This window comes from Bacillus rhizoplanae (assembly GCF_917563915.1).
In the GTDB taxonomy this organism is placed as follows: domain Bacteria; phylum Bacillota; class Bacilli; order Bacillales; family Bacillaceae_G; genus Bacillus_A; species Bacillus_A rhizoplanae.
Map to the genome: position 1 here is coordinate 1 of NZ_CAKJTI010000011.1, position 57,671 is coordinate 57,671.

Annotated in this window: 54 protein-coding genes and 4 pseudogenes (1 of these 58 running past the window's edge); 17 read left to right on the top strand and 41 right to left on the bottom strand. The window is 35.3% G+C overall.

The window, feature by feature from the left end:
• The first annotated feature begins 39 nt into the window (after positions 1-39).
• From LRP84_RS12305 to LRP84_RS12325, 5 genes are all read left to right on the top strand, one after another.
• The gene (locus LRP84_RS12305; protein ID WP_230575342.1) at positions 40-1,824 is read left to right on the top strand and encodes a sigma 54-interacting transcriptional regulator; all 1,785 of its coding nucleotides are present in this window, start codon (positions 40-42) and stop codon (positions 1,822-1,824) included.
• A 132-nt stretch (positions 1,825-1,956) separates the two neighbouring features.
• On the top strand, positions 1,957-2,475 hold the full coding sequence (locus tag LRP84_RS12310) for a GNAT family N-acetyltransferase (RefSeq protein ID WP_230575343.1): 519 nt from the start codon (positions 1,957-1,959) through the stop codon (positions 2,473-2,475).
• 57 nt (positions 2,476-2,532) lie between these two features.
• Positions 2,533-2,976, top strand: coding sequence for a DinB family protein (locus LRP84_RS12315; RefSeq protein ID WP_230575344.1), 444 nt, complete (start codon positions 2,533-2,535; stop codon positions 2,974-2,976).
• Positions 2,977-3,252: 276 nt separating this feature from the next.
• Positions 3,253-3,708 carry an SRPBCC family protein gene (locus LRP84_RS12320; protein WP_230575345.1) on the top strand — a complete coding sequence of 152 codons (456 nt, stop codon included), beginning with the start codon at positions 3,253-3,255 and terminating at the stop codon, positions 3,706-3,708.
• A gap of 43 nt (positions 3,709-3,751) precedes the next feature.
• Positions 3,752-4,165 (top strand): VOC family protein, encoded by a 414-nt coding sequence (locus tag LRP84_RS12325; RefSeq protein ID WP_230575346.1) that lies wholly within the window; start codon positions 3,752-3,754, stop codon positions 4,163-4,165.
• Between the two features lie 211 nt (positions 4,166-4,376).
• Here the strand turns inward: LRP84_RS12325 and LRP84_RS12330 are convergent, their stop codons facing one another.
• Positions 4,377-5,288 carry a VanW family protein gene (locus LRP84_RS12330; protein WP_230575347.1) on the bottom strand — a complete coding sequence of 304 codons (912 nt, stop codon included), beginning with the start codon at positions 5,286-5,288 and terminating at the stop codon, positions 4,377-4,379.
• Between the two features lie 569 nt (positions 5,289-5,857).
• On the opposite strand from LRP84_RS12330, the gene LRP84_RS12335 reads away from it, so the two are divergent.
• On the top strand, positions 5,858-6,172 hold the full coding sequence (locus LRP84_RS12335; protein WP_230575348.1) for a coiled-coil domain-containing protein: 315 nt from the start codon (positions 5,858-5,860) through the stop codon (positions 6,170-6,172).
• Between the two features lie 116 nt (positions 6,173-6,288).
• Positions 6,289-7,380 carry a DUF3900 domain-containing protein gene (locus LRP84_RS12340; protein ID WP_230575349.1) on the top strand — a complete coding sequence of 364 codons (1,092 nt, stop codon included), beginning with the start codon at positions 6,289-6,291 and terminating at the stop codon, positions 7,378-7,380.
• A 155-nt stretch (positions 7,381-7,535) separates the two neighbouring features.
• Here LRP84_RS12340 and LRP84_RS12345 read toward each other — a convergent pair.
• From LRP84_RS12345 to cspD, 11 genes and pseudogenes are all read right to left on the bottom strand, one after another.
• Positions 7,536-7,742 (bottom strand): annotated as a pseudogene (locus LRP84_RS12345) (imm11 family protein); the annotation flags it as partial.
• Positions 7,735-7,886, bottom strand: a pseudogene (locus tag LRP84_RS12350) (Imm70 family immunity protein); the annotation flags it as partial. The pseudogenes LRP84_RS12345 and LRP84_RS12350, both read right to left, overlap by 8 nt.
• A 5-nt stretch (positions 7,887-7,891) precedes the next feature.
• Positions 7,892-8,023 (bottom strand): hypothetical protein, encoded by a 132-nt coding sequence (locus LRP84_RS22450; protein ID WP_302850591.1) that lies wholly within the window; start codon positions 8,021-8,023, stop codon positions 7,892-7,894.
• Positions 8,024-8,292: 269 nt separating this feature from the next.
• Positions 8,293-9,621: a glycosyltransferase family 4 protein gene (locus LRP84_RS12355; protein ID WP_230575422.1), complete on the bottom strand. Its 1,329-nt coding sequence runs from the start codon at positions 9,619-9,621 to the stop codon at positions 8,293-8,295.
• Between the two features lie 37 nt (positions 9,622-9,658).
• Entirely contained in the window at positions 9,659-10,714 is a 1,056-nt protein-coding gene (locus LRP84_RS12360) for a phosphotransferase (protein WP_437438781.1), read from the bottom strand.
• 6 nt (positions 10,715-10,720) lie between these two features.
• Positions 10,721-11,896 carry a carboxylate--amine ligase gene (locus LRP84_RS12365; RefSeq protein ID WP_230575350.1) on the bottom strand — a complete coding sequence of 392 codons (1,176 nt, stop codon included), beginning with the start codon at positions 11,894-11,896 and terminating at the stop codon, positions 10,721-10,723.
• A complete protein-coding gene (locus tag LRP84_RS12370; RefSeq protein WP_230575351.1) occupies positions 11,886-13,214 on the bottom strand; it encodes a glycosyltransferase family 4 protein in 1,329 nt (442 codons plus the stop codon). The genes LRP84_RS12365 and LRP84_RS12370 overlap by 11 nt, the downstream gene beginning before the upstream one ends.
• On the bottom strand, positions 13,211-13,867 hold the full coding sequence (locus LRP84_RS12375) for a PIG-L deacetylase family protein (RefSeq protein ID WP_230575352.1): 657 nt from the start codon (positions 13,865-13,867) through the stop codon (positions 13,211-13,213). The genes LRP84_RS12370 and LRP84_RS12375 overlap by 4 nt, the downstream gene beginning before the upstream one ends.
• A 362-nt stretch (positions 13,868-14,229) precedes the next feature.
• Positions 14,230-14,772: an AarF/UbiB family protein gene (locus LRP84_RS12380; protein ID WP_230575353.1), complete on the bottom strand. Its 543-nt coding sequence runs from the start codon at positions 14,770-14,772 to the stop codon at positions 14,230-14,232.
• Between the two features lie 629 nt (positions 14,773-15,401).
• Complete coding sequence (locus LRP84_RS12385; RefSeq protein ID WP_230575354.1) at positions 15,402-16,256, bottom strand: exonuclease; 855 nt, start codon at positions 16,254-16,256, stop codon at positions 15,402-15,404.
• 134 nt (positions 16,257-16,390) lie between these two features.
• Positions 16,391-16,591 (bottom strand): cold-shock protein CspD, encoded by a 201-nt coding sequence (gene cspD, locus LRP84_RS12390; RefSeq protein WP_035430809.1) that lies wholly within the window; start codon positions 16,589-16,591, stop codon positions 16,391-16,393.
• 539 nt (positions 16,592-17,130) lie between these two features.
• Between cspD and LRP84_RS12395 the strand changes: the two are divergent.
• A pseudogene (locus LRP84_RS12395) lies at positions 17,131-18,243 on the top strand (phosphodiester glycosidase family protein).
• A gap of 53 nt (positions 18,244-18,296) precedes the next feature.
• On the opposite strand, the gene LRP84_RS12400 reads toward LRP84_RS12395, so the two are convergent.
• The 3 genes from LRP84_RS12400 to LRP84_RS12410 all read right to left on the bottom strand — a co-directional run bounded on the left by LRP84_RS12400 (position 18,297) and on the right by LRP84_RS12410 (position 20,119).
• Positions 18,297-18,914, bottom strand: coding sequence for an acetate uptake transporter (locus LRP84_RS12400; protein WP_230575355.1), 618 nt, complete (start codon positions 18,912-18,914; stop codon positions 18,297-18,299).
• An 84-nt stretch (positions 18,915-18,998) separates the two neighbouring features.
• Positions 18,999-19,400: an NUDIX hydrolase gene (locus LRP84_RS12405; RefSeq protein ID WP_230575356.1), complete on the bottom strand. Its 402-nt coding sequence runs from the start codon at positions 19,398-19,400 to the stop codon at positions 18,999-19,001.
• 263 nt (positions 19,401-19,663) lie between these two features.
• Positions 19,664-20,119, bottom strand: a complete 456-nt coding sequence (locus tag LRP84_RS12410; RefSeq protein ID WP_230575357.1) for a ferritin family protein — start codon at positions 20,117-20,119, stop codon at positions 19,664-19,666.
• Positions 20,120-20,254: 135 nt separating this feature from the next.
• On the opposite strand from LRP84_RS12410, the gene LRP84_RS12415 reads away from it, so the two are divergent.
• The gene (locus LRP84_RS12415; RefSeq protein WP_230575358.1) at positions 20,255-21,007 is read left to right on the top strand and encodes a (S)-benzoin forming benzil reductase; all 753 of its coding nucleotides are present in this window, start codon (positions 20,255-20,257) and stop codon (positions 21,005-21,007) included.
• A 24-nt stretch (positions 21,008-21,031) separates the two neighbouring features.
• Here LRP84_RS12415 and LRP84_RS12420 read toward each other — a convergent pair whose 3' ends face one another.
• The 4 genes from LRP84_RS12420 to LRP84_RS12435 all read right to left on the bottom strand — a co-directional run bounded on the left by LRP84_RS12420 (position 21,032) and on the right by LRP84_RS12435 (position 25,720).
• On the bottom strand, positions 21,032-21,871 hold the full coding sequence (locus LRP84_RS12420; protein ID WP_230575359.1) for a GNAT family N-acetyltransferase: 840 nt from the start codon (positions 21,869-21,871) through the stop codon (positions 21,032-21,034).
• A gap of 70 nt (positions 21,872-21,941) precedes the next feature.
• Entirely contained in the window at positions 21,942-23,450 is a 1,509-nt protein-coding gene (gene argH, locus LRP84_RS12425) for an argininosuccinate lyase (protein ID WP_230575360.1), read from the bottom strand.
• Between the two features lie 100 nt (positions 23,451-23,550).
• Entirely contained in the window at positions 23,551-24,639 is a 1,089-nt protein-coding gene (locus LRP84_RS12430) for a serine hydrolase (protein WP_437438782.1), read from the bottom strand.
• Between the two features lie 133 nt (positions 24,640-24,772).
• A complete protein-coding gene (locus LRP84_RS12435; protein ID WP_230575362.1) occupies positions 24,773-25,720 on the bottom strand; it encodes a nucleoside hydrolase in 948 nt (315 codons plus the stop codon).
• A 191-nt stretch (positions 25,721-25,911) separates the two neighbouring features.
• On the opposite strand from LRP84_RS12435, the pseudogene LRP84_RS12440 reads away from it, so the two are divergent.
• Both LRP84_RS12440 and LRP84_RS12445 read left to right on the top strand, forming a co-directional pair.
• Positions 25,912-26,049 (top strand): annotated as a pseudogene (locus LRP84_RS12440) (DUF6262 family protein); the annotation flags it as partial.
• A gap of 103 nt (positions 26,050-26,152) precedes the next feature.
• Positions 26,153-26,527: a DUF3888 domain-containing protein gene (locus tag LRP84_RS12445; protein WP_230575363.1), complete on the top strand. Its 375-nt coding sequence runs from the start codon at positions 26,153-26,155 to the stop codon at positions 26,525-26,527.
• 150 nt (positions 26,528-26,677) lie between these two features.
• Here the strand turns inward: LRP84_RS12445 and panF are convergent, their stop codons facing one another.
• Together panF and LRP84_RS12455 are read right to left on the bottom strand one after the other, a co-directional pair.
• Positions 26,678-28,117: a sodium/pantothenate symporter gene (gene panF, locus LRP84_RS12450; protein ID WP_230575364.1), complete on the bottom strand. Its 1,440-nt coding sequence runs from the start codon at positions 28,115-28,117 to the stop codon at positions 26,678-26,680.
• A 2-nt stretch (positions 28,118-28,119) separates the two neighbouring features.
• Positions 28,120-28,398: a YhdT family protein gene (locus LRP84_RS12455; protein WP_230575365.1), complete on the bottom strand. Its 279-nt coding sequence runs from the start codon at positions 28,396-28,398 to the stop codon at positions 28,120-28,122.
• A 435-nt stretch (positions 28,399-28,833) separates the two neighbouring features.
• On the opposite strand from LRP84_RS12455, the gene LRP84_RS12460 reads away from it, so the two are divergent.
• Positions 28,834-30,318 (top strand): aldehyde dehydrogenase family protein, encoded by a 1,485-nt coding sequence (locus tag LRP84_RS12460; protein ID WP_230575366.1) that lies wholly within the window; start codon positions 28,834-28,836, stop codon positions 30,316-30,318.
• Positions 30,319-30,384: 66 nt separating this feature from the next.
• On the opposite strand, the gene fabG is transcribed toward LRP84_RS12460, so the two are convergent.
• Complete coding sequence (fabG, locus tag LRP84_RS12465; protein ID WP_230575367.1) at positions 30,385-31,125, bottom strand: 3-oxoacyl-ACP reductase FabG; 741 nt, start codon at positions 31,123-31,125, stop codon at positions 30,385-30,387.
• 134 nt (positions 31,126-31,259) lie between these two features.
• Between fabG and LRP84_RS12470 the strand changes: the two genes are divergently transcribed.
• The gene (locus tag LRP84_RS12470) at positions 31,260-31,409 is read left to right on the top strand and encodes a YfhD family protein (protein WP_098309886.1); all 150 of its coding nucleotides are present in this window, start codon (positions 31,260-31,262) and stop codon (positions 31,407-31,409) included.
• A 20-nt stretch (positions 31,410-31,429) separates the two neighbouring features.
• Here the strand turns inward: LRP84_RS12470 and shc are convergent, their stop codons facing one another.
• From shc to LRP84_RS12490, 4 genes are all read right to left on the bottom strand, one after another.
• Positions 31,430-33,289, bottom strand: a complete 1,860-nt coding sequence (shc, locus tag LRP84_RS12475) for a squalene--hopene cyclase (RefSeq protein WP_230575368.1) — start codon at positions 33,287-33,289, stop codon at positions 31,430-31,432.
• Positions 33,290-33,389: 100 nt separating this feature from the next.
• On the bottom strand, positions 33,390-33,815 hold the full coding sequence (locus tag LRP84_RS12480; RefSeq protein ID WP_230575369.1) for a divergent PAP2 family protein: 426 nt from the start codon (positions 33,813-33,815) through the stop codon (positions 33,390-33,392).
• Between the two features lie 82 nt (positions 33,816-33,897).
• Positions 33,898-34,827, bottom strand: a complete 930-nt coding sequence (rarD, locus tag LRP84_RS12485; RefSeq protein WP_230575370.1) for an EamA family transporter RarD — start codon at positions 34,825-34,827, stop codon at positions 33,898-33,900.
• A 90-nt stretch (positions 34,828-34,917) separates the two neighbouring features.
• A complete protein-coding gene (locus LRP84_RS12490) occupies positions 34,918-35,166 on the bottom strand; it encodes a DUF1294 domain-containing protein (RefSeq protein ID WP_230575424.1) in 249 nt (82 codons plus the stop codon).
• 247 nt (positions 35,167-35,413) lie between these two features.
• On the opposite strand from LRP84_RS12490, the gene LRP84_RS12495 reads away from it, so the two are divergent.
• A complete protein-coding gene (locus LRP84_RS12495; protein ID WP_230575371.1) occupies positions 35,414-35,905 on the top strand; it encodes a CarD family transcriptional regulator in 492 nt (163 codons plus the stop codon).
• Between the two features lie 653 nt (positions 35,906-36,558).
• Here the strand turns inward: LRP84_RS12495 and LRP84_RS12500 are convergent.
• From LRP84_RS12500 to LRP84_RS12520, 5 genes are all read right to left on the bottom strand, one after another.
• On the bottom strand, positions 36,559-36,699 hold the full coding sequence (locus LRP84_RS12500) for a phosphonate ABC transporter permease (protein ID WP_230575372.1): 141 nt from the start codon (positions 36,697-36,699) through the stop codon (positions 36,559-36,561).
• Between the two features lie 56 nt (positions 36,700-36,755).
• Positions 36,756-40,118 carry a tubulin-like doman-containing protein gene (locus LRP84_RS12505; protein ID WP_230575373.1) on the bottom strand — a complete coding sequence of 1,121 codons (3,363 nt, stop codon included), beginning with the start codon at positions 40,116-40,118 and terminating at the stop codon, positions 36,756-36,758.
• A 173-nt stretch (positions 40,119-40,291) separates the two neighbouring features.
• Complete coding sequence (locus tag LRP84_RS12510) at positions 40,292-42,394, bottom strand: vWA domain-containing protein (protein WP_230575374.1); 2,103 nt, start codon at positions 42,392-42,394, stop codon at positions 40,292-40,294.
• A 369-nt stretch (positions 42,395-42,763) separates the two neighbouring features.
• Positions 42,764-43,801 (bottom strand): DmpA family aminopeptidase, encoded by a 1,038-nt coding sequence (locus LRP84_RS12515; RefSeq protein ID WP_230575375.1) that lies wholly within the window; start codon positions 43,799-43,801, stop codon positions 42,764-42,766.
• 69 nt (positions 43,802-43,870) lie between these two features.
• Positions 43,871-44,206: a hypothetical protein gene (locus LRP84_RS12520; protein ID WP_230575376.1), complete on the bottom strand. Its 336-nt coding sequence runs from the start codon at positions 44,204-44,206 to the stop codon at positions 43,871-43,873.
• A 177-nt stretch (positions 44,207-44,383) separates the two neighbouring features.
• Here LRP84_RS12520 and LRP84_RS12525 point away from each other — a divergent pair, with 177 nt between their 5' ends.
• Entirely contained in the window at positions 44,384-44,761 is a 378-nt protein-coding gene (locus LRP84_RS12525; protein ID WP_230575377.1) for a hypothetical protein, read from the top strand.
• Positions 44,762-44,836: 75 nt separating this feature from the next.
• Here the strand turns inward: LRP84_RS12525 and LRP84_RS12530 are convergent, their stop codons facing one another.
• Both LRP84_RS12530 and LRP84_RS12535 read right to left on the bottom strand, forming a co-directional pair.
• Positions 44,837-45,556 carry a class I SAM-dependent methyltransferase gene (locus LRP84_RS12530; protein WP_230575378.1) on the bottom strand — a complete coding sequence of 240 codons (720 nt, stop codon included), beginning with the start codon at positions 45,554-45,556 and terminating at the stop codon, positions 44,837-44,839.
• Between the two features lie 226 nt (positions 45,557-45,782).
• Complete coding sequence (locus LRP84_RS12535) at positions 45,783-47,489, bottom strand: peptide ABC transporter substrate-binding protein (RefSeq protein ID WP_230575379.1); 1,707 nt, start codon at positions 47,487-47,489, stop codon at positions 45,783-45,785.
• Between the two features lie 786 nt (positions 47,490-48,275).
• Here LRP84_RS12535 and LRP84_RS12540 point away from each other — a divergent pair.
• A complete protein-coding gene (locus LRP84_RS12540; protein WP_230575380.1) occupies positions 48,276-48,764 on the top strand; it encodes a DinB family protein in 489 nt (162 codons plus the stop codon).
• A 510-nt stretch (positions 48,765-49,274) separates the two neighbouring features.
• On the opposite strand, the gene LRP84_RS12545 is transcribed toward LRP84_RS12540, so the two are convergent.
• Positions 49,275-50,081: an ABC transporter permease subunit gene (locus LRP84_RS12545; protein WP_230575381.1), complete on the bottom strand. Its 807-nt coding sequence runs from the start codon at positions 50,079-50,081 to the stop codon at positions 49,275-49,277.
• Positions 50,078-50,968 (bottom strand): ABC transporter ATP-binding protein, encoded by an 891-nt coding sequence (locus tag LRP84_RS12550; RefSeq protein ID WP_230575382.1) that lies wholly within the window; start codon positions 50,966-50,968, stop codon positions 50,078-50,080. Before LRP84_RS12550 ends, LRP84_RS12545 begins: the two co-directional genes overlap by 4 nt.
• Before the next feature lie 163 nt (positions 50,969-51,131).
• Between LRP84_RS12550 and LRP84_RS12555 the strand changes: the two genes are divergently transcribed.
• The gene (locus LRP84_RS12555; protein ID WP_230575383.1) at positions 51,132-51,722 is read left to right on the top strand and encodes a TetR/AcrR family transcriptional regulator; all 591 of its coding nucleotides are present in this window, start codon (positions 51,132-51,134) and stop codon (positions 51,720-51,722) included.
• A 30-nt stretch (positions 51,723-51,752) separates the two neighbouring features.
• Here LRP84_RS12555 and LRP84_RS12560 read toward each other — a convergent pair whose 3' ends face one another.
• The 6 genes from LRP84_RS12560 to LRP84_RS12585 form a co-directional block, all read right to left on the bottom strand.
• Positions 51,753-52,892 carry a branched-chain amino acid ABC transporter substrate-binding protein gene (locus tag LRP84_RS12560; protein WP_230575425.1) on the bottom strand — a complete coding sequence of 380 codons (1,140 nt, stop codon included), beginning with the start codon at positions 52,890-52,892 and terminating at the stop codon, positions 51,753-51,755.
• A 194-nt stretch (positions 52,893-53,086) separates the two neighbouring features.
• On the bottom strand, positions 53,087-54,115 hold the full coding sequence (locus tag LRP84_RS12565; RefSeq protein ID WP_230575384.1) for an oxidoreductase: 1,029 nt from the start codon (positions 54,113-54,115) through the stop codon (positions 53,087-53,089).
• 160 nt (positions 54,116-54,275) lie between these two features.
• Positions 54,276-54,977, bottom strand: a complete 702-nt coding sequence (locus tag LRP84_RS12570) for an ABC transporter ATP-binding protein (protein ID WP_230575385.1) — start codon at positions 54,975-54,977, stop codon at positions 54,276-54,278.
• A gap of 204 nt (positions 54,978-55,181) precedes the next feature.
• Positions 55,182-55,958, bottom strand: a complete 777-nt coding sequence (locus LRP84_RS12575; protein ID WP_230575386.1) for an ABC transporter ATP-binding protein — start codon at positions 55,956-55,958, stop codon at positions 55,182-55,184.
• Between the two features lie 10 nt (positions 55,959-55,968).
• Complete coding sequence (locus LRP84_RS12580; RefSeq protein ID WP_230575387.1) at positions 55,969-57,252, bottom strand: branched-chain amino acid ABC transporter permease; 1,284 nt, start codon at positions 57,250-57,252, stop codon at positions 55,969-55,971.
• 9 nt (positions 57,253-57,261) lie between these two features.
• Positions 57,262-57,671, bottom strand: partial view of a branched-chain amino acid ABC transporter permease gene (locus LRP84_RS12585; RefSeq protein WP_230575388.1) — the 3' portion only. It continues 577 nt past the right edge of the window; the window shows 410 of its 987 coding nt (coding positions 578-987); its start codon lies off the right edge, out of view; it ends in the stop codon at positions 57,262-57,264.

A 57,671-nucleotide genomic window follows, 5' to 3' on the forward strand; every position in this document is an offset into this window, starting at 1 on the left:
TCTCAGTTCTATTGAATATTTATAAAGGTTGTGAATGCAATGATTGATTTTTCCTTTCTTCCCTTACATAAGGTTTGGAATTCCAGTTTTGATTGTATGATTCTCACTGATGAACAAGGAGAAATTCATTCTTTAAATCGATCTGCCGCACGTTTATTTTCATCAAGTCCAAGTAGCCTAATCGGAACTTCTATCCATGAAATTTTCCCTTCAGAAGAATTTAAAAAAAGCTTTCAATTCAAAAAAGATAAGACAGGCATCTCACTTTCTCTTGGTACCCGACAGTTAATTGTAAATACTTCAGTTATCCAAATCGATTCTGAAACTGTCTACTACCTTCTTAATCTTAAAGACAATACTCAGCTCCAACAATTGCAATATCAACTTCAACAAATGAATGAAACCAGGCACTTATACGACGTAATATTAGATCAACTTGAAGAAGGAATCACTGCAATCGATCAACAAGGGAAAATTATATTTTACAATCGAAAAATGGGGGAAATTGATACTGTTGAGCCTGCATCAGTACGAAATAAAAGAATAGTGGATACCTGGCCAATAGAGGAAAATTCCAGTACCCTTCTTACTGCTTTGAACACAGGGAAGACACTCAGCCATCGAGAAAACCATTTTACTACCAATGGTAAATCGGTCACAACCCTTTCAAAAACTGTTCCGTTATTTCTAGGGAATAAAAAGGTAGGAGCTTTAGAAATTGCAACAGATATTACAAAACAAAAACAATTAACTGAAACCATTTTTCAATTACAAAAACAAACAAAAGGAAATTCGGCTCCTTCCAATTCTATGCTAGCTCGAAAAAACAATACAAGATTCCAATTTGATAACATTATATTTTCAAGCGAACAATTGAGACAGACAGTTGAACAAGCAAGGAGAGCTGCGCGGTCTAATTCAAACGTCTTGATTTTCGGTGAGACTGGTACGGGAAAAGAATTATTTGCTCAAAGCATTCATAATGAAAGCCCGCGAAAAAACAAGCCCTTTATAGCCCAAAATTGCGCAGCATTACCTGAATCTTTACTTGAAGGATTGTTATTCGGAACCAGTGTAGGGAGCTTTACTGGGGCGACAGATAGAGCCGGACTATTTGAAGAAGCGCACGGAGGAACTTTATTGCTTGATGAGATTAATTCTATGGGAACAAACCTTCAAGCAAAGTTACTTCGTGTTTTACAGGAAAGAAAACTTCAACGCTTAGGTTCATCTAAAGTTTTAGATATTGATGTACGAGTTATTACTACGATTAATGAAGATCCTCTTGAGGCTATTACCAATGGAAAACTGCGAGAAGATCTTTATTATCGGTTAGGGGTAGTAAATATTGTAATTCCCCCCTTACGAAATAGAAAAGAAGATATCCCTACTTTAATAGAGTATTTCACTAACAAACATTCTACTGCCCTAGGTGTTAACGTCACAGGAGTTGATGAAGATGTTTATCAATTTTTCATGAACTATCAATGGCCAGGTAATGTTAGACAATTGGAGCATTCGTTGGAGGGAGCTTTGAACTTGATTTACGATGAAAGTGCCATTTCATTTGAACATCTTTCTCCTACTTTTAAAAACAAAATGATCCAGCAAGTCAATCAACCATATGCTCAAGAGCATTCGATTTTTTCCAAAAGCCTGCCGGAACAAATTGAGCATCTTGAACGAGTAATGATCGAACAAGCAATACATGAATCCAAAGGAAATATTACAAAAGCAAGTGAACAATTAGGAATTCCAAGACAAAATCTAAATTATAAAATCAAAAAATACAAAATTACCTATCTCAAAGGATCATTTCAATAAATAGAAACCGTTTGCTTTCTATAAAAAATAAAGCAATAAAAAGGAAACTAGTATCCTTAATAGTTCATAATATAAATAACAATGAATTTGTGTTAATATTATCAATATTCTTTATAAAAAAGGGGTATGAAAATGAATGTTTCATTAGTAACACCTACACTTGCATTACAAAACGAATACCTAAATTTCTATCAAGAATGGAAAGATAGCGGCGAAGATATGGTACCATGGGTCATTAGTAAAGACCCCTCAGACTTTCATGGAATGATTCAGTTTCTAGCAAGTTCAGAGAAAGGTGAAAATCTCCCTGAAGGTTGGGTACCTGATTCTACTTATTGGTTGGTTTCAGAAAATAAAAAAATTGTTGGTGCTGTGAATATACGCCACCAATTAACAGAAAAATTATTGAATTGTGGTGGACATATTGGTTATGGCATTCGCCCTTCCGAAAGACAAAAAGGATACGCTACTACTCTGTTAGCTTTAGCATTAGAAAAAACGAAAGAATTAGGCGTTCGAAAAGCTCTTGTTGTCTGTGACGAAAGTAATGTCGGTTCTGAAAAAACCATTATCAAAAATGGCGGCATACCTGATTCAAACTATATTGAGGAAGATGGCAATGTTGTAAAAAGATTTTGGATTGAACTATAACACGCAAAGTAATAATACATTCCTTGTCTTACTAACTTGAAAAACGGAGGAACTAACTTGTCTAAATTAGTATCTCAATTAGAAAGTATGATTTACGCTACATCAGAAAAAGTGCTCTCTCTTGTAAATATAGAACATAAACCTAATCCATCAAAATGGTCTAAAAAAGAAATATTAGGTCATCTATGTGATTCTGCAAGTGTGAACCATAAACGTTTTGTTGATATTCTCATTTCTAAAGAATCTATAACAATCCATGGCTATAATCAAGATTTATGGGTGAAAATACATAATTATCAGCATACATTTTCAACCGAAGAAATACTAAATATATGGACTTCTTTAAACAAACGCATAGTCAATCTTCTCACCAATGTTACAGAAAAACAATGGAAGCTCCCATGTAAAACAGAAGATCAAAACATAGTAACATTGGAGTGGCTAGTTACGGATTATATTGACCATATGAACCATCATTTCAAACAAATATTTGATGAATAACCCGAATAAAAAGATGAGTACGAACAGAAAAAGATTTCAGCTTAGCACTGAAGTCTTTTTTTTCTTGCTTTATAAAATGTGTACAACTCATTTTCTACTTCAAACTGTACAGAAATCCTACTCGGATCAATGACTATAAACCCACCATCTACTGCTGTTAATTTATAATTTTTCACTACATCACATAGTACAACATAACTCAAATTAAATCGCCTTGACTAGAACTTATGTTCGATTATATAATTAAATTAATTCACTTGATAAAGGAGGGATGATATGAAAAGTTGGACAGAACAAATTATAATTCACACACCTATTGACCATGTATTTTCGTATTTAAATGGTTCATTAACTCAAATGCAAAAATTAATGCCCCATGTCATAGAAAATACACCTGTAAAAGAAACAGAGGCAATTGTCGGAAGTATTTATCGCCAGAAATATAAAGAAGGCGACGAAATTCAAGGGTATGATGTTGAGACGCTTGACTATGTAAATACACCCGAACACAAAAAATTAAAAATCGGATTTACTCTTGCTAATATGTTCGATATTACAGCTACATATGAATTAGAAAAAACAGATAAAGATCGAACATTATTTAAATATACTGCAACAAATAAAGCATTAACTGAACAAGCTGAGTTATTTATGAAATCTGCAACAAATCAAGTTGCTATTGACTTTGTCAACCGTGTAAAAAAGATTGCTGAATCTGAATACGACGAGTAAACTAAGAACAATAATCAATAAAAAAATTAAAGGAGCGTTACAAATGAAACAACAAGCCACTCCATACCTTACATTCAACGGCAATGCAAGAGAAGCATTAGAATACTATAAAGAAGTTTTTGAGGGAGAAATCGAAGGAATCCAAACGTTTGGCGATGCTGATTTTCCGACTCCACCAGAAGTTGATAACAGAATTATGCACGCTCGCTTTAGAAAAGACGGTTTATTCTTCATGGTTTCAGATGCATTTTTAGGTCAAACTATTGAAGCAGGAAATCATATTTCACTTGCTCTTGAATTAGATAACGAAGAAGAAATTCAAAAGGTTTACAATGCGCTAATCGGAAAAGGGACTATACTAATGGAACTACAAGATACATTCTGGGGAGCAAAATTCGCAAAAGTAAAAGATTGCTTCGGTGTAATTTGGGATCTGAACTATACAAAACCTCAATAAATTTCATAACAAAAAGGTGCTTGCATAAGAAGCACCTTTTTTGTTATTTATTACAATCCGTTATTTTTCTTTATTCAAATTCCTTCGACTCAAACTTTTTAAAGGAATGACCTACTATATTTATCCCGCATTAACGGGCAGTAAAAGCCCAATTGGTTCAACTAACCATCAATGGGGAATAAAGACCCTCCCCACTGATGGAAGTTTCACTTTATCTTACAGCACGTACCTCTGCGATTAATTTCTGACCTTCTATGTACATCACAAGCTTAACTGGAGTATCATTTGGATTTTCAAATACTAAATCTAAATAAGGATACGCAATCGTTGCATCTCTACCTTTAGGTACATAGCCTACTTGTTTGGAATGTGTTGATCTCTCTACCATTGTTAACCCTGCTTGATCTGCAGCATTAAACAGTGTAGAAGAAGTTTGACATACACCACCGCCATATCCATCTACTAATTTACCATCTATAATCTCTTTTCCTAATTGGTACCCTTTATCAGGTGTTGTATCACCTATTAAAGCATTGAAGGAAAATCTATCTCCCTTTCCTAATACAACCCCATTGACAGTGCTTGCAGACAAACGAATATTTTCTATTCTACCACCAGTAGAACCTCCTAAATTCGTTTCATATCTTCCTAGAACTGCTCCATTGCCAGTTGCATCTTCTGGTTTTGCTACAGGCTTTTTCTCTACAATCGGCAGCTGATAAGAAGAATCCCACAATCCTACATTCATCAATTGATCTATTAACTCTTTTTCCATTAATTCATAAGAAGGTTTCCCTTCTATCCATTTACCATCACTTGTCATACGAGAAGGAACCATCTTTGTATCGATACTCTTTCCAAGTTCGCTAACAACCTTAGTAACTTCCTTTTTAAATTTCTTCTCATCTTCAAAATAACCTAAACTTGCTAAATCTAGTTTTTTTACTTCTTTTCCACTTCTTCCATCTACTAAACTTATACTTTTATTTACTTCTTCCTTCGCTTGTGCAACATTCTCACCTGCACCACTCACTAATGTAACCTCACTAGCCTTCGGACTACATCCGCTAACTACGCCTATACATAGTGCCCCTAACATCAAACCTCGAACCTTATGTAACAATCTACTCTCTCCTTTTATTCTCTATCTATTTCTAACAAGTCTATGTATTATCACATTATTTCACAATATTACTTTTATTACATTATTACTACATTTCCGCCATATTTTAAATTACTCTTTTCTTTCTTAAATGTCTATACATATTCCCTTAAAAAATTCTTAACTTTGTTAAAAATTTTATCCGCCCTTCTCTATCCAGTATATACCAACAGGTGCATTAGATACAATTTTTATCCATCAATATTTTACTATGTTGATAGTACGTATATTTGTAATGAATAACGACTCCTTTTAAGGATAGTTATAATAGCCATACAGAAGGAAAAGGCAACCTATCATAATAGGTGTCCGCCGTGTCCGCCATCCACTCCCGCACATACAGTATGATGAATCCAACCAATTTATCCCTCATTAACGGGTGGTAAGACCCCACCTCAAGATTCAGAGAAAAACGAAGAAGATAGGTGGGAATAACTGTCCGTAAAAGCTCGATTAGTTCAACTAACCATCAGTGGGGGATGAAAAAACCCCACTGATGGAAATTTCACTTTATAGAACGGAGGATGTCTATGTATCCTTACAATCCATATAACCCTTATATCCCACAACAATACGATATACAACCACAATATGAACAATATATAGAACCTATGCAGCAATATGATCCATACGACCCAAATCGTCAATTTCAAATTCCCATCTCATTTCCAGGCAGTGGCAGCCGTGAGCTAGAACGCCGTGTAAATGAGCTAGAGAAAAGAGTAAACCAACTTCAACAAGTTGTAGAACGTCAATCACGCCGCTTAAATAGACTAAATCAACGTCTACGCGTTGTTGAAAACAAATTAAACCTTTCATTTACACCATACGAAGATGGATTTTAATATGTAAAACAAAAAAAATAAGAAAGGAAGGGCCTCCCCTTCCTTTCTTAAATTGACGAATGTTTTCTCCATCTCTATACTGAAAAGAGTTAATGAAACGAAACAAGGTGATAATCATGGATTTTGAAATCAATTTTCTTTCCTTTTACGTCGTACAAGTAGACGGACAAGGTGAACAAGCAGATAAACGTTATAAACATTTTCAAACGTTAGATACACAAGAATATGAAGACAGTTCACTAAAAGACTTTCTAGACGGCGAATTATTAAAAATCTCAAAACGAAAAGTAGACCGTCATCCCAAAAGTGAACAAGTCCCAACAAAAATAGGCCGCTTTATCGTTGAAATTGGGCACGAATTAGATTCGAATCCGAACTACAACCTATTTAACCGCATTCGCTTTGCAGAAACGAAAGAAACATTCAAGGATGTAAATGAACCGCTCGTTTATACATATATTGATACAAGCGCTGTACGCGGCGGCGTATTTCTCGTTGCCCAAGCAAAGCTTCGCAAATACTTCGACGATCCGTTCGTCTTTGTAATGAAATGTGACTTCGAACCAAAAGTCGCTTCTATTTCTGATGAAGCAACACTAATCCGAAACGTCGAAATGGCAATCACAACCAAAAATATGAAGTCGATTCAATATCCATACATGCCAGAAGAAGGCATCGTAGAAGTAGGCGAATTAAAAATCCACCAAGCATCACATGCCCGCTACTTCGAAGACTTCTTGAAATTCGTAGAATACGAGCGTTCCATGCCAGAAATTATGAAAACACAAGTAATGGACATGGTATACGACCAAATTGAAGACGTTTTTGAAGAAGGTACAGAAGAACGAGAACAATTTGACCAAGCGATGGAAGTGTGGGCAGCGAGTCCACAGCGTGAAATTATGGAGCATTTCACAACAGAAGAAGTCATGGAAGCTACTGCACAAATTGTGGAGCACACCCCTGAGATAGAATTAAAGCTAAAGGCAGACCATATTTCTGTGAAAGCTTTGCTTGCGGATTTTGGAGACCAAATTCATATTGCGAAAGTTAATGATAAATATGTACTGATGATTGAGGCGGATTCGCTTACGTTCGAAAAAGGCTTCTCCCCTATTGAGTTTTTGAAACCTGATGAGTTAGAGAAGGTAGTAGAGCGGATTGGGAAGAAGCAGCAATATGGGTATGGTGCAGGAGAAGATGAATAAGTACCCTCAAGGAGATTTTACCCATTAGTGACCAAAATATGCTCTTGAAGCTGTAGAAGGTTTCTTTATTAATAAAAAAGAGTGCCTGTCATAAATACACGCACTCTCTCCTCTTATAATGTTTCTATTTCCAAATCAACTTCCTTTCCTATACCTTACATGTTCAACTCCGAATCCCATACTTCGACAAATTCAAAACCTTGCAAACCAATTTTTAAAACTGTATTTCTAAATGCATCTGATACAAAAACAGCAGTAGGATGATTAATTTTGTTTATATATATTTTAAAAATTGTTTGATTTTGAACAATACTAGGAATAAATGAAAATTTTTCACAACCTATTATTAAACCACTTGTCAAAATACAAACTCTTCATTAACATTAAATATTGGGTACCCCACCCTTCAGGCTCTGTATGATATGATATTGTTGAAAAAAACTATGTAAAAAATCAGGATGTCCTGTTTCATAGAAAAATATATCTACTTTAAATCCTACTGCCATTAATATCAATCCTCTCGATTACATATTACCTCTGGTATTTCTTTAGACTTTTCTCTTATATTTCTTACAATATCAAATAAAGCGTCTTCAGGAACAATTTGTTCTGCCGTTTGAGAGTTACTTTGAAATTGTCCCATCACTTGAATCCCCTCTATAGTTTTCTATCCAGTCTTTCAGATTTTGTTCGAAAGTTTTTGGACTTCTGCATAACTTGATAAACTATGAAAATTATACCATATTAAAAATCGAGGATTTCATGCGAAATTTCTAATTATTGTATATTTCTTTTTTATACCGTCTTAAAGTCCTTAACTGCGCTGAATATGATAATCTCATTTCTAATTCAGAATAATTCTCCTTCATAGATTGAGTCATCATCTTTCTATGAAGGCATTAAATACAGATTCTACATATCGCTCATAAAAGAGTGATAGATTCTTTCTATCTTTGAGACCATCACATCTTGAGTTAAATGTTGTTGTGAATAGGTCTGAGCCTCTCTTCCTAATCGTTCACGAAGACTCTTATTGCTTAAAAGCAATTTAAGAGCATCGGAAAGTTGTTGCACATTGCCTGGGTCACAAATGATCCCTGTTTTTCCGTTTTGAATCATTTCTGGTATACCACCGCAACTTGTTGTAATAATAGCTTGACGAGACAACATAGCTTCAATAACTGAAATTGGAAAATTATCGTTAATGGTAGGTAAAACATAGATTTCAGAAGAAGAAAGAATTTCTGGTATATCTGCTCTTCTGCCAAAGAACTTGATATTGTCGAGACCAAGTTGTAGCACTTGGTTTTCTAATCTTTCTCTCATAACACCATCACCAACAATCCACACCTCTACATTAGACAAATCTTGTCGAATTCGCGAGAGCGCTTTTAAAAAAATATCATGACCTTTTCTAGGAGAAAGACGGGAAACACAGGAAATTACAACATTATCATTACACTTCTCTTTAGATATAGAAGGTGGATGAAAATGTATACCTGTATGAACAGTAATCAATTGTTCTGTCTTTGCCCCGTATTCTTCTAAAGGAGAATGAAAGGAATTACTGATCGTTATAATTTGATCAGATGCTCTTATTCCCTGTTTTTCAATTTCACTAAAATACACTTCTTCAATTGATCCTTTTTTTATTTTATCGAACTTTAATCGACTTTTTGTAAAATGCCCATGTGGTGTAAAAAAAAGAGGTTTTTTATATTCTAGATTTAGTTGTCCTAATAAAAAGACAGCGAATAAATCTTGTGCATGAAACACATCATATTGTTCTAGACTTCTTTCTCTTAAAAAAGACTTAAACACGTTCAAAAAGCTCGTGTTTTTTATAATTTTTTCATTAACTGTACCATATCGTTGTAGCATAAAATCTCTTGCATGCTCAGCAGCTTGCGGAATATCTTGTTCTAGATGAACTGATGTCATTTGAGTAGGAGAGATAACATCTACGTCATGATCATACTTCTCAAAACCTGTTTTTAAGGAAGTAATATAGTTTGATAATCCCCCCGTATTGGGATATTTAAAAAATGTTACATAAAGGATTTTTAATTTTTTTGTTTTACTTGGCATACTATTTTTTTTGATTCCAAACGTCTGAAACGGTTTGATTACATAATTCTTTTTACTCTCTATTTGATAAAATTCATCCATAATTTTTAGTAGGCTCGCATGGAAGGGACAAATACATTCATTTTGCTCTTCCTGTGTTGTATTCAGAAGTATCTCCCCCTAACTCGGCTAATGATGAAAGTTATATATGTTATAAACCTAATTCTTTTCCCCAAGTAGAAATTTTTTCAAGGTGATACGGCAATAACTCACCGCCGCGGTTATCGAATATTCTTCGCAACTGGGTATGCAGTCCCTTTTCTAACGTTCTCTGCAAATACGCCATTTTATAAAGGTCAATTGGAGCATTTTTAAATGTAATGCCATTCTTTTTCATTTCGTTTGCATAGAATTCCACACAATGTGTGCGAATTTCTTCCGCACGAATCTGCCAATCTTTTCTGAATCCTAGTAATATTTCAACTAAAACAACCATGTCAAACCAGACCGGAGCATATTTCGTTGACTCCCAATCGATAAACTGAATATTCCAGTGTGCATTTAATGTCATATTGTTGCTGCATATATTTTGCATATGAAGATCGCCATGCGTTATCGATGAACCATTTTCAAATAGTTCCGGAAAAAAATCCGGTCCCTTATTACATATTTTTACTAGAGATGTATAATAGGGTTTAATAATCTCCCTTAACCGGTCGTCTTTCATCGCATCATCGAGAAAATCAATTGTCTTTCTAATATATTTAACTCGATCACTTCTCATGCGACTCGATTCATAAATAGGGAGCCAAGATTTCCAAACATCTTTATGTTTTTTCATATTGTCTTCAAATGTGTGTGCGTGAAGTTTAGCAACAGTGGGGATAATGTAGTCAAAATGTTTCGGAGAAAAGGTAATCTGGCCGCGTACTTGGCGTACAAATTCCATGAATATCCAAGTTTCAGTTCCATTTTGTTCAATATGATATATTTCAGGAAGAAATTCTTTCAATATAGGATAGGCTCTATCATATATATTAATCTCTACTTCATTTTTGTAATCTGCTGAATTATATATTTTTAAAATGATAGGATAGTAACCAACTTTTGTTTGAAGAGATAATTTGTATATACTGCTTCTTCTTGTTGATTTTAGACACTCTATTTTATCGGGATCGATTACAACTCTCTTATCCATTGAATAAGAGAGTTTTTCTGCAATTTTCATTTTTTCAAAATGATAGGATAATGTTTTTGCCTCGTACAAATGTTTTCATTCCTTTCGCTTTCGTTTCCAGGCGTTTTTCAAATGTGACCATGTGCTTCTAATAAATGGCATTGGATCATCCCATGCAAACAAAGCAAATTCCTTTTTTCCTCGTAACCCTTCATAAAAATCTCTCAACGTCATTTCAGCTCTTTTTTTCTTATGGCGGAATGTTAAATAATACCGAACAAGATAGATCCATTTGATACCGTCTATTTGTTTCAGTCTTGGCGCTGGATTTTGCTTAGTTAAATATAAATAATACATGTAAACAAAATCAATACCAGCAGGCCCTGTCAAACTATGTGTTAACCAAAAACGAGGGTTTATTTCAATAAACTTATAAACACCATCTCTAGGGTCCTTTTTAAATTCTGCCATAGCAATACCTTTAAGGTTTATCTTTTTAAAAAAAGGTAAGCATATGTCCACCAATTCTGGAATTTGTTTACTAACGATGTGAGCTCCTGTTCCAAATTCAGCAGGAAATTGATGATTCTTTTGTAAAGAAAATAACGCTAGTAACTCCATGTTGTCGTCATAAAATGTGGCAACTTTATAAAAACATTGATTATCGCCAGGAATAATTTCCTGCAGGATGAGTTTTCCATGCTGTCGATACAGTTTATACTCATTTCTAAGTTGGTCTGGATTCTGTATGAGAATAGCCTTTTGGTTTATCTTTTTTCGAAATTCATGTCCTAAAACTGGCTTTAATATACAAGGAAAATCAAGGGTCAATATCGCTTCTTCCAGTTGCTCTTGCTCCTTAATCACATACGTTTTAGGACATGGAATATTATGTTTGACCGCTAGTTCATACATTTTATATTTATTTAGCGTTTCGTCAATCAATGAATGCTCAGGAAACAAAAATAAATAATAGTTAGACAGCTCCATTCGATATTTTGAAATAAATACCACATAATCATCCGCACCTGTATACAAAACAGGTTTCAGTTTAAATTCTTTGGCCAAGTTAATTAAAAAAGTAAGTAATTTCTTTTCTTCAGATAAAGGGCTTGGGCATACTCCACATGAAGCTAGGCGTGATTTTCCTATTTTATAAGGCTTCTCTACATCAAACGCATAAACCTTGATTCCTTTTCTTGCTAAGCTTCTAATAATTCCAATTCCATTAGCACTTAGATCCAGTACAACCGCTGCATGTTCATGATTCATAGAGCTCTTCCTTACTAAAATAGTTTTTGTAGATTTTTTCGATATTTGCTACCATGATTTCTCTAGTTAAATGCTTCTTTGCAAACTTTCTTGCATTTTTACCCAATTGCTCTCGCGCTTGCTCATTTTCAATAACGAACTTTAATGCGCGTGCCAATTTTTTTGCATCTCCTGCATCGACAAGGATGCCTGTCTTAGAATGATTAACCAGTTCAGGTATACCTCCCGATGGCGTCGAAATGACACAAACTCCACTATGCATGGCCTCAATAATAGAAATAGGTAGGCTATCATTTAAAGTTGGAAGTACAAAAATATCGCTTTTACTTAAAATGTCTGACACATCATCTCTTTGCCCTAAAAACTCCACCATGGAAAGATTCAAATCATCAACTTTCTCTTCTAACTTGTCTCTCATCTCACCATCTCCGACAATGAGCAATTTAACGTTATCAGTATATTTACTTCCCATCTGCGAAAGGGCGTCAAGTAATACATCATGGCCTTTTCTTGGACCTAATCTAGCCACACATGTAATAACAAGTTTCTTATGCACTGATGTATTTTTTGTACTATACTTATCAGGATAATCAATACCTGTCAACACAGTTGTCATGTTCTCTTGTTTTGCCCCCAACTGCATTAATGGTTCACGAAATGAATCACTGAGAATAATAAGATGATTAGCAAATTCAATCGCCTTTCTTTCTAATACTGTATGATAGGCTTCTTCTATCGAACCTTTTTGAAACATGCCAAATCTCACCCGATTAAAAGTAAACATCCCATGAGGTGTAAATAGTAATCTTTTTCCGTAATATTCATTAATTCTTCCTAATATATTAGCTGTAAACAAGTCTTGTGCATGGAGGATATCATATTTTTTAAATTTAATATTTTCAAGAAGCATTTTTTCGAAGGTATACATATTTTTGAGGTTCCTGACAATTGTACTATTATAGCTTTCATAACGTGCTTTTAAAAAATTTTTTAATTGTGGAACAACTGCTTCACGTATGTCTTCTACTCGACTTTGAGAAAATCGGTTAGGTGAGACAATCTCGACGTGATGACCCTGTTGTCTTAAACCTTCACTAAGTGCTGTAATATAATTAGATAATCCACCAGTATGAGGATAATCCCAAAACGTAGCAATTAATATAGAGAGATTTTTCTTTTTAGACATCTTTGCTTCTGTATTTTTATAACGTTCTTGCTTTGTACTCTTCTTTTTTTGTGATGAGTATGAACGAATCCCAAAATATTCATCCATTGTTTTGACTACATATGGATATGGAAACTCAAGCTTCATTTTCATTTCCAAACCCTCCTTATCACTTCGAATGCTTCGGCGTATGGTACACCAATTGTCATTCCCCTAACTCTTCCTAAATATTGAATTCCTTCGTATGAACGGGGATGAGGAAAATCTCTCATTTCTACATCATAGTGTTTAAGCGCAGCAATCTTTGAATCTATTTGATCTGTAATGTTAACAAAATAATTAGGCTTGAAAGATTTATCATTCGTGTGGATATTCCACTCACTAGAGGAAACGGTTTCAAATGTAATCAATTCTATCGGTTGTTGGTTTGGTAAAGGTCGAGTCGCAGTCAAAACCGCTTGAAAAGTAATATGATGATCAATATTGAGGTCTCCATAATGATGGGTGAAGATTTTGTTTGGTTTATAAACCTGTATTAGTTTTTCTATTTCTTTCGTTAATTGATGTAGTGGAATTAACTCCAATTCTAAATTAGCATTCTGGAGAAATATCACTTCTTCAATACCTATCGCCTTATTTGCACATCGGCCTAGTTGCCGTATGTGATGAGCTTCCTCTTTTCTTCCTAGAGCAGTAATAATTGAAACTACCTGATGTCCTTCATCTACTAATCTTTTTAAAGTTCCGCCAGATCCTAATAACTCATCATCAGGATGTGCGCCAATGACTAAAATACACTCTTTCATTAGTATTCTCACTCCTTGTACTTCTTAATTTATGATTGATACCGCAAAAAGAAACCGTCATTAGCGGAAAACCCGCTTTTATTTATTACTAATAATAAATACTCCAGCTGTATAATCTATTGAGGTTTACATGTATATTTCAGTCTTACATGATATAGAAAACCTGCCATTACTGAAAGTTCTCTTTCCCCTTCAACAATGGAAATATCTTACCAATTAAGCACATACCAGTAGTTATCCTTCCATTTCCCTCTCGATCTTGAGGGAAGAAGTCTTATCGCCTACAAATTCTGAAAAACAAGCGTTCAGTGGTTTTAACGTTAAAAAGTATTACTTCCAAGACGCCTCGTTTTTTATCGATATTACATCCATTTATTATAAAGAGAAGGCTGTATATTCTTCACATGGTTCAAAAAATCCTGTGCTAGTCCAAATTTTTCAAGCCCCTTTAATAACTTAACTGGAACCTGAATATTTGAAGTAAAAGCTCTTTTATGGTCAATGACTTTTAGTTGACCCTTTTCATTTATTAAAACATGTCTCACCTCTGCATCCCATCTAGTAAATCCTATCTTTTTTAATTCATTCAGCATCATTAATATTTTCTTAGTTAACTCTTCTGTCAGTTTTTGTTCTCTTTTCAAGTAACCGGCAAGAGAAGTACCATGTATATACTCAATAACAATATAGTTTTCTCCATACCCATAAAGCCGTGGAATAATAGGTGATGATTGTCCAATTATCAAAGCTTTCAACTCTTTTTTTTGAGTTTCTTCCTGATAAAATATTTTCACGCATTTATCATAGGCTAATTGATATACTTCTCCATCCTTACCATTTCCAATGAGCTTACATTTTTCCACATCTCCTCTACTTATTCTTCTTTTTCTAAAGTATGATTTCATTTTATTGCCCCTTCATTAAGATTTCGTAAATTTATATATCATTTCATATTCTATGATTCATTACTTACATATGTAACCTAGACCAATATATTATTTTTATAAATTGATTCAATTCATATATTCTTTTAGTAGATATTATTTTAAAATCTTAAAATACATGAAAAAATAATATAGCAAAAATTAAAAAAGTCATTCATTTTAAATAAATAGGAAGATTTCTTTGCTTTCACTCCATTCATTTATTTACTGAGCTATTTTCGTTATTTATTCAATTGCTACGTTCATTGAATGGAGATTCTCTACAGTTCATAGTATGAATGAGTATTTTACAGCTTATCATTTGTGGGTTATTCTTAGATTCAAAAAGGAGCAACTTTTCATTATTGAAGATAACAATAGGAGTTGTTATGTTATCTTCACAAATTTACATTTCTATTCTTTTGTATCGATATGAAAAATCTGTATGGTGGGGATGTATTAGGTTTTTCTTGTCCTTTGGTCTTAATGTGCATGTTTATCTCGCATTAACGGGGGAAAAAATTCCTTCTATAGCAAATCATAATGCCATTTCTTTTTACTGTTGCCTTCACGGGAATACTATCCCAGAATTCCCGCTCTTCTTATAGATTCTATTGCGTTTTATTCCCTTGATTATTATTATTCATTGCAGCCAATACTTGAAGTTGCTGTTTAGCTTTCTTCAAAGCAGTATTGAAGTAATTTTGTAACAATAGTAAGGTCGTACGATCGAAATGATATTGATCAGATACATTCTCCCATGTCTTACTATTTATGAATGTATCCCATGTCAAGTGAGAATATCCGTTTTTCTTTACCTCTTTAAATACCCATCTCTTCATTTTCTTTTTACCCTTATCAGTTAAAGAGCCATTTTTTACGAGTATGAGTTCCACATTTCTCTTGTATCGTTTATGAATATCCTTTTGCTTAGCCGCTGTGAGAAATATATTCGCGGTGTTCTTGGCATCGGAGAAGGCGCGGTGTTGTCTTCCTTCCCATTCTAAAGCCAATTGTGCCACTGCAAGTTTCAAACTTGGTGGATTTAGAAATAATTCTTCATATGCATGAAATACAAATCTCTGTAAATCAAATCTTCTTTCCTTCCCAAGATCAAGGCATTCCACATTGTATCGTACACAATCTTCCGTTAGAAATCCGTAATCTTCTTTCCCCCACGTTACAAACATATAATCTTCTCCAACAAACTCACGAAATCGCTCAATTACCTTAGGAAATTTTTCTACACCTTTTACATCTTGCTTTGTAATTCCTGTTAATCTTGTTGTATGACGAGATATAGATGCCGATGGTTTCACTAACGAAGAGAACAACTCGATAATGCTCATTGTACTTGCTTCAATCTTGATAGCTCCAATATCAACAATTTCCGTTGGAGCATCTGATTGGTAAGGTCTAAAATTCCGCTCAATATCAAATACAATATAATATTTTGGTTCATACATACTACATACCTCTTCCTTATCTCTTCTTAACATTATATCCCCAACCTCTAATATGTATTAAAAAACAATATTGCAGCTGTTCTATTTTAAGATACAAAAAAAAGAGAAGGGAGTTCCCTTCTCTTTCATTTCAATTACTTTTTCGTTACGTTAGTAGCTTGTGGTCCACGGTTACCTTGTTCAACTTCGAAAGTAACTTCTTGACCTTCTTCTAAAGTCTTGAAGCCGTCACCTTGGATAGCTGAGAAGTGAACGAATACGTCTTCTCCACCTTCAACTTCGATGAAACCGAAACCTTTGTCAGCGTTAAACCATTTTACTTTACCGTTTTGCATGAAAAAATCCTCCTAAAGTATGTACCTTCATGTACATGTCCATTTTCAACCACTTTACAAATAATAAATTAGACATTAAAAAACTGCAACCCAGAGAAGATTTAACATTGCTATCCCCTCTTAAGTTACAGCTTATTTAAATCTCTATGGTATTAAAAGTAAAATGGTTTAATATCACTATACACCTTTATTATAATAAAAGCAAATTTTATTTCATGTTTTTTTCGTAACTTCATCAATTGGCTGGTTTAATACCTTTCACTTCTTTATTTTTTCTATTGAATTATCTTACATGTCTTTGCTCCTGCCCTCCCACCACATAATGCTCATTCTTGTTTTTAATGTGCCAGCCGTTCACTATTTTTTCATTCAGTCGCTATTAATCTGACTGTTTTTATCGCAATTTAACGATATACATTCATATTTACCTCTTGTCAAATTATTCATATCATTCTACTGTATATAAACAAATCAAATAAAAAAACGAATTTCTCATACAAAAAACTAAAGAATGAAATTATATAAGAGGAGTTTTCAGAATGAAAAAACATCTAAAAAAAGTGATAAAAGTATCTTCCATTTTATTGCTTGTTTTCATTTTAATTGGTGCTGGTATTTTGTTTGGTACTCCGTATGGACATAAATTGCGTGTAATTGCTGCAGAAAGTATTCTAACTTCGCAACACCACGATTTAGCAAAATTTACCTTTTTGTCACAACAAGAACTGGATGATATTTCAAATTCCATTAGTAATCCAAAGTGGAAAGACAGCCAATCTCTTGGTTTTCAGAAACTTTCAAAACAGCAATTAGAAGCGAAAAAGCATATGCCGCTTCATATAAAAATCGAGACCATCCAAAAAAAATATGCGGATCATTATTTTGAAGGCAAGCTCATGACAATTAGTAATCCTCTTAATGTAAAACTTGTAACATAGCAAGGTACACAAGGTAGCGATGTTGGTGAAAAAATTTACGTGATGGCGAAGCGAAATCACGCAATTGCTACAGTAAATGCAAGTGGATTTTCAGATGAAACGGGACATGGGGGCGGTAAAGAGGGGCTAGGCATTGTTATCGAGAACGGACAAGTTATCCATACACCAAAAGATATAAATTCACCGACTATTATTACCGGCTTAACAAAATATGGACAAATGGTAACAGGTGATTACTCTGCACAGCAATTGTTGAATAAAAATGTTGTTTCTGCAGCTGGTTTTATGCCCCAACTTATCGTAAATGGCGAAAAAATGCTTACGAATGATGGAGGATGGGGATATGGTCCACGAAGCATTATGGCTCAAAAGAAAGATGGCTCAATTATGTTTCTTATTGTAGATGGTAGACAACCTCACAGCATTGGTGCTTCTTTAAAAGATTGCCAGGATCTTTTATATGACGAGGGCGCTGTAAACGCGATGGCTATGGATGGTGGTTCTTCTGCAACTATGTATGCCTTAGGAGATATATTAAACATCCCTTCCACTTTATCTCATAAGTCTCGTTATCTTCCGAACTGCTGGGTTGTAACTGCCAATAAAAATCAAAAAGTGGATGTAACAATTGATGGTCATGTAGCTGAAGATTCAAAGATTGCGGAAGTTACAGGAACATTCGCTGTTGCTTCTAACGAAACAAAAAGCAGTTAAGTATCTTACAGATACTTAACTGCTTTTTTCTGTTTCATTCATGCTGCTATGTTTTATTTTTTGAAGATACCAAATGGCTTACCAACAGGTAATACAACTTTTCCGAAGTGCGTATTTAATACTGCAGCTGCTGATCCATAGAATGAAAGCAGTGAAATAAGCATTTCAGAAATTGCTGCTAATTCATGCATCGCATGTGGCATAACACCTAAAGTACTAAATGAAAGACCAATAAATAAGAAATCAATAAGTACAAAAATCATAAATAATACTTTATGTGTTTCCATTGCGCCAATTGTCATAAATAAGCTGAAAATTAAGTAACCAACAAATGCTACTCCAAGTTGCTTTGGATCCACAGTTGCTGCTAATTTTTCACCAAATACTCCAAGTTGAATTAACCATGAAGTCCCAACGCCAAACCAAAACAATGCAAATCCACCAAACGCTGTTGTCCCGAATGTATTATTATGCTTTGCATCGTTAATGCATGCAAATAATTGAGCAAAACCTCCTAAAAAGATTGCCCATGGCACTACAAATGAGACGCCACTTGTTAAGCCAAGTTTTTGTGAGGACGCAACAAGTGTAACCATTGCAAGTCCAAATAAGCCAAGTGCAGACGGATCTGCTGTTGTCATTTTCACATGATGTGTAGTTTGCTTTTCCATAAAACCCTCCTGATTTAAACACATACCCGAATACAATACTGAAATCAGAGGGCGCTGTCAATCTTTTTTATTGATACACATAAATTATGAATCTTCATATAGTTCATACACATATTTCCCTACTTCTAACGGTTTAATATTTATGTTTAATAAGTCCTTTACCGAGACCCATATCGGAATATATTCGCCTCGTTTCCTGTCATTTTGCACATATTCCTCACCTTGTCCGTTGCCAAGTGTACCGCCAACAATTATTGCTTCGTGAAAATATTGTGTTCCGTTGTACTTAATTGTTGTTGCAGGTCTCTGAAGCTTTACATGTAAGCCAAGTTCTTCATACACTTCCCTAATTGTTGCTTCTTCAGGGGTTTCTCCTTCCTCAATTCCTCCGCTAGGAAAGACGTAGTATACCTCTTCATTCCAAATGCGTTTTATAAGAGCTAATTTTCCTTCTTCTACAATAATTGCTGCACTTCGGTCTCGCATCCTGACAGCACCTCCATAAAAAGTGAAACTTCCATTAATGGTGGGGGCTTCATCCCTCATCTTCTTCGCTTTCCTCTGACTCTTGAGATGGGGGTCTTACTGCCCGCAAATAGCGAAATAACTTGCCCTTCAAGCATTTCTTACTAGATTGAATCGACTCAAACACTTGATTGTATAAGCACATTTTATGTATTTCTGTTTCTCTCGCCAACTTCATTCATTTCTCATAAAAAAACTAGACAAAATTGTCTAGTATCCTTAAGTTATGATAAAGAAGATAATAAAAAACCAAAGCGCATTGCATGCTCTATTTCATCTGTCATCGCCCGAAAGAAAACATCTCGAACGGCTAAGTTTTGCGTTAATAAATAAGCATTTCGATAATCTTCATACGCTTCTAGTTCATCTTCATACGCACGTTCTAATCCTTCTTTATAAGAAGAATATTGAGTTTGCACCACTTGATACGTTGGCTGCTGTCCAGTTAGTGTTGTAAACAATTGTATAAATTGTTGTAAATGTATTTTTTCGTCTTCTAATGCATGTAAAATATCTTTTTTATGTCTTGCATTTGGTGCTTCCTTTACAAGCCGACTATAAAAATCAATCGCAGCAGCTTCGCCTTTAATAGCTTCTAAAATAGCTTGTGACACTTGGTTATATGTTCCTTCATATACTCGATAAAACTGATTATACGAGCTAGGATTCACATAGTACATACCTACTCCCCCTCGAAATAATGCATTACTTCATTGTATGTAGACGCATTCATTTCGTTCAGTTTAGTTTATCTTCACTAATTAAAAAAGAATGCCTTATACTAGTACATATATAGTGAAAGGAGATTTAGATATATGCGTTATGTAATATTAACAGGAACTTCCCGAGGATTAGGTGAAGCAATTGCTACACAATTATTAGAACAAGAAACGAAACTCATTTCTATATCACGTAAACAAAACGAACAACTTATTGAACAAGCACAACATCTTAATATTCCGTTTGATTTTTATTCATTTGATCTACAAGAGATTCATCAAATTGAATCATTGATGGAAAATATCTTTTCGAACATTGATGTAAAAACTGTTTCTTCTATTCACCTTATTAATAACGCCGGTATGTTAGCACCAATGAAACCCATTGAACGGTCAGAAAGTGAGCAATTAATTGCAAATGTCCATGTAAATTTAGTAGCTCCCATGTTACTTTCTTCAGCCTTTATGAAACATACGAAAGACTGGAATGTAGACAAACGTATCATTAACATCTCTTCTGGTGCTGGACAAAAACCATACTTTGGCTGGGGAGCATACTGCACCGTCAAAGCTGGTATTAATATGTTCACAAAATGTATTGCAGCAGAAGAAACTGATAAAGGATATCCTGTAAAAATTATTTCTTTTGCGCCAGGTGTTGTAGATACAGAGATGCAAACAGAAATTAGACAAACATCAAAAGAAGACTTTATTAATGTAGACCGTTTCTTAGCCTTGAAAGAAGATGACCATTTACTTTCACCAAATTATGTAGCAAAAGCCGTTATTGATTTATTAGAAACAGATAACTTTCAGCAAGGTGGCATTGTACGCATTGATGAAAATTAAAAAACTCGCTAGTAGCGAGTTTTTCTATTGTTTAGATTTTAATAATAATAGAACTGACTCCATAATTAGTTCATAACCAATTTCTTGATAGATTTTGTTAGATGTAGGATTAGCTAGATCAGTATATAATGAAGTCGTCGCATACCCATTGTCTAACATATATTGACTGAGTGCTGATACACAGTTTAAAGCATAACCTTTTTTCCGTTCTATTTTCGGAGTATATACAAAATTAATTGTGACATTACGTTTCGTCGGTCTTGTAATAGCTGCCATTGAAACTAACTGTCCTTTCGTTTCCCATCCGAACAAGCGCTGACTTTCAATTAATTCGGCAGCAGTATGCACCGCTTCTTCCCTTGTAATTGCTAAATTTACTTCTTCACAAAAGCAATATACCCAATCTTCAATCAAACCTTGTTCTTTTAATTCTATTCGACGGAAAACCCCATTATTTCCGGCTTTCTTCTTTACATACTTTAACCCATATACCCCTTGCTTCATTTTGATTTGAATCGATTTATTTTGAAAATCCGCAAGTTGTTCCGCTAAACACTCTACCACCTGTTTTTCTCCAATTAATCCGGGCACATCAGGATATGCAATCGCTAGTTGCTGTGCAATTTCTCTTATATCATCCTTTTCTAAAGGCGCAGACTTTGCTACAATGGCTTGCCGATGATGTGTTTGAAGCATAACAAATACAAGTTCTCCCTCCTTTGTAGCCGTTGCCATAAATAAGGGCAGCTGTGAGGATCGTAACACACCTAATATTAAATTATTCTCTTGCTCATACGTTTCTAAAAAAGGAAGACTATCATTTTTAAATTGTACAAAATTCGTATATACATTTAGTTGTATCACTATAATCTCTTCTTTCTTTCGAAATATATAGTGATATATTAGCGATTTACAAGTTAAATCCTTCTTTATTTCATGAATGAATGATAGTTGCAACAAGTTTATTGACTTGTTTTTCAGCTTCAGCAAGTTGTTCCTTCACATTCTCTAGCCGCTCTTCCTGCTTTGAAACAATTTCTTTTCTCTCTTTAATCATTCGCTGCATTTGCAGTAGGCTCGGTCCACCGTATACATTTCGCTTTGCAACAAACGAATGTGGTGAAATTATTTCATTCCACTCTTCTTTTGTTAATACAACCTGTAATTCCTTTTGTAAATACAGATTGATATCGATAAAATTTAGTTCATGTAAATCTTTTTTCTGTTCTTCTGAAAGTTTAGCTATATGGCTTGCTGTATGATGAGCACAACGAAATGGAACATCATACTGCCGAGTTAGTGTATCAGCTAATTCAGTTATTGTAATTGCATGCTTTTTTGCACGACTTTGTAATATTTCCTTTTCAATTGTCATCGTGCGCACTACCGCATTCATTACACAAATAACTCGAAGCGCTTTCTCAAACCCTTCATATAAATGAGGCTGTAAATCATCTTCTGTATCGACAATATCTCCAAACGGGGTATTATGAATCATTTGAAAGACAGTAAACGCTTCTCCCCAAGCACTACTTGCAAGAGATCTTGCATGCTCAATTGATACTGGATTGCGTTTTTGCGGCATAATACTACTAATTTGTACATAGGGATTTGCAACTGTAATACCGTTATATTCTTTCGTGGCTAATAGTAAAAAATCTTGAAGCCATCTGCTTGTATTTGTCATCGTTATCATAAGTGCGCTGCTTGTTTCCAATAAATAATCTGTACTTGCAATTGCGTCATATGAATTTTCAATTACCTTCGAAAAACCAAGAAGATCCGCAACGCGCTTTCGATTAATTGGAAAGCTTGTGGTCGCAAGCGCTGCCGCTCCTAAAGGAGATTGATTTACAGCATGATAAGCGTTCCATAAACGCTCCGTATCACGTTGCATCACATCATAAATAGCGAGCAGATAATGACCAAATGTTGTTGGCTGCGCTGGTTGTGTATGTGTATATGCCGGCATAATCGTTTCCATATGCTCCTCAGCTCGCTCTAGAATACTCTCTTGTAGTAGCATAAAATGCTCGATGTATTGTAGAAGATAACGTCGTAAGCTCATACGATACATCGCCACCCCCATATCATTTCGACTTCGCCCAATGTGCATATTGCTAACCATATCACTGTCTGCTTCTTGTTGAATAAGATGCTCAACTAAAAAAAAGAGATCTTCATACTCTTTGCTGTATACTAGCTCGTCTAATGGGACAGTTTTTACTTTTTCTACCGCCGCTACAATCTGCTTAGCATTTTGTTTTTTTAGCAAACCTTCCTCTTGCAACATAATGACATGTGCATGGTTAATACGAAACATGTCATCCAATAAATAATTCCGCTGAAAACAGAATATATGTTGTAATATATAATCAGCATATGTTCTCCCTGGAAAGACTACACCTTCTCGCTGTAAAAACTCTTCGCTTCCCTCCCGCATTTCAAATAGCTCCCCTCGCTTATTGATTATTAATCATCATACCCAGCTACTAAAAAAATGTGTTTATCCAAAGAAAAAAACCGATGCATACACATCGGTTTTACTTAATAACAGTTGCTTTATATTTATCACTTTGCAATATTTGAAAATGCAAATTAAGTAAATGTTTACGTAATTCAGCACTGTCTTCCTCATTTACATTATTCGCCAAAAAGACAATTTCTGTGCAGTTTCCATGTTTGTCTGTTGCATATACAGCTTTAGACAAAGACCATGGTGTATACCCATTTTTTTGACCTGCATGTCGAAAATGTTGACGATACTTTTTCCCTTGCATATCTGATTCCACAAGTTGTGACCATTCTTTTTCTTCCTCTTTTGTGAAACCTTTTTGATGGTTTGCTTTCTCTAATAAAATCATATAGTCATTTGCAGAAGCAGCCGGGAGTCTATCTGACCAAATTTTGTCGTACTTTTCTCCCAAGAAAAGCGGAATTTCATTTTGCAGCTGCGGACCTTTTTGTTTTAAACGCTCATGTATTAACATCGCATAACGACAATATTCTTCTTGCGGCATCGTTCTTAACGTATGCGCTAATTGTTGCTTTGGAACATGTAATTCTTTGTATAAATAGCCTGGAATATATAAAGATGAAACAATTGGGAATAATGGCTGGTGTGATGGTAATCCTAATTTATTTATATTTTCATTAATATTCTCTATACCAAGGCGCTCCATTAAATACTCTGTATTTGCATTTGAGCTAAATTTCATCATTCCTCTTGCTACTTGTTCTAGCGTAACTGCATTTTCTTCTATAAGTCCTTTTTTCATTAAAACATTTTGCCATCTCTCATGAGCACCGCCATCCGTCTTTGGAACGTAATAACGATTAATATCGTCCAGCGACACAAGCTCATTTGGATCAATTTTTCCTTCCCCTACTTGTTTTGTAAACTCCAACGCTACAATGAGCTTCATCGTACTCGCTACAGGTAATACAACATTAGGGTTTATAGAATATACCAATTTATCATTTCGTTTCACTAGCAATGCGCTGTTTTTTTGATCTTTATTTTCTTCTACAAATGACGCAACATATTGTGCATCATCATAGTTTGAACTCCATACTTTTTTCACAAAAAAATTACCTGAGATAATAAATACGAATAAACAAAGTATTGCTATACATAATCTCCTCAAATGGAATTCCTCTCCTAAACTTTGTCTTGTAATCTATTATATATAATTCATTCGCAAAACAATAGAGGCGATCTCTAAAAAGATCGCCTCTATTGTAACTTGTAAACTTGCATACTGTCTACGTCATAACCCGAATAAAATCTTCAAGAAATTTTTTATAATGTAACTTCCAGCCAATCCTCACCCAATTTTTCATCGCTTCTGCACTTGGCTGCGGTCTAAAGTCAGCAATACTTTCTCCTTTTGCAAGACCATCAATATCAACTTGAACACGACGATATACATATTCTATCAATGAAGGATTAACAACAGCCATCATTGTTACAACATCATGAATCGGACTTCCGACTATGTTTGGATTTAATTTTTTATAAGCTTTATAGTAATAATTAAAAATTGGTTCGATTAATTTATTAAAATTTGTTTTTGTATTCTTTGTAATATATGTAACAGTATCAGGAGCAATGACTGCTTTATTTGTTACGTTCAGCGGAATTAACGTAACGTTCTCAGCATATTGCATTACTAAATTTGAAGCAATCGCATCTCCATGAAAATTCGCTTCTGCAACAGGGGTAACATTGCCAGGAACAAGAAATGCTCCACCCATTATGTAATACTCTTTTACACTTTTCATCAATTCTTTCTCTAAAATAAAAGCCGTTGCTAAACTTGTTGAACGACCCGCATCAACGATAATAAGTTCTCCTTTGTACCTTTTGATAATCTCGAATATTTCGCAAAACGGTTCCACATTTGCTTTAATTGTTTCAGGTGGACGAATAGGTCCTAATCCTTCCTGCCCATGTATTTCTGGATAGTATGTTATAAATCCTCCCGATAAAGGAATTTTTGCCCCATTAATAATTGGAATATCTTCTCTTCCAGCTATTTGCAATAAATAAGCTGCATTATTCGTCGCCTGCTCCTGAGTAACATTTCCATATCCTGTTACAACACCAACAATATCAATATCAGGATGTAATAACCCATACATGATTGCTAATGAATCATCAATACCAGGATCTCCGAGAAACAGCACTTTTTTCAAGGCGTTCAACTCCATCCTATCAATTGCTATTACTATATGACTGAAAAAAAGTGTACAGAAGTAAAATATAAACGATTTTTATCCCATACGAAAAAGAGCATGAACAAAATATGATTTTTTTAACAAAATTTATTTTAGTAGCAAGTTATAACGTTAGACATATTGTGTTAGACGATTATTTTTCCCAAAAACTATTTCATGAAAAAGAACGTGAGATGGACGATAATAACAAAGATGCCATTATTGCTTCTTTACAACGTCACATTAAGATGTTTGAAGGCGAAAACAAGCAGTTGCGAGAGCAATTAAAGGTGGATTACGCAGACGTTTATAGGCACATATAATATAAAGTGCCAAATGTTATTTTAGTGTTACTTCTTCAACTAACACATATTATTTTATCAAGCGGAAAGGCTACCTGATGAAATAAGGAGGTAGCCTAATAGTATGAAATACAGTTTCATCGCCTTTATGATAACATTGTCAGTTTTAGGATTAATCTTACCGAATCGAGGAAGCACTGAAACCAAGAAAACCAGTGTCGGAGAAAAACATACTGATTTTTATGATGCTTTTTTAGTATTGTTAGACCCTTATGCCAGAGAAGCGATTAATAAAAAATATCCAAATCGTAGTTATGGATTATGGAATGCAGAAATATTAGAGGTTACACGAATAACAGGTGGATTTTCTCAATTTGATTTTATAGTGAAAGTTAAATATGACACTTATACAGGTCCACATAATCCACCAGAAGGTCCTGTTACTATAACTTTTGATATGAAAATTGAAGGAGTTACTGTAACTGAAATCAAAGGGTAATTTCTGAGTTTATTATTCAGCTAACGGATGTTTTAATTTAATAAAGGACAATACATATTAGTTATATAAAATATGTATTGTCCTTTATTTATCGTTTTTTTAATTTAGGTCTTGATAGGACACAACTCTTGCTCTTTTTATATAAAATTTTTAAATTTGTTGCAGCTTACGTGAAAACAACGTGCTTCCTATAATATAGGCAATAAGTGCTAAACATACTGGAAATACGACTGTATGAACACCAAAAGGATTAGGGAGAAACAAATGAAATCCCATATAAGAGCCAACTCCAACAATAATAGAAGCGAGTGCCCCGGCAGCATTCCCCCTTCTCCAATACAACCCAAGCACAAGCGGCCAAATGAACGCTGCCTCTAAACCACCAAAGGAAAATAAATTTAACCAAATTAAAAAATCAGGCGGTTTAATCGCTGCAGCATAAACAAGTAATCCAACAATCGCTGTAATCCATAGCGTTGCTCTTTTTACTGTTTGAGCAGCAGCATTTTCGTTTATGTAATTTACATAAATATCTTTAATAATGGATGAACTCACAAGCAATAACAATGAATTTACTGTTGACATAATAGCTGCCATTGGAGCTGCTAAGAAAATTCCCGCAAGCCAAGGCGGTAATACTTTCATCGCAAGCAACGGCATTACTGTATCAGGTACTTCCACTCCTGGTAAAACAACACGGGCAAATACACCGGTTAAATGCATACCAATCATAATAGTACCGACGACAATAGTACCAATAATTAAAGCTTGATGCATCGCTTTTGAGTTTTTATAAGACATGGCACGCACACTAATTTGCGGCAAACCTACCACTCCAACGCCAATCAAAATCCAATATGAAGACACATATACCTTTGTTAAACTACCATCTACTCCAAATGGCGTAATTAAATTGGGATCAATCTGTACAAGCTCGTGCATAATATTCGAAATACCGCCGCCCGCAATAATTGTACCAATTAAAATAATTGTTGTACCGAGCAGCATAATAAGACCCAGTATTGTATCTGAAAGCGCAACAGCACGAAATCCGCCAATCAAAACATAAACAAGTACAAAAAACGTAAAAAGAAATAAAGACGTTGTATAAGAAAGACCTGTTAACGATTCAATTAATCTTCCACCGCCAACCCACTGCGCAACAGTTGCCGAAAACAAGAAAATAATAATACATAATGCTGATAAAATAACAACAGCTTTATTGTTATATCTTCCTTTCAAGTAATCAATTAACGTAATAGCTTTCATTTTTCTTGCAATAATCGCAAATTTCTTTCCAAGTACAGTTAGTACAATGTAACCCGTTACAACTTGAATAGCCGATAATAATACCCAGCCAAGTCCCATGTTGTATGCAATTCCAGGCCCACCGATAAAGCTACTTGCGCTACCATACGTCGCAATCATCGTCATTGCTAATAACAATCCACCAAGTTCGCGTCCGCCCAGAAAATACTCTTGCAAAAAATTGTTATGCGCAGTCGTTCGAACACGTCTCGACGCATATACACCAATTAAAAACACAACCATAAAAGATAACATCATTGGAATAATTACATACCAGTTCATTTTCATTCCTCACTCTTTTCTTCCTCATCAAACGAAACATCTTGAAATACGAAACGGACAACAAATACAATAAGTAAAACCATTACAATAAACCCTACTATACAACTATAAAAGAACCAGGCTGGAAACCCTAGTACATATGTATATTCTTTTGGATTGCCGCTACCTAATCCATATGCGAAACCGTACCATAATAAAAAGTTGATCACAGCAAGTCCAACTCCGATCCACGCTTCACGATGTGCGACGCGAAAACGCGGATCATCATGATGTTGATTCATTTCTTTCCCCTCCTTTCACGATGTATTATTGTACCATTGTTTGTATCGTTTTTCCTATAAAAAAAGCAAAATGAATATCTCTTGTGCATAATATTAGACCTACATCACAAAATTACATATTTTTAACAATTGTAACATAAATAAGATTGAAATTTCTGATTTTTTAAGTTACGATTGAAATTGGATGTCCTTCACCTAGTTTATCCTGCATTAACGGACAGTAAAACTCCCCTCTCAAGATTTTGAGAGAACAAAAAAGATAGATGGGAGATAACTGCTGGCATGTGCCCGATTGGTGAAAGCTTTCCAGCAGTGGGGAATAAAGAAAAACCTCTACTGATAGAAGCTGCGCTTTATCCGGCAACTCCTCTTTTATTTGGAATAAATGCAGTATTTTACTGCGTTTACATTATATATTTTTAAGGGGGTTATATAATGAGTCAACTAGCTGTGAATCTCCATGAAAAAGTAGAGAAATTTTTACAAGGAACAAAGAAACTATATGTAAATGGGGCCTTTATTGAAAGCGCTTCCGGTAGAACATTTAAAACACCAAACCCAGCAACTGGCGATACGTTAGCTGTTGTATATGAAGGCGGACGTGAAGATATTCATAAAGCTGTCGTAGCAGCACGTCAAGCATTTGATGAGGGGCCATGGTCACGTATGAGCAGTGCTGATCGTAGCCGTTTCATGTACAAGCTTGCTGATTTAATGGAAAAACATAAAGATGAGCTTGCACAGCTTGAAACATTAGACAATGGAAAACCAATTCAAGAAACAACAACTGCAGATATTCCTCTTGCAATTGAACATATGCGTTATTATGCTGGATGGGCAACAAAATTAGTTGGCCAAACAATTCCTGTTTCAGGAGACTATTTTAATTATACACGCCATGAACCCGTTGGTGTTGTTGGTCAAATTATCCCATGGAACTTCCCGCTTTTAATGGCGATGTGGAAGCTGGGAGCAGCACTAGCAACTGGATGTACCGTCGTACTAAAACCAGCAGAACAAACTCCTCTTTCCGCACTATATTTAGCTGAACTGATGGAAGAAGCTGGATTCCCAAAAGGTGTGATTAACATTGTACCTGGATACGGTGAAACAGCTGGTCAAGCTCTTGTCAGTCATCCTCTCGTTGATAAAATTGCTTTCACAGGCTCAACTGAAGTTGGGAAACACATTATGAAAGAAGCATCCCAATCATTAAAGCGCGTAACATTAGAGCTCGGTGGTAAATCACCAAATATTATTTTACCTGATGCTGATTTATCTCGTGCAATTCCAGCAGCACTTTCTGGTGTTATGTTTAACCAAGGACAAGTATGTTGTGCTGGATCTCGCTTGTTCATTCCAAAGAAAATGTATGATAATGTTGTTGCAGATCTTGCCTTATATTCAAAGAGCTTAACGCAAGGATCTGGATTAGATCCAAAAACAAACATTGGTCCCCTCGTATCACAAGAGCAGCAAAATCGAGTGATGGGCTATATTGAAAAAGGAAAAACTGAAGGAGCAGAAATATTAGTTGGCGGAAATAAACCTTACGAACACGGTTATTATGTTGCTCCAACAATTTTCGCAGCTGTACAAGATGAAATGACAATTGCGAAAGAAGAAATTTTTGGTCCTGTCGTTGCTGCAATGCCATTTGATGACATTGATGAAGTTATTGAACGCGCTAACAAATCAGCATATGGATTAGCTGCTGGTTTGTGGACAGAAAACTTGAAGAATGCGCATTATGTTGCAAGTAAATTACGAGCTGGAACAGTGTGGGTAAACTGTTATAACGTCTTTGATGCAGCCTCTCCGTTTGGAGGTTATAAACAGTCAGGTCTTGGACGTGAAATGGGCTCTTACGCGTTAAATAACTATACAGAAGTAAAAAGCGTTTGGATTAACTTAAACTAAAAAAAGGTCTTGCCAATTGGCAAGACCTTTTCCCTTCTCTAACAAACAGTCAGCTTTACTCCTTTTTTATACTTGTAACCCCCCGCTTACATTTAACACTTCTCCAGTAATATAAGAAGCAAAGTCTGATGCTAGAAAAGCAGCTGCATGTGCAATATCTTGCGGTGCTCCAATTCGCCCAGCTGGAATGGCTGCAATCATCTTTTCCTTTACTGTATCCGGTATGGCTTGCGTCATATCGGTATCCATAAATCCAGGACAAATTGCATTACATGTAACACCAAATCCAGCTGCTTCTTTTGACGCTGTTTTTGTAAGCCCAATTACACCCGCTTTCGCAGCTGCATAGTTTGCTTGACCGATATTCCCTTGCCAGCTAATTGAAGAAATATTAATAATGCGTCCATATTGTTGTTTACGCATATGCAAAAGCGCTGGTTGCATACAGTTAAATACACCCGTTACATTTACTTGTAACACTTGCTCCCATGCTGTTTTTTCCATTTTATGCAGCATTGCATCTCGTGTAATCCCAGCATTATTTACTAAAATATGCAATGCACCATATGTTTGAATTGCATACTCAATTAGCGACTTTGCATCTGTATGACTGCTTACATCACAAACATATGCCCCTACATCATATCCTTCTTGCAATAACTGTGTTGTCGCACTGTTTAAAGCTTCTTGATTCATATCACTTAGTAATACTTTCGCTCCTAAAGCGCCAAATACACGTGCAATTTCTTTTCCAATCCCTTGTGCTGCACCTGTAACAACAGCTGTTTTCCCCTCTAAAAAGTTCATCCTTCTCCCTCGCTTTTTCTATGTATTTTCTATATATTTCGTCTTATACATTTCATTCTCCTTTTTTGCATAAAAAAGTCTATTTGTGTCACACTATAATCGAAACTTAACATAACACAAGGAGATTGTGTGAGATGAAAAAAAAGAATTTACAACAAAACAAAGTGTCTGATGGCATTGATGTTGAGTTTTCTCAAGAACTCGCTGATCAAGATGATTTAGAAGCACAAGCACGTGCAGATGCTGCAGATGCACGTCAAAAACACCAACCAAACAAAAAATAAACCGAGGACATATTCTCGGTTTATTTTTTGTATTTTTTCACATAATGCGCAAAGGTAAGTAAGGGAAATAAGCGATGATAACTATGATAGCGAATATAAAACCCCCCAGGCAATCCTGTTCCAGTCGGATATTCAATATGCCCTAAAGAATGCTCTAACAAATAATTGATTCCCTTTTGAATACATGCTGTCTCCGTATCATGCACAGCGATTAGGGCATCTAAAGCCCATGCCGTTTGAGAAGGTGTACTAAAAGGTATTGAAATAAACCGCTTTTCTTTACTACTTCTACACGATTCTCCCCATCCGCCATCATGATGTTGAATCATTTCTAACCACCGTGCTGCTTTTTCCAGTGCCGGGTGATTCCCTGACAGACCATTTGCTCGCAGGCCTGTTACAACAGCCCATGTACCATATATGTAACAAACTCCCCATTTTCCATACCAAGAACCATTTTGTTCTTGATTGCGTAGAAGCCACTGCATTGCACGATGTAAATCATCAGTCCTTATTTCATTTGGCGCATTCGTTCCAAAAAATTCTAGTACCCTTCCCGTTATATCTGGTGTAGACGGATCAAGAATCATATCTTCTGCATTATCGAGAGGAACATGCGTAAACATATGCTTATCAACATCCTTCTCAAATGCTCCCCATCCGCCATCTTTATTTTGCATCCCAAGAATCCAATGTATCCCGTTATTCCAAGCTTGTTTTACTTTCTTATCTTTCTTCGCAATGTAAGTAAGTGAGCGTAGTACTGCTGATGTATCATCACAATCTGGCACAATTGTATTCATATCAGTAAATCCCCATCCGCCAGGAGACAAAGAAGGTGCATGAATATGCCAATCTCCATAAGAAGTATGCTGCTTCTTTAATAAATAACGATTTGCTCGTTCAATCATCGCATCATCTTCTGACACATTTGCTTCTTGCAGAGCATAACTTAAAAGAGCAGTATCCCACACCGTTGAAGGTGAGTTTTGCAAATGGGCACCATTTTTTGTATTCCATATGTACGACTGTATCCCTGATACAGCTTTCTCAATAATAGGAGAATGTATAGAATGACCGAGAGCAAGGAGAGCGTAAATCATATAAAAAGTAGCGCTCGCATAAGTGTAAAGTGTTCCATTTCCTTCTATACGTTCTAGCATAAAACGTTCCGCTGCTTTATATCCTTTATGATGAAGAGAATATGGATAAGAAATTAGCTTTTTTCCTTCTGATAAAATTGTTTGGAAAACAGAAGAGCGTTTATAATGAAACCAATTTGATTTATTCGCACCCACTATGTGACTAAGATTAGGAATAATATTTTCTTCTATTACAAATTTCTTATTCATACAAATGAGCGTTGGAACAAAATGAATACGTGCAGAATTACTCACTTCATACATACTAAACGGGGAATGATCCGGTAGAAAGAAAAAAGGCATAGGAAAATAAAACAATGCAGGGTAATTGTATTGCCCATGTAAGGCTAACATAAACTTCGTCATAAAGTGAGCTTTTGTAATGCCACCTTGTTCACGAATAAATTGTTCTGCACGGCGCATCGTACGGTCTTCTTTCTTAAATTGCCTAGAAGCTAACAATGCAGTATACACTTGAATTGTAGCTGAAAGATTTCCATTCAGCTCATCTTCATACAATTTCCATGTCCCTTCATTTGCTTGTAAAGAAATAAGTCTTGTCACAAATGGCTCTATTTCTTTTTCTCTTCGTAACATACGTAATAATAGAATCATATGACAATCGGTTAATGGGGATCCTTCAAAACAAAAACGCCATGTTCCATCTCTTTGCTGCATCGTACGTAACGCTGTAATTTGTCTCTCCATCTCCTGTTTTACTTTGTCATACAGCAGCATAGATGTCCCCCCTCTTCATTGAATCCATATACAATATTCAATAACATACGTAAATATGTGCAAAACAAAAAAGCAAAGTGAAGTTGATTCCTCACTTTGCTTACGAACAATACCAAATCGCAACAACAATTCCTAAAAGCGCCCCTATAACGACTTGATATGGCGTATGACCGACAAGTTCATTCAATTTTTTATACTCCGTTTGTCTCCCATGGAAAAAATCATTTAAAATTTTCGCTTGTTTACTTACAGCAAGTCTCACTCCAGATGCGTCATACATGACAATAATCGCAAAAATCGTCGCAATAGCAAATACGGAGCTCGTAATTCCTTCTTCAATCCCGATTGCTATTGCTAATGCTGTGACAGTGGAAGAATGAGAACTCGGCATTCCGCCAGAAGCAAAAAACTGTGCAAAATCAAATTCTCTCTTTTTTATCAAAGTGATTATAACTTTTGTAAGCTGTGCTAAGAACCAAGCAATCACTGCAGACATTAATGGGTTGTTATGTAAAATTGTTTCCATACTTCGCACCTCACCGCTTATAATGGAATATCCTTCCTTACTTACATTATAAAGAAAACGGCATACATAATACTATGCCGTTTTACGAAACTTTTGCAGATTTATTTTTTATAAATTTCGGCTGCTTATTTAACATAAATTTCGTTTTCGCTATCGAAAATGTAAATAATGCAATCCAAATAAAGAAAAATGCTATCATATGAGTCGCAGTAAAATGTTCATGAAAGACGAAAATTCCTAATACAAGACTGATTGTCGGTGCAATATATTGCAAAAATCCAACCATTGATAACGGAATAAGCTTTGTACCTTTTGCAAAATATAAAAGTGGTAATGCAGTAACAATACCAGCACCCGCTAAAAGTAACGTCGACGTAATTGAAACTGATCCAAACGAACCAATTCCTTGAACACCTAACATTCCTAAATATACAAGAGCAATTGGCATTACAAGCATCGTTTCCATCGTGAGCCCAATCATTGAATCATAATCTAATAATTTCTTTGATAAACCATATAAACCAAATGTACATGCTAACGAAATCGCAATCCACGGAATGGATCCATAGTGAACTGTTAAAATTGCAACCCCAAATGCCGCTAACCCTACGGCAACATATTGCCAAAAATTGAGTTTTTCTTTTAAAACGAGCGTGCCAAGTAAAATACTAACAAGCGGATTAATATAATAACCTAGACTTGCTTCGATGACATGATTATGATTAACAGCCCATATGTACACAAACCAGTTCCCGCTAATTAATATAGAAGCAGCAGTTAATGACATGAATAATTTAGGACGTTTAAAAAGTTGCACAAGCTCATTCATAAATTGACCAAAACGTTTGCAAATCAATAAAACAAGTAACATAAAAGCGAATGCCCAAACGATGCGATGAGATAAAATTTCTTCTGCAGGAACTTCATCTATCAGTTTCCAATAAAGCGGCAGAACTCCCCACATCATATATGCACTTGCCGCATATATAATCCCCTTTTTTTGCGCTTCCATTTGACTCCCCTCTTTTCTTTTTCTTCATTATAAAGTGTCCATCTACCTTTTTACAATTTTCCACTACATAACTTTTTCACACGGACCTTTCTATAATATCCAAAAGATATATGTCTCCGCAGCCGCAAGAAATGGAATACCAAACACAAACTTATTTTTATGTGTCTTATGATGAAACATATACATCCCAATCCAAGCTCCAATTCCTCCCCCTGCTGCCGCGACTAAAAACAGCGTACTCTCTGGCGTACGCCACTGTTTCTTCTTTGCTTTTCTTTTATCTAGTCCCATCATCATAAAAGCGAGAACATTGATAAGTACAAAATAACTCCATTTCAACATATTATTAAAACCTCTTTCATACATTTTTTCAATCTATTATTTATCCCGCACTAACGGGCAGTAAGACCCCACTGATGGAAGTTTCACTTTATTATACACTCATTTTATTTTTTAGTTTTATAAATATGTAACAATGATTTTATCTAATCAAACAAAAAATATTGACTACGATAATTATTTTGTGATATTATAAATAATTTTACTTATCATCTTATATATGATAAACTTAGAAAGGTTACCATATATGGAGGTGGATTATTTGTTTCAAATTGGCGATAAAATTGTTTATCCAATGCACGGAGCAGGTGTGATTGAAGCCATAGAAGAAAAAGAAATCCTAGGAGAAAAACAAAAATATTATGTAATAAGAATACCCATTAGTAATATGGAAGTAATGATTCCGATGAAAAAAATGATACAATCACGTATACGATTAATTGCCGATATGCTTACATTAGAAAATGTATTACTTATTTTTCAGTACGGCGAATCAGATAATTCACTCTCATGGAAGCAAAGATATACCCAAAACATGGAGAAAATGAAGACGGGTGAAATACAAGAAGGTGCTGAAGTAGTTCGCGACTTAATACGTAGGAATAAAGTAAGAGCGCTTAATACAAGTGAAAAACAAATGTTAGACAACGCACAAAAAATTTTAATTAGTGAATTGAGTTTAATTAAAGGAATTACTGAAAATCAGGCAATTGATTTGTTAAATACGAAAGTCGGTTAGGTAAAGAACCCCTTTTAAAACCGTTTTGAACTTGATTTTAAATTATATAAGATACCTAAAACGACAAAATAGCCTAACATCTATTTTGTTTTTTTTTTGCTTTATGTACCTCAATATGATATGATTACAAATACGATTTGATTATAGGAACATTACCCTCTAAGAAAAAATTCTTTTTCCTCTAAATGAATTATTCTCACCACTTTTTATTCCCATACTTCTAAGTATACGATGAGGTTCATTTATCCAAGCATTGTTTTTGGATATCCCGATTCATACTGGCACGGTCATCGGAGCCGTAAGGACGAAAGAGAGGTAGGGCTTTCGTTGTTTTGAGGTTTCAAAAACGATAATGAACATTTACTGTTCTTATCTTCCATTTTAACGTAAAAATGATAATAGATTTAAATATATGCTTATATTTGCTCGGTTCATATAAATAGGAAACACATCTTTAGGAATATTTTAAAAGTTTTTTATATGAAAACAATCAGGACAGTAAAATGGTTTAATAGCGAAAAAGGATTTGAATGTACGAAAGTAATGTTACAGTAAATTGCATTCAAACAAGTTAACAGAGGTCAAAACCTAAGAATGTTGTAAAACTATAAGAAAACGAAAAGAACATGCAACAGTTTGCTGCATGTTCTTTATTATTCTTCTACAGTTTCTCTTTCATCTCCACTGATACATTCATGAATTGATTGACTCTCTTTCTCCTCCATACAAATCATCGCATGATAAATTTCTGAATATAATCCAAATACTTGGTACACACTTCCAAGAAACGGCATAAGAATCCCTCTTTTCCAAATAATAAATTCCAAAGTTAAGGATTCCCTATCTTTTCTTAAACATTCGCATTTGTATCTTCCTCTTCTATTTGAACATTAAGAAGGTGTAACCATTTCTTATACGGTGCACTGTTTGGATCTACAAATTCTTTTGCATATGAGCGATTCCATAGTTGCTTTACAAATAAAGTCGCTTCTTTTTTTGCCGCTGCTTCCGCTCCAGTCCCGTAATAAGCTTTAAAATATTGTTCAATTTCATCAACAAGTAATCGTAATAACTCATCAGATGTTTCTTCTAACGTCGGATCATATTTCGCTTCCTTATCGTACATCAAGATAACATCTAAGATATTATGAACATGTTCTTTTCGCAGCCATCTTATATCTTGCGCACCTAATACAAATGAATGTGTATATAAATGTCCTCCGTGCTGCAATGCTTTTCCCTGTTCTTCTTCAAAACGAGAAATGATATTTTCATATATAAATGGGTTATGAAGCAATGCACGGTGCAATTTATACCCTTCATTTGTTACATTTTTCCCCATCGATTGAATAAGAGAACTTCGGCCCACTCCGTTATATTGGTGAACGAACTGACCATCCACAGCAGCAAGACTAATCCAACGATATATATATGCATACAATAAAGCACGATTACACTTATCATAATCAAGCTTCGTTTGTGTTACATTTAAATCTGGCATAAAAGCAGGTAAGTGCCAATACTTATCAAGATGCGGTGTTAAATTCGATTTACGAACGTTTAATTTATTTACGCGGCGATAATAGGATTGAAAGTAATCTCCCTTCTCGTTCACATAACCGTTTGCAATATGCCCAGACGATAATTTCGGAAAATCTTGCAGCGACAATCCATAATGCGCACGGTAACATACAATTTCATACGGTGAAAAAGCTTCATCAACTGTTTCTTTTTCCTGGAACATCTCTTGTAACGTCTCTTCATTTAACTCTTGATGAATAAGCGGATGAATACCCCAATATTGTAATTCACGATGATGCGCAACTTTCGGTATAAATGGACTTGCAAGATGCAGCAAATCTTCAATTTTCTCACTTACATACTCTGTCATATCACGCTTTTGAATAGCCGCTTCTTTTCGCAGTGCTTCAATAATATTTAATTCTAATTTATCTCGGTAGCGATCTTGCAATTCCTGCTCACAATACGTTAAAATATGTTTCCGATAAAAATCTTCTACTTTTTGTGATTGTCCTTCCTCTACCTGCGCTCCCCTGCAATATTCACGATATAAACTCATATAAATTTCAGCAGATATCTCTTTTGGCAGCACACCATTGTTTACATGGTGATGAATATCGTTCCACATTTCTTCCTGCATTCGCTCATCTGCTAATACGTATACATTTGTTGGATTTGTTTTTCCCTCAAATTCTTTACTACGTTTTTGAATGTCTAATAATAAATTTTCACGAGTTTCTTGTAAATTATCAAAGAAACGCTCCCAATATTGAATCATTTTATCTACAGCCTGATATAAAGATTGATAAACAAGCTCTAATAACATTTCTTTTCGATATTCATTTAATTTGTGTATATATTGAGTTATAATATCTTGAAATTCTTTTCGAAATGTCCGCTGTTCATTGTGAAACATTTTTCCAAACCAATTTTGTTGCTGCGTCAGTTCAACACGTCTAACAGCTGTTACCGTTCCTTCAATATTGCTCACATTAAATTTTTTATCATAATTTTGGATAAGACTGCGTTTCTGTTCATTATTTTCATGCAGACGATTCATTTTTTCGGTTAACAATTTACGAATTTCATATAACATGTAACGTGCAGCGACAGGATGAACAGGATCTGTTTTCTTTAAAAACCATGTATTCAACTGATATGACTGTCCCTCTGAACCGCTTGGTGTAAATCGATCAGTTTCAACCATATCATATATCAATGTAGTTACATGCTCATGTACACGGCTTGGTATCGCATACGCATATAAACGTACAGCGTGGTCCACCCGTGCCACTTCACCTTTCATTTGTTCAGTGATTTTCAGCTTTGCAGCTGAAATTTTACACTCTCGCTGCAAGCGATTTAACTCTTCATCTTTTTGTACCGTACGCTGCACATAATTTTCTACCGCTTCTAAAAATAATTTTGATTTTGATATACCAATTTTTCCGCCTTCTGCTCCTTCGCGCGTTTCATAATACATTTGCTTATAAAACACATGCGCCTGTTCTGGACGAGTCGCCAAATGTTCTAAATCTTCTAAGAAACTTTTTCCTCGCTCGGGTTTTTCACGCTGCATACCGCGGCGAACGTCTTGCTCATACCGGCTTTTCTTATCTTGAAAAAGTCGATCTAAATGAAGCCACGATTCATCTAGCCCTTGCACTGCCCATTTTAAAGCGCAGTAACGAAGAACATTTTCGTATGGATAAATAAGTTTTGCAGCTCCTGCTCCGCAATAACGAGCTTTACCATTTGAATCAGCAAGTTGTTGAATTTGATTATCTTCTTGCGCAAAATGACTCGTTGACATTGGACTAAATAATTGTAAATAAATTGTATTTGTCATTTGTTCCATATAATCAGACAAACTATGCAAATGGTGACCATGTAAATTTTCATAATCATATAAGAAGCAATAATTATATGGTAAATGATGCTGCATAATGGTGTGATTTGTGCGTCCGTCTTCATCTACTTGATCCGGACGATATTCTAACTCAATTGTAACGCCCCCGCGACGTGATAATTCTCCTGTAGATCCTAAAGTAATTGCGTGTAATTCTTTTAATGATGCATACCCGTTTGCCTGCACCGTTTCAAATTCTTTTCCGCTAATTGTGCGTGTTTTGACGAGAACATCAGGAAGTAAAAAAGCACCGCGAATTAAAATGTTGTGATGTTGCAACTTTTTCCGAAGCATTTCTCGTAAATATAGAGCGATTTGCAAAAACATACCGGAACCTGTGCCACCAGCTAATGACGTAACAATAATAACGCGCACACCGTATTCTGTTGTATCACTTGTTACCGGAAAAATCTTCTCAATTTCTTGCCAAAAAGCTGTTAATTTATCTTCCTTCATCGCTGCGCGAAGTGCTAGGCGAGAAATAACCCGAAGTTGACCCGCACCTTCTGTTAATGGTTTATCTAGTACAGTCGGGTCAATCGGAAACCAATCTGGAATCGTTGGATCTTCCGCCATATATTCACGCGGTGTTTTACTAGAGCTCGTTTGTGTCACAAATTTACGAATATGCTGAAAGTGACTTAACGTATTAATATCTGTATCAAATACGTGCATCGCTACTTTTTTACGCCGTTCTTTCGGAAGCTTTCGGTAAATATCATGCGTAACCGTACTTCCAATTCCCCCGAGTCCAATTAAAATTGTTGGCACTTGAAAATCCATGTGAACCACCTTCCTATTTATCCCGTTATCCCGATATTTGCGGGCAGTAACACCCCCACCTCAAGATTCAGAGAGAAGCGAAGAAAATAGGTGACGGATAACTGCCCATAAAAGCCCGATTAGTGAGAGCTTTCCATCATCGGGAGATAACCCCCACTGATGGAAGTTTCACTTTATTCACATTCATATCTATATACTTCTTTTCCATAGCCGCGATCAATAACAACCATTTCGTTCGGATATAACGTTTTATACTCGCGTCCTGCTTCTTCATCTGTTAGGACCATACCATCAATCACCATGCCTGGTACTTGAGAATCTTTCGTAACAAATATAGATTTTGAGCCTTTTTTTGCAATAAACGTAACAGATTGCACTGTTTTCCGCTCCGCTCGAAATGGAATACCAAAATAATGATTCCACCATTTCGTTCGCAGTGGCTCTGGTTCAGATTTATATAACCAATCTTCCGCAATAGATTGATCCCATTCATAATACATAAGCGCTTTCCTATGAAAACGCGGGCGAACTATCCATCCAACAACAAGAATCGTAATAATGAATAAGATTATACTAAATGGTAAAACGAACTGAAAAATGGTCGCATAACGCTCTAAAAAAGGAACGTCAATAATAGACAACGAAATTTGTTTACTAGCTTTTTGCGATTGTGAATCTCGTAATGTGATGGTAGCTTCTATGATGCCAGTATCTGTAAAATTAAACGTGTTGGAGTAATAAGGACGAGGATATACATATATTTGTTTTCTATTTTGCTTTAGTTCATAGTTGATAGATTTATGAAATGTAATAGTAGCCGTTTTCAACAATTCCCTTACTTCTGCTTCTGACATTGATTCTTCATTTAGTAGTGGTTGTATAATAAATGGTGCGCTATGCTCTAAATTTGTTACTTTTTCTTTATAATTCGTTGTAACAACTTTTAATGATAGTTTTGGTTTTGGAACGGATTGAATGTGGAATTCTTTCGTTTGGCGATAAAACCCTTTTATATTCATGTGCACATTTCCATGCACCGCGTCTCTCCCTATTTTTGTTTCATAGTAGAAGACTTTTCGTTTCCCATCCCATTGCATCGAATGCATTTGATTATTTATTTCTATTTGAGCAGTAAAATATGAAGCATCTACCGGTACATTTGTTGGTTTTGCTTCTATAATTGCTGTTTGATTTTCATAGATTTGTTCTGTTTCTTTTTTCGGGTCCTTTCCTTTTTCATATATGGAAACGGTATAATCTAATGCTGGTTCTACTAGTACTTTCATATTTTCCTTTGTCACTGCTTGATCAATTTCTACCATATATGTTCCTGGTTCCATTACAGCATTGTTTTTAGGCATAATATGAGTAATTCCACCATATAATCCCATTCCCGCCGGTGCTTGAATCGAAAATCTCGATTGTAAATTGAGTGATCCTTGTATATTTTGGACACGATACGGTATGTTCTGAGAAGATTGACCAACAAGCGTAATTCGTTTTAACGGAAATGGTGTTGTAATTTCAATCTTGTTTCCTACTATATTTGTTTTTACCGCTTCTTCTACTGATGAAAATGGATCACGATTCGCTATTAAAGCAGCAGCTTGGTTGACGCTGTGGATAACACCATCTTCTCCACTTGTGGGGAACACGATTCCATTTATCTGTTGTTTCCAAATAACTTTAAAGACGTTCATTTGTGCTTGTTCTTGCGCCCCTAAATTTTCTTCCATTGTAATTAATACTGCATGTAAAGAAATATTTTTTTCTTCCATTTCTTTTTTAAAAGTACTGAGCGTTTCCGAAATCCTTTTTTTCCCACTATCATCTTGTTTTTCTAGCTCATTAAACGCTCCATCTGTTAGAATAATAAGCCAAAATTCACGATTGGCATTTTCCTGAGCTTGCCTCTTAATAGATTGGATAGCTGTTTCCACCGATTGAAAAGGTGTGTTAACATGTTCATTCCATTTTTGAATCTTTTCAATTTCCTCTTGCCGTTTGTTATTTGCTAGAGAAACTGTTATTTCTTGCGATGGATGACTCATTGGTACATAGGAAAACGTATCTTTTTCATCTAACAATGCAATCAAACTTTGCAATGCATAATTTGCATACTTCCAGCGATCATTATTACGCATACTACCAGAATCATCATACACAAGTGAAACAACACGCTGCCTCGCTTCTTCTCCTTTCGCTAAACTAGAAAAAGGACAAATACATATGAGTAGTAAAAACAAAATAGATGTGGCTATGATTCGAATATGCATGTTGAAGCTTCGCCACCTTTGTAGACAAATTCCTATGTTTAAACTTATGAGAAGAAATACAAGATATGACTTGTATTTCGAAAAACGAATGAGAGTATAATATTATTATGTAAACTATTATTTAATAAAAAACTGCTCATTTGCAGTTTTTTATTTTCTTCTAACTTTCATCACAATTTGCTTTCTCACCCAATATTTTTGCCACTTCTCATTAAAGTACATTTCAACTTCCTATGCCCTATATATCCGGTTTTAATTATATTCGTTTCTATAGAGTAATGAAAAACTGACATTTATACTTTAGAGTTTGTATGTAATAGTAATAACCAAAGCTCCGCTCTATAATTTATTGTAGTTTACATAATTAAATTATTTTAACTTTAGTATATTTTTTAGATTTTCATAAGATATCGCCTCTAATTTTCTTTTTCCTCTACCTTCTATCGTTTCTGCCATACATAAAGCATTCCAAATCGCCTCTTCTACGGCTTCAATTGTCATTGCAAATAAATGAGAAATTTCTTTCCCATCTTCACGCAAAAAGTGATACTGTAATGATTCTGTAGTCGGCGTATGAGAAATACGATGTGCTGTTGAAAAGGCAATCACAATATCCCCGCTCCCATGCGCTCCGTAAGAACCCGCCTTTGCAAGTCCAAAAGTTGCTCGCTTTGCTATGCGATGTAATTGTCTATCACTTAACGGCGCATCGGTTGCTATAACAATCATGATAGAGCCATCTGGCAAAGTTTCTTCGTTCTCTTTTTGAATATATAAATCTTCTTTTCTCCCAAAATTCGTAACAACTAGAACCCCCACTGTATACGTATCTTTTGTAAAAGTTATTATGCGTGAGCTTGTACCAATTCCGCCTTTATATCCAAAACACGCCATTCCCGTACCAGCTCCCACACATCCTTCTTCCACTGGGCCATTCTTTGCGTTTGTAATGGCCTCAATTGCATGCTGGGACCTTACATAAAGCGTTCGAATGTCATGTAAGTATCCATCATTACATTCTCCAACAACAATGTTTACAGTTCCAGTTGTATCACCAATTTCCTCATTCCGCTCTAGCATATATCGTAATGTCCCTTCTAATACCGGAGCAACTGCAAATGTATTGGACAGCATAATCGGACTTTCAAGTACACCAAGTTCTTGTATTTGGATGGTTCCAATCGTTTTTCCAAAGCCATTAATAATATAAGAACTAGCGAATACTTTTTCACGAAACATATTTCCATCATGCGGTAAAATCACCGTGACACCAGTACGAATATGCATTTCTTCCTTCAAAGTAACATGCCCTACTAAGACACCTTCTACATCAGTAATGGCATTCCATTTTCCAACATCATATCTTCCAACTTTGATTCCTAATTCACGTAACCGTACTCGCTTCATACTTTCACCTTTTTCTTAATTTTCTATCTTTTATTATAACAAAAATGAGAGTGCTATCTGTATGCACTCTCATTGTTTTACGTATATTTCTACAACTGGATTTTCTTTGTGATCAGCATGAAGACGAATGTTACTTTCTTTTACATTATAGATATCCGCCAATAGTAATACTGTTAATATGTTAGGAAATTTGCTATCTGTGCCATATTTTCGTTCAAGTGCTTCCTTATATTCGAACGCAAGATCTCCTTGGATATATGTATACACTTCAAATCCATCTTGTAAATCACAGACAATACTATCAATAATATCTGCTCCAACTTGACGTGTCATTTCTTTTCGTAGTGCATCTGTCAATGCATCCCATGATATTTCGTACGTTTGAAATGTATCTGAATGATTCATTTTTTTCGCTCCTTTTTATCTCACTCTAACAGGGAGTAGGATTTTTCATTACTAGAAAACAGTCCTTCCCTATCATTCCCGTTTTTCACCGCAATTATGATGGCATAGACAAACGTACAAGCCACTCTTGTCCCTTTATCATATCGTAATATTGGAAAGAGAAAGGAGCGAAATTATATGTATTCTCATCAGCATTATCATACATGTCGGCGATATTATGGGCGAGTCGTACGTATTGAAGATTATGAAGGCAATATCCATATTGGAAAAATTGTTGATATAACGGATGAATCGGTATGGATTGAACCCGTTCATCGCAAGCGATTTGACCACGGGTTTGGCTATGGTGGCGGTGGCGGCTGTGATTTCTGCGGTGGTTTAGGTGAATGTAACAATTGTGGATTTGGATTTGATGGACGTAGATCTGGTAGATCTGGTAGATGTGATAGATGTGGATTTGATGAATGTAGATGTGGATTTGGTGGATTTGGGGCCGTTGAACTTGGTTTTGGATTTATTTTCGGTATTGCATTAGCTGCTTTATTTTTCATTTAAAAAAAGCCAACATATTGTTGGCTTTTTTTAATAAATTTACGGGGAATGAAGTTCACCATTAATCAAAGTTTCACTTTATTTTTGACAAATAAAAATTCGGTGCCCTAATATATGCTTGTATTGATGTGAAATATGTTCATGCGCAATCCATGCATTATACAAATCTTGTGAAATAATATCCGATATATCCCACTCTGGTTCTTCTACATGTGCAGAAATCGTTGCTGCAATGGTTCCGCCTCCAAGTACACGTACTGTTGTAAAATTTGCTTGTTTAAAGAGTACAATCCATTCTTGCGCTGTTAACAGCTGCTCCATTCCATATAAAGTTAATATATTTTTTTCCTCATGCAATGGTAAGTGTTGCTCGATTACCAATTCAATAACAAGCAGCATCCCATTACATTGTAATACACGATAACATTCATCTATCGATTTCCTTTTATTTGTAAATGCAAGAACGGACTCTCCTAATACAATATGAAACATTTCATCACGAAACGGTAGTGCCTCTACACTCCCTGCAATGAGCTCAATATTTACTCCATCCTTATACCATCTTTTCTTTGCTTTTTCAATCATCGTTTCATTTATTTCAACTGCACTTACAATAGAGCCATACTGTTTTGCAATATAGGAAGCTGTCCTGCCTGTTCCACAACCAATCTCTAATAATTTTGTATGCTGTCCTAATGAAAGCTGCGCTAACAATTGCTTTGTTAACGTAAAACCTCCCGGATGTGCACTGCCAATACCAAACGCTGCTAGGAAATCTAAATAAGAATATTGTTTCATATCCATCTCCTTCTATCTCACATTTAACGGGCATATTCAGAAAAACAAAGGATATAGATAGAAGATTTCTGCCCGGAAAAACTTAATTAGTAGGATTGACTATCATAAATGACAACATTCATTAATGATAGTTGTCATTTATTGTAGTACTGCATATGTATTCATTACACTTCAAAATGTGCACATAGAGAAAGAGGATACGTTACCGCATCCTCTTTTTAAATAATTATTTATCTTCTTTTTCAGTGATATATGTCCACTTGTAGCTGAAATCACCACCAACATTATGCTTAATAATGTTGTGTACAGTTGGACGTTGTAAGTAAGAAGTTCCACGTTGGTACAGCGGTGCAATTGCAGCATCATCAAGTAACATCTTCTCAGCTTTCGCAAGTTGTTCCCAACGAGTTTTCTCTTGTGTTAATAATTCTGTTTTACCTTTTTTAACAATGTCATCGTACTCTTTATTTGAGTAACTCATTTGGTTATGAGAGTTTGTTGTTTCAAACATATCGATGTATGTCATTGGATCTGCATAGTCAGGACCCCAACCAGCGTAAGAGATATCAAAGTCTTGATCTGTTTCTAGTTTTAGTTTTTGCTTAAATGGTTGATTTTTCAAGTTAATTTTTAAGCCTGGTAAGTTTTTCTCTAATTGCTCTTTTAAGTACTCACCAATTTTCTTCGCATTATCAGTATCGTAGTTTAATAATTCAAGTGTTACTTCGTCTTTACCTAACTCTTTCTTCGCTTCATCCCAAAGTTTTTTCGCTTCTTTCGGATCATATGATACAGATTTTACATCTCCATTGATTTTACGGAAATCTTTATCATCTGGACCTTTTACGAAGTCAGCTGGTACAAGATAGTCAGCTGGTTTAGAACCATCATTTAAGATTACATTCGCCAACGCTTGCTTATCGTATGCTTTTGCGATTGCTTGACGAAGTTTCTCATTTTTAAGCGGCGTGTCTTGTTGTTTCAGACGTTTTTCGTTTAATCGTAAGAAGAATGTAGATGGCTCTAAATAGGTTCCAAATTCATCTTTCTTCGATTTATATTTATCAACATATTCAGCACTTAAAGCAACGCGATCAGCTTCGCCGCTTTCATATAAGTTAACACGAGTAGATAATTCTTTTACAACGTTAAAGTTGATTTCGTCTAACTTAACTGTGTTCTTGTCCCAATATTGATCATTTTTCTTCAGCTTCCAACCTTGCTCGTGTTTCCACTCTGTCATAGCGAATGGACCATTGTATACTAGAGTGTCTGCTTCTAAACCGTATTTATCGCCTTTTTCTTTTACAACCTTTTCATTTAACGGATAGAAAGAACCGAATGTTGTTAATTCAATAAAATATGGCACTGGGTTGTCTAATTGCACTTCTAATGTATTGTCATCAACAGCTTTTACACCTAAAGAATCAACTGGTGCTTTGCCTTCGTTGATTGCCTGTGCATTTTTCACATCATACATAATAAATGCGTATTCAGCAGCTGTTTTTGGATCTAATAAACGTTGCCATGCAAATACGAAATCTTTCGCTGTTACAGGATCGCCATTTGACCATTTCGCATCTTTGCGAAGCTTAAACGTATATGTTTTGCCATCATCGCTCTTTTTATACGATTCCGCCATACCTGGAGTTGGTTTTTGGTCTTTATCCAGGCGATATAATCCTTCCATTACGTTATTTAAAGCAAGGAAAGACACTGCATCTGTTGCTTTAGAAGAGTCCATAGACGGAATCTCTTGCGTTTCTAGTAAGTTTAACACTTGTTTTGATGCTAACTTACCTTCTGTTTTTTTCTCTTCATTTTTTGGCTCTGTGCTTGCTTTTTTGTCCCCCGACCCTGAACATGCTGTTAAAGCCACGCTCATTGCCAACACTGGCGCTACTACAGCTGAGATTTTTTTAATCTTTTTCATTTTGTACCCTCCCTAATTTTATGTACGATACTACTTGTGAGAAACTTTTTTTGATAACTTTATGTTTCTATATAGTTATCAGAAAATTTCTATTAATTAATATTCTACTAATTTTTTTGATTTTGTAAAGTGTTATTATTAAAAAAATTTAAAAAATTATTTTATTACAGTAATATTTATAATCATTCTGTAAAATAACTCAAGAAAAAAGACATCCCTTTACTATGTGGATGCTTAAATCCTTTTATTTATTACTATTTATTACTATTTTTCCAAAAAAACATATAAAACAATCATTTACAATATATTGCATTCTTATACATATCCTCTTTATGATTCTTTCATTTTATTCTCTTGTATTTCCAGCAAAACTTTCTCATGTTTTGTCTGACAATTTTATTTTTACTCTTCGTAACAATAGCAACACTCTTATTATTTCTTACACTATATAATTACGGACTTCTAACATAAAGTGAAACTTCCATCAGTGGAGGTTTTCTTCATCCCCCACTGATGGTTAGTTGAACCAATCGGGCTTTTACGGGATAAAGCGATCGATACTAACCAAAAACGCTAATCCTTTTTACAAAATAACTTCCAGTGTGGAAAATCCATCGCCATTAACTGTTACTGCATCCTTTCATTATTCTTTATTAAAATTTTGACTTTGTTAAAGAACATTATTGATTTTTCTTATTGAACAAACGGAGCAGGATAGTTAGAAGAAGGATTAGGGCATTAAGTATGGAATAAATTTCTTAAATAACAAATAAAGGAGCGTATATAATGCATAAAAACGAATATGAATGGGTCAAACAAACTCGAGCCGTACTTCTTGACTTTTGTAGAGAACTAGAACCAAATGACTTTACTCGCCAAATGGGGTTCGGTTGGCAAAGCGTGCGAGACACACTGGTACACATAGCAGACTGTTATAATGCTTGGCTTGGCTCATTTGTTTTATTAAAAACGAAGAAACCACTCACTTCAAAGGAAGACCTGAAACAACTCGGTTTGAACGAAATAAAAGTACGCTTTGAACATATAGATTCTCTTGTAAATGAGGTATTTGAAGTACTTGCCCATCACATGAATGAGCCGATTCAGAGGGAGATTCCTTGGAGAGAAGAAGGAGAAACGTTATCAATTACACCTGGTAAATTGCTAACGCATGCAATCACTCACGAATTCCATCACAAGGGACAGATTTCAGCTATGATACGCCAGATGGGGTATGAACCTCCAAACACAGATGTGTTAGGAACTAGTGATTAGGGAGAATACGTGTGGTGCTTCATTTGTTGAAAACAGAAAGTAAAAAGCATGGCACCAACATATGTGAGGCTGTTTTTAAGCAGCCTTTTTTGTTTGTAATACAACAGAGAGCGAATTCATTCGTCCCTCCCAGCGAATCTGAAAGGTAATTTGAGGAACCAGAAGATGCAGTGTTTTTAGTTCTTCACATACGAAAAAGTTGATGAATCCGTCTATTTCTTTTTGTACCAAATCAATACTAAAGTTTAACAGAGCTAAAATTTTAACAATAACATATTTTATTTATCAGAAATAAATATTACTATTTTTAAAATACATAAATCATTACAATAATAACTGATTCCAGAAAAAAACAAACAACCTTACCCTAATTGAATATCGTGGTAAGGTTGCTTAAATACTGTTTCATAATATTTACCTAAAAGGGCTGATACTAGTCCACCACATCAGATGAACTCTTTTTACTATCTACCTAAAAAAGCCAATTCACCTCTTCTTTTTATTAGATCATCATAAAGGCAAATCTCTTCTCTTAAAAACAAGAACAGAAATTATAAAAAGAATAATCGCTACTATAAGTAAACCAATACTTGTCGGCCATATATTATAGGTTCCATCAACAATTTCTTGTGGGCGATACAGGCTAAATATAGATAAATTTCTCATCCATTCCAATTTATCACTCAATTTCCCTAACATATCCAATCCATAAAACAATACTGTTATACCTGTAGAAATACTTAATGCTTTCTTTTCATCATCAAATAAACAGGAAAAGAAAAATGAATATGCACAAATAACAAGAAATACAAGTCCGCCAAGAAAATTGAGTTTAAAAAATAATACTTTATCAAGGGATACTTTTTCAATTAGCCATTCTGCCCCAACTAAACCGCCAAGATAAGTAGCCATAACGATCGTAAATAACCCTATGATTAAGACAGATGCTTGTGTCAAAATTACCTTTGTACGCGAAACAGATGTAGATAATAAATAAGCCATTGATCCTCTATCAACTAGATAAGCAACTAGTTTTGTCGATGCTAAAATACTATACACCATCAACAACAAAACAAAGATCAAACCATAATATTCTCCGGCTAAAAAATCATTCAATTGTTCAATCCCTTTTTCAAATCCCACTGCTTTTAATACCCCTTGAGGCATCGCTTTCAGTATTTCATCTAATCCCTTTACAGATGAGAATGATGGAAAGATCCAAATTAGTAACCATAAATAAAGAACTGAACCAATAGCATAGTTCAAAATCATTTTGGCATTCGCTTTTAAACTAGCAACAAATAACGCTTTACTCATAACCGATTTGCTCCTTCCTCATCATAGTAATGCATAAAGATATTTTCTAAATCCATTGTTCTCATCTGAAAACCAATTACATCGTGCTGCGCTAATGTTTGAAGAAGTTGATTATAATTTCCCTGTACAATAATCGAAGCTGTATTCCCTTGCACGCTATCAATTTGTAGTGCCGTTTTCTTTAATGCTTGCAATTGTTCTTGTGAGGATACTGTCACATCAATAACTTGCCGTTGTTTTGCTCTCAAATCATGAATATTTTCTACTGTGAGTAACTTTCCATCTTTAATAATCCCTACACGATCACATGTCCGTTCAATTTCTGTAAAAATATGAGACGACATAAAAATTGTTTTTCCTCTTTGTTTTTCTTCTAATATAAGATCAACAAATAACTGCTGCATAAGCGGATCTAAACCTGAAGTCGGTTCATCTAAAATGAGCACTTCCGGATCGTGCATAAAGGCTGCTACAATCCCTACTTTTTGCTTCATCCCTTTAGACATTTTTCGAATGGGCGTTTTCACATCAAACTGAAAGCGCTCAATTAATTCATCACGTCGACTATTACTTTTCATACCACGCATTCCTTGCATAAGTTGCAAAAATCCCAATCCATTCATGCCTTCTATAAAAGAAATCTCTCCTGGTAAATATCCAACCCTTTTTTGAATATCAGCCGCATCCTTCCAGCAATCCAATCCGAACATTGTCGCTGTTCCAGAAGTAGGTTGTATAAATCCCATTAAATTACGAATTGTTGTTGATTTCCCTGCTCCGTTTGGTCCTAAATAACCAAATACTTCGCCTTCTTTTACTTGAAATGAAACATCAAATAAGCCTTTCCCGTTTGAAAATTTTTTCGTGACATTTTGAACGATTAACATTATCCCACCTCATTTTTTGAAATATTATACATTTTATATTTCAAAATTATTATACTCCTCTGTTATAAGAGAATCAATATTTTTTGAAATTTATTAAAGCCCATATTTCAAAAATATTGTTTCCTTTCTTATCATCTTGTATATTTAAGTGGAGGTGATTCATATGAACGGTTTTGAAAAGGTGAAAAAGAAGAAAAAGCAGGCTATTAAAGCAGCTGCATTAGAATTGTTTTCTAAAAATGGATATAAAGATGTAAAAATAGAAGATATTGCAAAACAAGCAAACGTTTCACAAGTTACAATATATAATCATTTCGGAAGTAAAGATGCTTTATTTCGCGAACTCATTCAAGAGTTTACCATTCAAGAGGTTCATTATTATGAAGAACTATTAACGAGCGACTTATCTTTTCAGGAAAAAATACATCGTATTATGACTCGAAAATTACAAAGTGTGAACCGTTTACATCCTGAAATGATTGAACAAGCAATGCAAACAGATGAAGAATTGCGTAATTTTCTATTTACATATCAAAAAGATAAAGCGCTTCCCCTTTTTCTTCACTTTATAGAAGAAGCACAGCAGAAAAAAGAAATTAACCCCAATCTTTCAAAAGATATGATTTTGTTATATATCAATACGTTTTCTAAAATGAGTGATCAATTCGTTGCACACTTAGTTGGTGAACATCGTGAACAACAAACAAAAGAAATCCTCACAATGTTTTTCTATGGACTTTCTAATCCAAACTAAAAAAACCCGGCCTCTGCCGGGTTTTTTTCATTATTTACTTACTTCTCCGTCTTGTGTCCCTGGATATTTCGCACCCTCATACTTATAAATATAAACTTTAGCAAATTTGTTATCACCTTTATCATCAAAAGCTACTTTCGTAATAACGCCATCATATTCTTTTATAGCACGAACTGCATCGCGTACTTGTTCACGTGTTGGATATTTACCATCATTTTTCTTAATGGCATCTTTAATTCCTTGTAAAATAACACCAGCTGAGTCATATCCATATGCAGAGTATGCCTCCACATCTTTTTTGAACTTCTCTTTATATTCTGTCACAAATGCTTTCCCTTTCTCTGTTTCTGTTGGTGCTGTCGCTACTGTTGTATAATACGTATCTTTTAATCCATCTTTTGCAACTTCTGCCATTGTTGGAGAATCGATACCGTCACCGCCCATAATTGGTGCTGTAACCCCTTTTTCACGTGCTTGTTTTACTAAAACGGATCCTTCTGAATACATACCACCAAAATAAACAAGATCTGGCTTTTTCGCGACAACTTGGTTTAACACACCACTAAAATCTTTCTCACCAACTGTAATCCCCTCATAACCGACAATTTTTGCTCCTAGCTTTTCTGCTTCTTTTTTAAATGCATCAGCTAACCCTGTACCGTAAGCTGTTTTATCTTGAATTACAAAAATATTTTTTGCCTTTACTGTTTCAAGCGCATATTTCGCTGCCGCCGGACCTTGGAAATCATCTCTTGCAACAAGGCGTGCAACAGTCTTTAATCCACGTTCTGTTAATTCAACTGCCGTACTCGATGGCGATACCATAACAAGACTTGCTTTCTCATATGTTTCAGAAGCGGCAATAGATACACCTGACATTAAATGTCCTACAACGCCCAATACTTCTTTATCAGCTGCGACAGACTGAGCATTAGCAACCCCTTTTTTCGGGTCACCTTGATCATCTTGCGGAACAAATTGCAATTCAAAACCTAGTTTTTTAAACTCTTCTTTTTGTTTATCTACTGCAAGCTGCGTTCCAAGCTTAATGGCTTCTCCAAAAGCAGCTGATCCACCAGAAAGAGGGGATTCAGAAGCAATTTTAATTACTTTACTTTCCTTAGTTTCAGTTTTAGTAGAAGCTGAATTCGCATTACATCCCGCCATCATTCCTGCTAATAAAACACCTGATAACAAAAGCGATATCTTTTTCTTCACAGTACTCCCCCTAAATTTATAATATTTTTAATATTTAAAATATTAATCTATACATAAAGGTTGTACAATAAAAATCGTTAGCGTTTTCTCGTAAAATTCCGACATGATTTGCTAACATACAAAAAGAGTCAGCGCATGCACTGACTCTACCATTTTACTATAATTCCTTGCTGACTACTTTGTAAACAAGCTGTAATAACACGAATCACATTTAGGGCTTCCTCAGCAGTAACAGGTGGCATTTCTTGTTTCATTATTGCATCTCGGACACCTTTATAATAGTTCTCATAGCACCCTATTTCTGTTGGAACACGAATTTCTTGTTCCTCTGTGGAAAGAATAGCATACATATACATAGCATCTTCTCCATAGCCTACATCACCAGGTTTCTTACCAGTCTTTAATTGCTCCTCTTGGGAATCCATTCCATGTTTAACAATCGAGCCTTTTTCACCGTGAATGCTAAAATGAGGACCTGCATATTTAACGTGACTACTGCTATGAAGAATAACACGCATTTCTTCATAATGAAGAATAATATGAAAGTAATCATCTATTTGCGACCCTGGGCGCTGATTGATAACATCTGCATAAACTGCTTCCGGCATACCAAATAGATGTAACGCTTGATCAATAAGATGTGAGCCTAAATCAAATAACATCCCTGATCCTGGTAATTTATGTTCACGCCAGCGATCGCGAACATGCGGACGAAATCTATCAAAATGAGCTTCATACGTATAAACTTTACCAATTTTATCATCTTGTAATAGTTTTTGAATCGTTCTGAAATCGTTATCCAAGCGGCGGTTATGATATACACTTAACACAACACCATACTGCTTCGCTAGCGCTATTAACTCTTCCCCTTCTTCAACAGTAACAACAAAAGGCTTTTCAACAACAACATGTTTACCGTGAAGAATTGCTTTTTTTGCATATCCAAAGTGCGTTGTATTAGGAGATGTAATAATGATAAGATCTATGTTCTCTTGCATAACAAGCTCATCGATTGTTGTCACAACTTCTACATGTGGAAATGATGCTTTTACTTTCTCTTCTTGTGAAGAAACAACCGCACGAATTTCGTAGTCTTCAATTGTTTGTAGTAGTGGAATATGGAAGGTTGTACTAGAAAAGCCGTAACCTACAATACCAACACCTATTTTGTTCATAAAACCCCTCCCAATTATGTATAGAATATGATGAACTTTTATTATATCAACTTATCTTTTTTCTACATAATATTTTGCTTTTTTATACATTACTCTTTAGTAATAACGGTAACATAGATTAACATAACAAAGAGCCACCCTACTTAGGGTAGCCCTCATATTATGCTAAATACGCTTCTTTCACAAATTCATTATGCATCAATGATTTTCCTTCTCCTACCATTTTAATTTCCCCTGTCTGAATCACATATCCACGATGTGCAATTTGCAACGCTTGATACGCATTTTGTTCAACAAGTAGAATCGTCATTCCTTCTTTATTAAGCTCTGAAATAATTTCAAAGATTTGCTCAACAATAATTGGCGCTAGTCCCATTGAAGGTTCATCTAACATAAGTATATGAGGCTGGCTCATGAGCGCACGTCCAATTGCAAGCATTTGCTGTTCACCACCACTCATCGTACCGCCCTTTTGTTCTAGCCGTTCTTTTAACTTTGGAAAATAGTGAAAGGTACGTTCCATCCGTTCCTTCACTATTCTTTTATCCTTTACTGAAAATGCTCCCATCTCTAGGTTCTCTTTTACTGTTAGACGTGAAAAAATACGTCTCCCCTCTGGTACATGAGCGATTCCAGATAAAGCTGTTACGTGCGGGGATTGTTTCGTAATTTGTTTCCCCTCAAATGAAATTTCTCCTGACTTCGGTATAACAAGACCACTAATCGTCTTTAATGTCGTTGATTTTCCAGCTCCATTGCATCCAATAAGCGTTACAATTTCGCCTTTTCCTACAGAAATATTAATTTCTTTTAACGCGTGAATGCCGCCATAATACGCATTTATATTTGTAAGCTCTAGCAAAATACTTCCCTCCTTTTTATTTTTTTCAAGCGATTTCGTAGCATGCTCTTTGCTTTGTCCCGCATTAACGGGCAGTAAGACCCCCACCTCAAGATTCAGAGAAAATCAAAGAAGATAGGCGTCCGTAAAAGCCCGATTGGTTCAACTAACCATCAGTGGGGGATGAAGAAAACCCCACTGATGGAAGTTTCACTTTATCCCGCATTACTTCTCTAACACTGCGCTTTTCCCTAAATACGCTTCAATAACTTTTGGATTGTTACGAATATCTTCCGGTCTTCCTTCTGCAATTTTTTCACCATGATCTAGCACAATGATATGCTCAGATATCTCCATGACAAGTTTCATATCGTGTTCAATTAATACAATTGTTACGTCCAGCTCTTCACGCATACGATAAATAAGTGCTGTTAACTCCTTCGTTTCCTTTGGATTCATCCCAGCTGCTGGCTCATCCAATAATAATACTTGCGGTTTTGCCGCGAGCGCCCTAGCAATTTCAAGGCGCCTCTGTGCCCCGTACGATAAATTTTGCGCTTCTTCATTTAACAAATGAGCTAACCCAACATATTCTAAAAGCTCATACGCTTTTTGCTGCGCTTGTTCTTCTTCTCTCTTTACTCCTGGCAAATGTAACAAAATTCCCAAAAGATTACTTTTCAAATGATTGTGAAGTCCTACCATCACATTTTCAAGTACCGTCATATTTTTAAAAAGACGAATATTTTGAAACGTACGAGCAATACCATGCTTTGAAATATCATGCGGCTTCAAACCAGTTATCTTTTTTTCACCAAGTAGAATGTCCCCTTCATCTGGCTTATACACACCTGTTACCATATTAAAGAACGTCGTTTTCCCTGCTCCGTTCGGTCCAATTACAGCTGTAATCGATCCTTTTTTTACTTTCATATCAACACTTTTCACTGCAACAAGCCCGTCAAACCGTTTTGTAATATTTCGAACTGTTAAAATCATCATATTCTCACCCCTAGGCTTCAAATACGTTCTCTTTTTGTGTTTGCGATTCGATTTGTTCTATCCTACCTTTTTTCAGCTGCTCTTCATTAAATTTCCGACTTTTTGCAGGTATGAGTCCTTGCGGGCGATACAAAGCAAATAAGATTAAAATTCCCCCAAAGATGAAGCGCTGCATCTTTGCTGGAGAAAGTGCATCTGGGATCGCAATCGTTCCACTTAAGTTCAATTGATTTAGCCAGTTTGTTAATTCAGTAAGTACTTGTAAATTTAAAATCGTCATAACTGCTGCCCCTAAAATAACTCCTGGCACACTCCCCATACCACCAAGTAATACCATAACAAGAATCGTAATCGACTCTAGTAACGTAAAACTTGTTGGATCGACGAAAGTTTGTTTTGCTGCAAAGACAACACCCATCATTCCAGAAAATGAAGCACCAATTGCAAACGCTAGCAGCTTTGTTTTCACAAGCGGAATTCCCATCGCTTGAGCGGCAATTTCATTTTCACGAACTGCCTTCCACGAGCGGCCTATTTTCGAAAACTCTAACCGTTTTACAATAAAGATTACGAGTAGTAAAATACCAAGTACAATGTAGTACACTTGACTTGATTGCAAAAATGTAAATCCAAATAAAGAAGGTGGTTTTACAGAAGATAAACCCATTGCACCGTTTGTAATATTGATTGGTTTATCTAAATTATTAAAAATAATACGAATAATCTCCCCAAATCCAAGTGTCACAATCGCTAAATAATCGCCTTTCACACGTAAAACCGGGATACCAAGTAAGACTCCAAATACCGCTGCAATAAAACCGCCTAGTAAAATAAAAATCCAAAAGCTTTCTCCTGACAATGGATATTGACCAAATGGCATAAAGTTATTTGCTTGAGCTGTTGCAAAAATACCGTATGTGTAAGCTCCTATTGCAAAAAAAGCGACAAATCCTAAATCTAGTAATCCCGCAAAGCCGACAACAATATTTAATCCTAGCGCCATTGCTATATAAATCCCAACTAATGTCGACACTTCCATATAAGACTGATAGGCTGGCCCGCCGCTTGCTGTGGATGGAAGCAATATGACTAATACAAATAACCCTATCAACCATTTCCATTTACCGTGCAAATTTGTGTAATACAATAATAAAAGAGACAATAATAATAGTAAAAATGCCGTTACTGACTTTTGTGCAAAATATATACTTGCAGCCGTTATACCAATGTAAAGGACTAATAATATAAGTTGCAGCTTCGTATTTTCCCTTATCATTTCTAACCATTTTGTCATTATGATCACCTACACTTTCTCGGCAACTGCTTTGCCGAAAATGCCTTCTGGTTTAAAAATTAAAACGAGAATTAAAATTCCAAAAGCAAATACATCCTTATATTCAGCTCCCAATATTCCAGAAGATAAAATGGATAAATTTGTAGCCGCGAACATTTCTAGAAGTCCAAGCAATATACCGCCAACCATTGCACCTCGAATATTACCAATTCCACCTAAAACAGCTGCTGTAAAAGCTTTTAACCCTAAAATAAAGCCAATGTACGGATCTATTGTTCCATATTGTACAGCAAACAGTACACCTGTTGCTCCGCCAAGTGCGGAACCAATAAAAAACGTAAGGGAAATCACCTTATTCACATTTACTGACATTAATGATGCAGTATCACGATCTTGCGCAACAGCACGCATCGCCATTC

Bases quoted from the DNA above. Each gene is read 5' to 3' on its own strand.
- LRP84_RS12305 (WP_230575342.1), top strand. From the start codon at position 40: ATGATTGATTTTTCCTTTCTTCCCTTACATAAGGTTTGGAATTCCAGT.
- LRP84_RS12310 (WP_230575343.1), top strand. From the start codon at position 1,957: ATGAATGTTTCATTAGTAACACCTACACTTGCATTACAAAACGAATAC.
- LRP84_RS12320 (WP_230575345.1), top strand. From the start codon at position 3,253: ATGAAAAGTTGGACAGAACAAATTATAATTCACACACCTATTGACCAT.
- LRP84_RS12325 (WP_230575346.1), top strand. From the start codon at position 3,752: ATGAAACAACAAGCCACTCCATACCTTACATTCAACGGCAATGCAAGA.
- LRP84_RS12335 (WP_230575348.1), top strand. From the start codon at position 5,858: ATGTATCCTTACAATCCATATAACCCTTATATCCCACAACAATACGAT.
- LRP84_RS12340 (WP_230575349.1), top strand. From the start codon at position 6,289: ATGGATTTTGAAATCAATTTTCTTTCCTTTTACGTCGTACAAGTAGAC.
- LRP84_RS22450 (WP_302850591.1), bottom strand. From the start codon at position 8,023: ATGGGACAATTTCAAAGTAACTCTCAAACGGCAGAACAAATTGTTCCT.
- LRP84_RS12365 (WP_230575350.1), bottom strand. From the start codon at position 11,896: ATGAATCATGAACATGCAGCGGTTGTACTGGATCTAAGTGCTAATGGA.
- LRP84_RS12370 (WP_230575351.1), bottom strand. From the start codon at position 13,214: ATGAAAATGAAGCTTGAGTTTCCATATCCATATGTAGTCAAAACAATG.
- LRP84_RS12375 (WP_230575352.1), bottom strand. From the start codon at position 13,867: ATGAAAGAGTGTATTTTAGTCATTGGCGCACATCCTGATGATGAGTTA.
- LRP84_RS12380 (WP_230575353.1), bottom strand. From the start codon at position 14,772: ATGAAATCATACTTTAGAAAAAGAAGAATAAGTAGAGGAGATGTGGAA.
- LRP84_RS12385 (WP_230575354.1), bottom strand. From the start codon at position 16,256: ATGTATGAACCAAAATATTATATTGTATTTGATATTGAGCGGAATTTT.
- cspD (WP_035430809.1), bottom strand. From the start codon at position 16,591: ATGCAAAACGGTAAAGTAAAATGGTTTAACGCTGACAAAGGTTTCGGT.
- LRP84_RS12400 (WP_230575355.1), bottom strand. From the start codon at position 18,914: ATGGAAAAGCAAACTACACATCATGTGAAAATGACAACAGCAGATCCG.
- LRP84_RS12405 (WP_230575356.1), bottom strand. From the start codon at position 19,400: ATGCGAGACCGAAGTGCAGCAATTATTGTAGAAGAAGGAAAATTAGCT.
- LRP84_RS12410 (WP_230575357.1), bottom strand. From the start codon at position 20,119: ATGTACTATGTGAATCCTAGCTCGTATAATCAGTTTTATCGAGTATAT.
- LRP84_RS12415 (WP_230575358.1), top strand. From the start codon at position 20,255: ATGCGTTATGTAATATTAACAGGAACTTCCCGAGGATTAGGTGAAGCA.
- argH (WP_230575360.1), bottom strand. From the start codon at position 23,450: ATGCGGGAGGGAAGCGAAGAGTTTTTACAGCGAGAAGGTGTAGTCTTT.
- LRP84_RS12435 (WP_230575362.1), bottom strand. From the start codon at position 25,720: ATGGAGTTGAACGCCTTGAAAAAAGTGCTGTTTCTCGGAGATCCTGGT.
- LRP84_RS12445 (WP_230575363.1), top strand. From the start codon at position 26,153: ATGAAATACAGTTTCATCGCCTTTATGATAACATTGTCAGTTTTAGGA.
- panF (WP_230575364.1), bottom strand. From the start codon at position 28,117: ATGAACTGGTATGTAATTATTCCAATGATGTTATCTTTTATGGTTGTG.
- LRP84_RS12455 (WP_230575365.1), bottom strand. From the start codon at position 28,398: ATGAATCAACATCATGATGATCCGCGTTTTCGCGTCGCACATCGTGAA.
- LRP84_RS12460 (WP_230575366.1), top strand. From the start codon at position 28,834: ATGAGTCAACTAGCTGTGAATCTCCATGAAAAAGTAGAGAAATTTTTA.
- fabG (WP_230575367.1), bottom strand. From the start codon at position 31,125: ATGAACTTTTTAGAGGGGAAAACAGCTGTTGTTACAGGTGCAGCACAA.
- LRP84_RS12470 (WP_098309886.1), top strand. From the start codon at position 31,260: ATGAAAAAAAAGAATTTACAACAAAACAAAGTGTCTGATGGCATTGAT.
- shc (WP_230575368.1), bottom strand. From the start codon at position 33,289: ATGCTGCTGTATGACAAAGTAAAACAGGAGATGGAGAGACAAATTACA.
- LRP84_RS12480 (WP_230575369.1), bottom strand. From the start codon at position 33,815: ATGGAAACAATTTTACATAACAACCCATTAATGTCTGCAGTGATTGCT.
- rarD (WP_230575370.1), bottom strand. From the start codon at position 34,827: ATGGAAGCGCAAAAAAAGGGGATTATATATGCGGCAAGTGCATATATG.
- LRP84_RS12495 (WP_230575371.1), top strand. From the start codon at position 35,414: ATGGAGGTGGATTATTTGTTTCAAATTGGCGATAAAATTGTTTATCCA.
- LRP84_RS12500 (WP_230575372.1), bottom strand. From the start codon at position 36,699: ATGCCGTTTCTTGGAAGTGTGTACCAAGTATTTGGATTATATTCAGAA.
- LRP84_RS12505 (WP_230575373.1), bottom strand. From the start codon at position 40,118: ATGGATTTTCAAGTGCCAACAATTTTAATTGGACTCGGGGGAATTGGA.
- LRP84_RS12510 (WP_230575374.1), bottom strand. From the start codon at position 42,394: ATGCATATTCGAATCATAGCCACATCTATTTTGTTTTTACTACTCATA.
- LRP84_RS12515 (WP_230575375.1), bottom strand. From the start codon at position 43,801: ATGAAGCGAGTACGGTTACGTGAATTAGGAATCAAAGTTGGAAGATAT.
- LRP84_RS12520 (WP_230575376.1), bottom strand. From the start codon at position 44,206: ATGAATCATTCAGATACATTTCAAACGTACGAAATATCATGGGATGCA.
- LRP84_RS12525 (WP_230575377.1), top strand. From the start codon at position 44,384: ATGTATTCTCATCAGCATTATCATACATGTCGGCGATATTATGGGCGA.
- LRP84_RS12530 (WP_230575378.1), bottom strand. From the start codon at position 45,556: ATGAAACAATATTCTTATTTAGATTTCCTAGCAGCGTTTGGTATTGGC.
- LRP84_RS12535 (WP_230575379.1), bottom strand. From the start codon at position 47,489: ATGAAAAAGATTAAAAAAATCTCAGCTGTAGTAGCGCCAGTGTTGGCA.
- LRP84_RS12540 (WP_230575380.1), top strand. From the start codon at position 48,276: ATGCATAAAAACGAATATGAATGGGTCAAACAAACTCGAGCCGTACTT.
- LRP84_RS12545 (WP_230575381.1), bottom strand. From the start codon at position 50,081: ATGAGTAAAGCGTTATTTGTTGCTAGTTTAAAAGCGAATGCCAAAATG.
- LRP84_RS12550 (WP_230575382.1), bottom strand. From the start codon at position 50,968: ATGTTAATCGTTCAAAATGTCACGAAAAAATTTTCAAACGGGAAAGGC.
- LRP84_RS12555 (WP_230575383.1), top strand. From the start codon at position 51,132: ATGAACGGTTTTGAAAAGGTGAAAAAGAAGAAAAAGCAGGCTATTAAA.
- LRP84_RS12560 (WP_230575425.1), bottom strand. From the start codon at position 52,892: ATGATGGCGGGATGTAATGCGAATTCAGCTTCTACTAAAACTGAAACT.
- LRP84_RS12565 (WP_230575384.1), bottom strand. From the start codon at position 54,115: ATGAACAAAATAGGTGTTGGTATTGTAGGTTACGGCTTTTCTAGTACA.
- LRP84_RS12575 (WP_230575386.1), bottom strand. From the start codon at position 55,958: ATGATGATTTTAACAGTTCGAAATATTACAAAACGGTTTGACGGGCTT.
- LRP84_RS12580 (WP_230575387.1), bottom strand. From the start codon at position 57,252: ATGACAAAATGGTTAGAAATGATAAGGGAAAATACGAAGCTGCAACTT.